We start from the raw sequence: 57671 nt of genomic DNA, 5'->3' as shown, positions 1-57671 counted from the left end.
ATGCACAGCCAGTATCTGCTGAGCCTGCTTCTAGCAACACTGAAGCTAGTGAACCTGTTTCAGAGCAGCCACAAACCGCAGCTCCCGCGACTAAAAAGATGCTAAGCAAATAAGCTTGTTAACTGATATTCGTTATCCACTTATTTGTTAATTAGCCTTACAATAGCTACCTGTCATCAATATAAAACAGGTAGTTATTGCTGCTTTAGGCTATCTAAAGAATTCTCAAACCTAGCACTAAATTGCGCTGCGATGAATACAATTAGCCACTTAGCCATTCAAAGTACGCACTATCAAAACCAAAAACTCTCAATTTGTTCAATAAAAGCTATTTTTACTGCTGCACTCTATTTGACTGGCATCATGAGTATCGCGTATTACATTAATACCGTTTAATCCATCAAGGCACTCATCAACAGGTAATAAAAATTCTCAACTTAATGCAATAGTAAGAGTCTCCCCCCTATCCTCTATTACACTAACGCCATTGTCTCTAGTGCTAAGCTCTATTTCATTGGCGTTATTTCGCCAGTGTTCTTCTCATTACCAACAGCGCTTTTCATAGAATGCTGTCAATATACTGCGCTTTTGTACTGGCATAATATATGCACCCAGACATGATAATAGCAAAATTCTTTCATTTGGTTGAAAAGATACTGATTAAGCCGTAATACTACCTGCACGATTAAACCATCCAAAAACAGGCAATAAAAAACCGAGCAAGTACTCGGTTTAATCACAAAAAAAGAGAGTTATTTTTTACTATCTTTAGATTTTTCAGCCCGTTTACGGCGTAACTCTTTAGGATCAGCAATAAGAGGCCGATAAATTTCCACTCGGTCACCCTCATTCAACTTATCACTCAGTTTTGCAGGGCGACTATAAATACCCACCTTATTTTTTTTAAGGTCAATATCCGCCCGTAATGCAAGGATACCAGATGCCATTATTGCATCTTCAACTGTAGCACCTTCCATAACCTTAACTGGTAATAGATATTGCTTCTCCGGCAAAGCATAAGTGACTTCAACATTTAGCTCAGACACTATAGATATCCTTCGCTCTCAACGTAAAAGCTTGTACCATGTTATTCGCAAGTTCTTTAAAGATTTTGCCAAATGCAAGTTCAATCAGCTTATTAGTAAACTCAAAATCAAGATGGAATTCTATCTTACAAGCATCTGGGCTTAGAGGTATAAAGCGCCATCCTCCCGTCAGTTTACTAAAAGGCCCTTCAACCAATTGCATATGGATACCCTTGTTATCCTCTAACACATTTTTGGTTACAAAGGTCTTACTGATACCTGCTTTTGAAACCTCAACAGAAGCGGTCATTTCGTCATCACTATGACTAATCACCCGACTACCTACACATCCAGGCAAGAAGCTTGGATATGCAATGACATCATTAACAAGTTTATACATTTGTTCCGCGCTAAATGGGACTAACGCAGAGCGACTAATCTGTGGCATATCAATTCCTATCCCCAAAAACTGCCCATATAATACCACTATTGATTGGTTAAACAAAAAACAAAACGGATTAAGCACAATAATTGCACAATCGGCACATTTTTAAACACGGAAAGATTTATTTCACTTCAGCTTACAGTATAATGAACAAACTATGACAAAGAAAAAAGCTTATAAACCTGGTTCGGCAACTATTGCCCTAAACAAACGTGCTCGCCACGAGTATTCTATCGAAGATGAATTCGAGGCTGGCTTGTCCCTACAAGGTTGGGAAGTAAAATCGCTCCGTGCTGGTAAAGCGAACATTGGTGATAGCTATGTCCTGCTTAGGGATGGTGAAGCCTATTTATTTGGTGCGAATATCACACCTTTAAATGTTGCATCCTCTCACGTAGTTTGTGACCCAACACGCAGCAGAAAGTTGTTACTGAACCAACGAGAATTAGACACCCTTTATGGTCGCGTAAACCGTGAAGGTTATACTGTCGTTGCTCTTTCTTTATATTGGAAAAATGCTTGGTGCAAAGTCAAAATTGGCGTTGCAAAAGGTAAAAAAGCACACGACAAACGTTCTGATATTAAAGAACGCGAATGGAAACTAGATAAAGCACGTATAATGAAACATTCTAATCGCTAAGTTCTAGCTTTTTAGAGTATTTTTCTGTTATACTGCACTTAACAACTTGGGGCTGATTCTGGATTCGACGGGATTTGCGAAACCCAAGGTGCATGCCGAGGGGCGGTTGGCCTCGATAAAAGCCGCAAAAAAATAGTCGCAAACGACGAAAACTACGCACTAGCAGCTTAATAACCTGCATAGAGCCCTCTCTCCCTAGCCTCCGCTCTTAGGACGGGGATCAAGAGAGGTCAAACCCAAAAGAGATCGCGTGGATGCCTTGCCTGGGGTTGAAGCGTTAAATTTAATCAGGATAGTTTGTTGGTGGCGTGTCTGTCCGCAGCTGGCAAATGAATTTAAAGACTAGACTAAGCATGTAGTACCGAGGATGTAGAAATTTCGGACGCGGGTTCAACTCCCGCCAGCTCCACCAAATTAGTATTCGAATGCATTCGAAAATATTCGAAAACACCTTAAAAAGCCTTAATTCATAACGAGTTAAGGCTTTTTTATTATACGTTTATATTCGTTACCTATCGTTTTAACTCGAAAGCTTTGGTAGTATGTTTAGTAGTAAAGGATAGACACTACTATTTTTCTTACTACCAAAGTCCTGTCCTTATAAAATCTCTTTATATAGTTATGTTTTTCGCTGAAAAATGCGTCCCGCTGTCCCAAAGCAGGTTATCGCATTGATATATAAATAAAAAACATAGGACAACGCCCCGTCCTCGGCTATTGTCCCAACATTTATTAACCAGCCACGAAAACAAGCTAACCACATGATTTAAAATAGAAATACACACTGGGACACTAAAATTAAAATAGGACATACTGTTAAGTAATAGAGCAAATGTCCCGTAGTAGTAAGCGATTTAACCGTTAAAAACGTTACTACCAAGATAGAGAATCGAATATGCCTAAAAAAATAAAGCCCCTATCCCCTACGGCTGTAGCCAACGCAAAAGCTAAACCTAATCAGGCAGGGGAACTTAAGGACACAATATTTCGAGACGGGGACGGATTAGAACTCCTCGCTAAAGTTTCGGGTTCTCGTCGTTGGTACTTTCGTTACTACAAGCCGCTTACACAAAAACGCACAATGATAGCAATTGGTGAATACCCTGCTATTGGATTAGCTGACGCCCGTAAAATCAAAGATGAGTACAAATCATTACTGGCACAAAATATTGATCCTCTTGATTGGGGTAAACAGCAACAAGCTATAGCGCAAGAGGAAAATAGTCATACTCTTGAAAAAGTTGCTACTCGCTGGATAGCCATTAAAAGAACGACTGTTACTCCCGACTACGCAAATGATGTATGGCGTTCACTCGAAAAAGATATTTTTCCAAAATTAGGTAAGATGCCAGTCTCTTTACTCAAAGCCCCTATGCTGGTGGAAATATTAAAGCCTATTCAAGCAAGAGGAAATTTAGAGACAATAAAGCGCCTTACTCAACGCACAGTGGAAATAATGGACTTTGCTATGAATGCGGGGATTATTGATGCCAATCCGTTTACTACCGTTAGTAAGGCGTTTCCTAAGCCCAAGAAAAAGCATAACCCGACCCTAAAACCCGATGAGCTTCCTCGACTAATGCGTGCGCTATCTGTTGCACAAATTGAATTATCAACACGCTTAGTTATTGAATGGCAATTACTAACAGTTACTCGACCAGGAGAAGCCGTACAAGCCCGTTGGTCTGAAATTGACTTTGATAACAAGCTTTGGAATGTGCCAGCTGAAACAATGAAGATGGGCCATGCACATACAATCCCATTAAACCAACCTGCTCTCGATATCTTAGAAGTCATGAAACCTATTTCAGGCCACAGAGAATTTGTCTTTCCTCATCGTTCTGAACCTTCAAAATCGATGAATAGCCAAACAGCTAACATGGCCTTAAAACGTATGGGATTTGAAGGCTTACTAACAGCTCATGGAATGCGCGCTATCGCCAGTACTGCGATGAACGAACAAGAGTTCATGCCTGATGCTATTGAAGCCGTGCTAGCCCATAGAGAGAAGAATTCGGTACGTGCAGCCTATAACCGCTCAACTTATCTTGAACAACGAAAGGTTATTATGGATTGGTGGGGACAATTTGTTAAAGGTGCTGCAACTGGTGATATGACAGCTGCAGAATGTATTAAGGGTTTACGGGTTGTTGGTGAATAACATGAGCAAAGATCTGTTCACTCTAGAAAATATCAACAAGGTTAAGGTGCTATTTTCGCCCTATAACGAGGATAGCTTAGATTTATCTGTCTACTCCTCGGCCCATTGGTGTATCCACCAGCTTTCTACGTTATCAGAAGATGATATTAGCCAAGCATTATATTACTTAAGCGTATGGGACTTAGTTTATGAGCCATTCGTCACAGTTACCGAGTTAACCAAAATTGATAGTGATGTATGGCAATATTGCATAGCTTCACCATTATCAGAGGGTAATAAAATAATACCTATAGTTGGTGCTTGTGCAGTACTTGGCAGCAATGGAAACGCAGGAGTTCTATTAGAACAAGCTTTACTTGCGGCTGGTAATTTTGCCTTTGCCATCTTAGCTAAACAACAATTTGACGCTGAAACAATCAACGATTTTGATAACCTTGACTTAAAATCTAAAAAAAGAAAAGCCGCCAAAGCTAAAAGTGATATTTACTATGGCCCAATCAAGGCACAAATGATCGAATGGGCAAAACAGGTAATAAATACAAATACAGGAAAAATAACTAAAGCAGAGCTAACAGCTAAAGTAGATGCTAAATACCGAGAATGGATAGCTACTAACCCTGTCGGGTCAGAAAGTTATACTAGATTACACCCATTTAACAAAAATAATGAGATTGATAAGGTTATAGCTGAAAAAACTATTTATAGTTATGTTGCTCCATTACTTACTACTAAAAAATCCAGGTAAATAAATAGTTATTTTTCCATGTCTAAAATTGAAAACATTTCAATTTTAGACATAGAAAACATATGAATAAATCAACTTTAGTGAATAAAATAAAACTAATATTACAAACAGTTCTATTAACTGAATTATTAAGATACAATGAAAAAGGAACCATATGAGAAAAGCACTAATTATCGGCAACTGTAATTACAGAACACCTTTAAATAACCCTATAAATGATGCTAATTTGATGAACGAGATACTGAGCTATAAAGGATTCATAGTCAGTATTTTTCATGATGTCAATAATATTGATTTTCATAAGCACATAGATTCATTTTGTGATAGCTTAAATGATGGTGATAATGTTATTTTTTATTTTGCGGGACACGCGGTGGAAGATCGTGATGTTAATTACCTTCTTTCCATAGACTTTAATTCAATAAATGTTTGTAATGATTCCGTATCACTAGACATGATCCAAAACAAACTTTGCAATAACAATCCATCAGGACTAAAATTAATTATAGTTGATGCATGCAGAAATAACCCTTCTCTAATGGAAACTCTTTCACCAAAGAGAATAAATGTAAATAATAATGTATTAATAGCTTATTCAACCTCATCAGGGAGCACAGCGAAAGACGGAAAAAATGGAAACAGCATATATACCAAATCACTTACCGAAAACATAAAAAACTATAATTTATCTATAAACGATATATTTTCAAAAACTAGAGAAACAGTAATAAAACAAACTAATTATTCACAGATCCCATGGGAATACAGCTCATTATTAGAAAGTAAAAACTTCATTTTTGATAATATACCCTATCCAAACAAATTAATTAGAATAATTAAAAATCACCTTTCTAAAACTTATGGGATGAAAAGATTTAATAATCAATTTATAGTTGTAGGGGATTCAAACAAGCTGAATTTATTTAAGACGTCTTACTCTTGTGTAAAGACCATTACCCTACAAAAAAACGATGAATTAGGCACCATAGAGTCTGTTGACTTTAATAATCATTTTATTATTTATGCAACTGACACTGGTTGTATTATTATCTATGATTTATTAAGAAAATCCTTACAAAAAATAAAATTAAATCACTCTATTTTCACAACGTTAATTAACAAGAATAACCTAGCCTTTTTTGCTGGTGAAAACCAATCAATATGCATATTTAACATTAAGAAAAAAAGAATAAAAAGAATGAAATTAAAAAAAGAAGTTCTTAGTGATTTTCACTCCGATAGAAAAATATTAAACTCATTATCTAAAAACATTACAATAATGGCTCTATCATCCCCATCATACAACCCTGACATCATTGCTTTTGGAGGAAGCAGTGGTATTTTTTGTATTAAGAATATTAAAAAAGGGAATTATTTATTAAAAACATATAAAAGCAACCCATTTTTATATACTTATTCAATATGCTTTTCTAATGACAAAAAACACATTGCAACTGGACATGAAGGTGGTAAATGTATTTTATGGGATGCAGAGAAACTGAAAATATCAAATATATTTCAAGTAAATAAAAAAATTGAAAAAACTCAATTTTTTGAGTTTACTGATGAGATACACTCTAATCATATATGCTGTATTAGATTTTCCCCAGATTCAAAATTACTTGCTATAGCAACCTCTGAAAGCTCTATAATATTCTATGATACAACCTATTACAAACTTATTCATAAGGTAAATTTAAACATTGAACCATTCCCAATATATGCTATGGAATTTGACGAAAAAGGTGAATATCTTGCTGTAGCAATGAATGATAAAAACTATATTTTTTCTTGCTCAACTTCCCAGAAAGACAACACATGAAAATTTTTCATTATAATTATGTACATAAAATATGAATTTATTCTACTTCACCAAAATTATATTATTTATTTGGGTAGTGTTCTTTCTTGAACACTACCCAAATATCCTTACATCAACGCATCTATCATAATTCTAACTTCGTTTCATCAATACGATAGTAACGCTTCCGCTTACCGTCGATAGGGTTGTAAGCTCTTGGGTTATACTCAAATTTAAACTGCCCATTTAGCTCTTGGGCTTCTTTAACACCAATTAGCGCACCAACTTTATGCAGCTCGGCTAATGTCATTTCCATGTTACAGTTGGCTAATACCCTATCTCGCATAGCATCAGCCGTTACCCAATACACCCCACCAGCATCTATAACTTCATCAGTGATATCCGTTGATTCATCAATAAAATCACCAATTGAAGCTTCTGGAGTTTGATTGCGAACATAATAACCGTCAAAGGTAGATAACGACGAATTGACGCCTATCTGCTTAAAGCGAGATTCGCGGTGTGTACTCAAATAGGCGCAAAGTTGCCTAATACCATTAACACTTTCTAAGTCCCCTACCGTTCCTCGTTCTTCAACATAGCTATTAAAGCACTCCCCTACCCCATTAATAGCTTCACCATTGCCCCAACCAGTTACACCCAACTCAGTCGCATACTCACCCGCAGCCGCGCATAGCGCAAAACGTTCTAATACTCGGTCAAGCTGAGAGCTTGCATTATCGGGACGATACATAGTCTTAAATTGGGTAATATATGCCTCAAGCTTTGGTAGTAACTCTGAGCGTTCAATATGTGTCAGCTTTTCGAGCCAGTGAATGCCGGCAGAACCATAGTATTGAGTTGATAATGTGTTAAGACTATCAGCAAATGCTTTAGCAGAAGACATCGAGTGGATATCATCAAACACACCCAACTCATCACTAACAATCGCAGGTATATCAACAAATCGAGCTTGCTGACCTGCAGCTATAGCTTCACCTGCTGCTTTGAGATAGTTTTCAAAAGCATCTTCACTAGAAGCTAGAACAAGCGTTCGCCATTGTAGAGTATCACGTAAAGTAACATCTTTAGTTCCTCGGACTTTACCTTGCCCAAGTGCCAACATATAAGCAATTTGCCCCACCATTTTAGGGTTAGCCGCTTTCAGCTCATCCAATATTAATGGAAGGTCATTATGTGCGGTGGCCAGAACTTCAATTCCAACTAGTGAAGTATTACAGCTATGTGCATAGCCACCTGTTGTAGCACCACTACCCCAAACAGAAGCCGCTGTATGTTGAGCTGTACTCTTACCTTTGGAAGATGGGCCTTTTAAGCTAAATACTCCACCATCTACACCTAGGACGTCTAACAATGGTGCAGATAGTGCCACACAGACCGCAAAAACTAATCGAGTGTTATTAACGCACTTAGCCGCAATATATTCTTGCCACTCTTCTAATGTACCTAATTGTGATAATTGGCTACTTTCGGTTTTCTTTCTACCCGATAAACGATACATGATCTTATCGTCAGTAGGGCCAATTGTTCTATCGGGTAAAACAAATGCATGAGCATTAAACCAACCTGTCGTATCTGCCAATGTAATGCGTTCTTTTGCTGTTGTAATATTGAAGTAATCAAGTAATGCTCTACTTTGTGAAATGTTAATCCACAAGCCTAAGTTAGCGAGTCGCTGGAGGATATCCGTACCTTGTTTATGTAATTGTTCATCGGGAACAATAAATTGCTTCTGTATAGAATCCCTATCATTAAACGTAATTAACTTACCCCAGTTATCGCTATACGCATCACGCGTTAAGCCTCGAATTGAAAATAAAGCGGAAACTTGCTTAGTAACAATGATTTTATTCTTACCTGTCCCTTCCTCTTTATTGAGCATTAACCCTTCATCAGTCATGTATAACCCGACTTTTTTAAGCTCAAGATAAGGTCTTAATTTTTGTGGGTTTACCCAACCTAAGCGATCTGCTTTTGCAAAAACAGCTTTATAGCTGGTTAAATCTGCTCTAGATGTAGCCCAAGTCTCCTCGAATGCTTGCTCATCAAATGTAGAACCGCCAGCGATAGACCATGATAAAGCCAGTTGATAGGCTTCATCTTCATAAGGCGTATTTTTTAGACTACCGAGTGCCGCTAACACTTTTTGCCAGTCAGTGCGCCCACCTTTTGATATTTCAACCATTGGCGGAAAAAACAAAGCATCTTGTAAATCGGCTAAGGTATGTTCATCAACATCAAGCCAATTATCAAAATCGGTAAAATCATCAGTGTTCAGCTCATATGTTTTAGGTGCTTTTAGCTCTTGCGTATCCGCACACTCTAAACATTCTGCAACGTTGACTAGCTCACCATCGAATATATAGGTAATTGCATCAGTAATTGGTACGCCTTTCCTAATTTCTTTATTCAACGGATTCTTTATCGGTAAATAGCACTGTTGTTCTGCACGATATACCGATTCATCCCACCCAATGGTTGGACTCCATGAAGAGTCACCAAGCTGTTCAGCTAGTGAACTCAAAGCTTGGTTAATTTCTACTTCAATAGCTTTACTGACTAGTTTCCCTTGATTGCGGTCAACCTCACTATTCAACAGCAGCACAAAGCGGCATCGAGGAGCTTCTACGGTGTAGTTGAATGTGGTGTATAAAAGTCCTTTATACCTTTTTTGCAAATAACTGATCAGTGCTTGGTAGGTTTTAGGACTATCAAAGCTGTCACAATCAAAGCTAATGAATCGACGTTTAGAGGCAAGTAAAGATAAGCGCCAAGGTTTAGTACCTTGAAACTTTTCAGGATACTTTTCTTTTGGATCTTGCCCTCGAGGATGTTCACCTATTGCCATTGGAGCACAAAAATACTGCTGATATTTTGCTTTAGCGGTATCGGACAGAATTTTATTGATAAAATCGTCCTCATCCTCTGCACACCGCTGTTCGGGCGTAATGTCGAACTTATCCCGACCTCGGGAATAGTAGATTTTATCTGCCATATATTAACTACCTAATTTCTTATTACGTTTTTTTTCATTAGCCTTTATACGACGACGTACAGCCCGATTAACAAAACTCGAGTCCATGACAACCATGTCGCCATAACGTTTTTCTATGCCTATATCTGATGAAAATGTTTCTGCTTTAGCTGCGCTACAACGCTGTAAAACTGCAATATGTGAGTTAGAGTATTTAGACATAATGTTAGTTATCCTCGCGAGAACTAAGCTGGGCGGCTAAATAAGCATCGACTTCACTAGCCGCCCACCCTACACGCCTTAGCCCTAACTTGACGGACTTTGGAAATGTAGGCGTTCTTTTTAAAAACTCATGAAAGCCACTATCAGACTTATAATGCAGTAAAGCTTTTACTTCCTTTTTCGTTAGCATTGATTCACCCGTTGTCATTGTATTCACCTTTATTCGGTATTATTCGGTTTACGCTGAAAAGGTACGCTGGCTAATTACCGCTTATAAGACTTGTGCATGTGCAGAGGGGAATAGACACGAATAAGGCAAAGTTGCAAAAAATTACCTACTCCGCGAAATATTCCCCCTCTAACACCAATTACTAATCATCAATTGGCTTTTCGTTTTGCATATTGATAGCCATAAGCGCGGCTGTTTCTTGCGCCCATGCGATTAGATCATTAGAGAGATCTTTAGCTTGAGGGTCTAACGCCAAGAACTGAGCCGCTTCTAATGCTGCAGCAATTGGGCGAATAACATCCGCTGGAGTAGCAAAAACAGGTTGATTAGGCATGTCCCACCTCCTGACGAATACGCGCAGAAAATACACAAGGTGAGTCGGGAAGTAATGAACGCGCTTCTTGTTCGCTGGTGGCTTCAACAATGAAATATTTAAATTGTTGGCAGGAGAAAAAGCGCCATATAAATTTAGGATGAGTTTGGGCAGGGGTAGCCATGATAAAGATGATCTCCAGTAACTTAGTTAGGGAGTCACCACGAGAGGTCTCAATCTCTAAAGGGGTGGTGACGTTGACAGGGTTGAGACTACTGGAGTTACTGGATTCCAGCCAGCCCGAAGGCTGCCCCGCCAACGCCACCATAGATTCGGAACGGTATAATACCGTATTTAATAGGTATGCGTAGGCATAGACACAAAAAAGACGCTGGCGCGTCGTGTGTCGCCAGTAACTATTTCAGGGTCTCAATCCTGATACTAGATTTTGCTAGTACAAAATCACTATATCGAATTGATACCGATAGAAGCAAGTATTTTTTAATACCACTAGACACTCGAAACATTTTAAGGGTAAAATCCCGATTAACGAAATATAATTACATAAAGGCATCTAACACAATGACGAATGCTAAAGATGAAATAATTGAACTCTTAGTAAAAAACATACCACAATCACTAATCATTGGTATTAGGGATGGGATTTTTACTGCATCAGAACGAGCCTATAAGCAAGCAAAGATAAAGCATGAAGGGCATCGTTCTTATGCCCTTGGTATGGAAAGGCATTTAGAATTGAATGAAGTATTCCATGAAGTATTTGAAGCTAATGGTTGTTCACCAGTAAAATTATCTAGTAATAAAATTGTTGAAGCACAAAGTGGAATATTTAAAATCGCTAAAGAAACCTCTAACGCTTCTACAAGGAAAAAGTTATTTAACAGTAAAAGAAAACAACAATTAATTGCGGATAATCAACATATTGAAACAATAATTCAACCTGATTTGTTCTCAAAACCAACATCAATACCCAAGGCAACCTTATTTATTATGTGCCACTATTCAGGTTCTTTGACTCAAAGCCCTGATGCCCCTATAAAGATTGAATTAGTCGTCCCTAGCTCAGATGGTAACTGTTGGATTTTTCAAGAAGAAATCAATACATTCTTAGTTCATTACGAACCTAAGATACATCAAATTGATAACGCTATGTCTAAACTGAAAAAAAGAATTACCAAGAAAGATGGTTCCGAGGACAGTGAGAAATGAGTGTCGGAATTATTGAATTTCAGGCTGAACGCTTAGCTCAAGTACTGGCTGCTCGTCGATTATCTCAAACTCAACTAGCTACGATGGTTGGTGTCTCTCCTGCTACAATTAGTAAATGGAAATCAGGACAACAAGCACCAGAGAGAGATGCGCTAGAACGCTTGGCTACTGTCGTAAATGTTACTCCTGAATGGTTTACTCGCCCTGTTAGCAATACTCTCTCGAAACCCTTGTTCAGAAGTAATGCTTCGGCATTAGCTACTGCACGGGCCATGTTAGAAAAACGTATGGAATGGGCTAATGATTTAATATGTACGCTAGAGGAATACGTTGACTTCCCCGAGCTTAACATTCCCGAAAGAAACTTTACTAACATAGACCAAATTTCAGATTCAGATATAGAGGAAGCCGCTATTGAGTGTCGTAAAATGTGGAATCTTGGTTCAAAAATGATCCCTGATCTTGCCTTAGCTGCCGAAAGTAACGGAATCATTTTAATTAGAGAAGAAACAGGGGTAGCTCAAATAGAAGGGTTATCTGCTTGGAATAAGAATACTAATCGTCCAATTATTTTACTTGCAGCGGATAAAGGTAATGCATTTAGAAGCCGTTTCGATCTAGCTCATGAAATTGGTCATCTAATACTTCATAAAAATACCAAGGATGAATTAAAGCCAGAAAGATATAAATTAAAGGAAAGCCAAGCGCATAAATTTGCTGGAGCGTTACTCTTACCCGCTGAAAGCTTTGCTAATGAAATAAGATTACCACCGACTCTTGATAGCTTATTACTAATTAAGCAGCGTTTTATTATTTCTGTTGCAGCAACAATAATGCGTGGAAATGCATTAGGTTTTATAAGTGATGAGGAAAAGCAAAATTTATATAAGAGATTATCTAGCCGTTGGGGCGTTAAGGCAGAACCAGGGGATGATATCAGAGTCCCTGAACAGCCAAGACTATTAAAAAGAACATTAGAACTACTTGTTTCAGCTGGTATTGTTACATTGTCTGGATTATCAGATTTTATTGGATTATCTAATACTGATATTGAAATGCTTACCTATCTCCCAGAGGGGTATTTATCTGGTGAAAAAGCCGATGTTGTCCATCTGGCGAGACTAAAGAATGACACGTCAACACCTAGAGATATAATAGTAAAGCACGATACCGACAATGTAGTTAATCTTTTTAGCAAATAAAATTATTTAAGCCATATTTTACGTATGGCTTATCATGAAAAAAATGATTGAACCCATTAAATTAGCATCTGATCTCCGAGAAGTATTGGAAAAGACCCATACTAAACTTGATAGTATGGGTTTTCCTTTCTTTTTTGATTTTCCTGTAAATTGTTGCCAAGGAAGTTCAATCCTCCTCGGGTTAGAAGCATCACAAAACTTTCCCACATCCAAAATTGAAGTTGTATTAGGAAGTACTAGAAAACGAAATGTACACCATTATTGGGTTGAAATAGATAGCAAAATATATGACCTAACAATTGACCAATTTTCATCTTGGATAGATAAAAAATATCAATGCCCCACCAGCCCTGTCTATGCAGCTGAAAAACATCCACTGAGAAATTACTTTTTCTATAAAGAACGCTATACACCCATTGAGGCATACGTAATATTTTGTAGTAAGCATACTAACTTAAGAGATGTCATTACAGTACAAAGCTTAGTCAAAAAAGAATTAGTACGTTTTGGGTGGGAATTGTAATATAGCATCAATAGCAACTATTCCTTAGTTAGGCAATACTTGTACTATTAATGCATAAACATCAGATTGTAGTATTTTTATATTATCCTCATTATTAAAAGGAGCTTAATTTGAGTTACCACAGTAAAATTGATGTCGCTATAAAAAAAGCATCAACATTAAATAATCAGACCTCTGAATTAGGTCAAATGTCTAAATTGTTTTCTGACCATGTTCTTAATACTATTTTAAAAGAAAATCACAATGCACGTGGAAATTCATCACAACTTATCAATTCAGTGATAAGTGTAACATGGATTGATAAAATACCACTGGCAAAGTTTATAGGAACTGTGGCAGATCACCATGGTAATTTTATAACACAAAAAGTTGAATTAGGAGATGCCCTACTTATTGATATTCACAATGATACAAGTAGCAATAGCATACAATCCTCAGCTTTTTTCTTGCAAGCCAAAAGAGCAAAATCTTCAAAAATTCCTAAAGTTCCTGTTTATATGGGGAAAACTCAAAATAATAGCAGTTTAAAAGAATTAGCTTTATTAAGAAACTGGCCTAAATTTGATCTATACAAAACATCTGGAGATAAATTAAGTGTGCTATCTTCTATCCAACTTCCAATGCCTGTTCCACCACTAGCGTATGGTGGATTTGCGGTATGCCCTACAACAATAAATAGCAATGCATGGAAAGCTCATTGGATGTGTGCAAGACCTGAATATAATGCCCCCTTTAATATAACGTTTGGAGAGCTGTTATCTTATTTTTTTAAAATCAATACAAAAATACATATTGGTGAAAGTTTTACACTTGGTAAAAGCAATGACCCATGGAGTAAGCTGATTAACAATATAATTGATATAGCAAAAGAATATAGTACTCCAAGTAGTTATTCCAATATATATGGGGAAAATAGAAATAAAGTAATATCTTTCATTAAAGATGTTGATTTGGAGTACCCTCATGAGTTATTTCATTATCTTCATGAAAACTTTAATTCATATCAACCAAACATTAGCAATTCTGATTCAGCTAAATTAGTTCCACCTAAAAAAAGCATTCCAATAATTATATATGGTAGTACAGGTAGAAACCCCATCACATCTAAAAATCACAATAATATCAGATGGTAAAATAAAAAAGCTCTATGTCAAGTTAATGTTTTATTATAGAGCTTTCGTAAATTTTAGTAATTATCCATGATAATCTGAGACAAAACAATATAAAAACTACTTATGGAAAATTTCAGAATACCCAACACAGACTAATGTTAGATACCTTACCTGTCAGAAGCCAAACCTTTATGCTTATAGTATTAAGCCATGCATAAATTAATTACTTTAACGCTATATTTATTAATATTCAACCATATAATTTTATTTGTTCCTGAATAGTATTTTCTCTATCATTAAGATATAATATCAAATCCTTCAAACATATAACGTCCATTTCAGGTTGACCACTAGTCGGATGTATTAAGCGATGAGTTAAACCATGATAGTTACGTTCTTTTCTATTCTCATCATTTAGAAATGAAACAATATTATATTGTTGCTGATAATCTTTACCTATGTCCCAAACAATAACTAAATCAATATCATTCGAATTTTTCGTTCCAGACTCAATATTTTCTATTAAACCATCAAGGCTAAACTTGTATTCTAAAATTTTCGGTTCACTAATCCATGATTCTGCTTCATCTAAATAGGACTCTAAGTACTCCGATGAAATTCCTAATGGATTTTTTTCACGATCATACAAATGATTTTCATCTGGTTTTTTTACTTCAATCTTAAACATGCCATCATATGTAAAACGCTCATTTGTTGACATTATTTTTAACCCTCTAATCACCCCTCCTGCTAATAATTGATTAAATAATGCAATTACATCTTGCTCTCTAGTCGGTATAGAAGATATCGATATCTCATTAACTGGATTGAAAAAATTTTTATTTATCAATGATAAAGGACTTTCTTCTTCATGCTTTTCAAATTCTTTCTTCCATTGACTAACGGCAAGTTGTCTTTTTAGATTTGGATTTACTCCTGTAACTGGCTTAAAGAAATTAGAATATTTACTAGATATGACACTATCAATTATACTAGCTGAAACTCGCTTTGAAAACTCAACTATTTGATTTTGGAACCCTTTTCTTCCCATGTCGGCAGAACAGTTATCAAAATGAATAACTACATGAATTTGATTTTGTCGACCAATATTTCTATTCAAAGGAACCTGAATAATCTCTCCTTGGGGCATCCTGTTTGCGCATATCTGTATTCCTGGCTGTAAAACCCTATAGCCTTTTCTTAACTCTAAATCTTCGTTATACCATGTCCATAATTTTGCTGTATAGCTATAAAAAAAATAAATTTTGACATTATGTTTTTGAAATAACTCTATATCATCAAGTGATAATTTAAGCCTACTCTCTATATTGGTAGCATCGAAATTATGATATATACCTTCTATATTTTTCATTTTAGATGGTATATTAGGATTAATACCTCTAACCGAAAATAATTTTTCAATTTCTATATCTAAGTTTGCTAGTTCGAATGATTTTGATACCCGAGGAATTAAATGAGGCCAAAGATATTCTGGTTCAAATATTTTTTCACATGTTTTCTCACCATTTTTAGATATAACAGTTAATTCAACATTTATTTTTTCGCACTTAAAAAAAGAACCCAGACCAGTTTTTATTAATAATATATCACGCCACTGCTTAGCACTACTTGCATCAATCCAACTCAGCTCTTTAGGATTTGTTGATTTATCGAAACCAACCGTTATAGATACACCTGTTTCAAAATTATTAAATATTATATCTATAGCTCCTTTACTATCAGGAATAATCGTAGGGTTAGCTGCTGGAGACTTATCCGATAACCAATCTCTTGCACCGATCATTTTACCTATTGCTGCAAAATCTTCTGTTCTTGTGCAAATTTGCATAAAATTAAAACCATAGGCAAGATATGTTGCACCAACGCCTTTATGCCCTCTAGCTTGTCCTTCTGTTTTAAATGAAAAGCAGGGCGCTAGGAACTGTTCAAACTTTGGCTTTGTTAACCCAATACCATTATCACTAACTGTCAGCCTATTTTGTTGTATATCGATAATAATTGAAATTATTGGCTTATAACTTGAGGAAATAGGACTGTTATTAATCTTTTCCTCTAATGAATCTAAGGAATTTTGAATTAACTCACAGAATGGGTCAAACCACCCCACATAAGATGTTAATATATTAGTAATTTCTCTTTTTAAAGCGTTCACAGCGACTTCCGTATCCGCAACTTGCTTAGCTTTTAAAGGGTCTATCGGTTCAAAATAATTATTTTCCATATTTTACTCTCAAGGTAACAGTACATTAATAATGTATTATTCTTACTACCAGCAGTATACACAATTTTCGCTCTAAATAGTCACTATCCCAAGGTACTATACTATCAATCTTACTTATTATTTTTATAGTTACTATATAGATAATAATTTTTTAAGAAAAAAATCTTACTATGCTTTATCTAAAAACTGGTACAGAAAAGCACAGATTACAATTCAGCCACACCTATTAGGTACAATCCGAGGAGGGGTAACGCATTAGGACACAGAAAAATGGGTGTCCCGTGCATTGTCCCATGATATGTACGTTAGGTAGGTAATTTAACTATATAATATATATAGTATTTTTATATTTATATATACTATATAGGACAGATGGGACAGCGGGACAGCGGGACAAGCAAAAATAGATAAATGTATTTATAAAAATACTATACTCTTCCCCTCCTCGGTCTAATCCCCCTAGAAAAATACTTTGGTAGTAAATTTGGTAGTAAAAACAAAAACAATAAATGCAAATAACATTATTTATCAAATTATTACATAGCCAATTCCAATTCCGCCAGCCCACCAAATAAATCAAGGGGTTGCGTGAAAACGCAGCCCCTTTGTTTTATCTAATGTCCACTTTGCGTCCACCACTCCATAAAAAACATATTGTAGAATATTAATTTATTGATGAAGGTTGAGTTCTCATGAATGAAAAGCAATCTCAGACATTAAGTGCTGAAAAGCTTTATGAAAATGCCTTAATCTCTATACAGCTAGGCATAGAAGATTTCAAAAAATCCCAATTACCTCTTGATGATGGCGGAAATCCATTTCGCACGCTATCAGCGATACGGAATCTTTATGCAGGAATGCTTCTACTATTTAAATACCGAATCATCATATCTGTAAATTCAGAAGAAGAAGCTTATCAATTAATATTCTCACCTCCACATAAAATATTACCTCATCCTGATGGGAAAGGTGGGGTAATTTGGAAACCCGACGGAAAATTCAAACAAACAACAATTGACGTAGAAGGTATCAAACAACGATTTGAAAAGTTTGAAATTGTTGTTAATTGGGATGCGATTTTAAAATTACAAAAAAGTCGTAATGATTTAGAGCACCTACATCCTAGAAACTCACATGGCGAGCTTGCTAACTTTGTAGCAGATTTATTCCCTATCCTAAACGATTTTATCACTAATGAATTAAGCGAAAACCCTACAGAATTATTAGGCTCATCTTGGTTAATAATGCTTGAGCATCAAGATTTTTACCAAAAGAAACTCACTGAATGCAAAGAATCTTGGCAGAATGCGAACATCCCTTTAGGAATGCTTGAATTTTTAAATGAATGCAAATGTCAAGAGTGTGGTTCCAGTCTTTTAATGGCAAACAGTGAAGATATTAAGAATGGTTATGCCGTTGATTCAGATGAAGATAAATTTAAATATAACTGTGTTTCCTGTAACTACTCCGACCTTATTGCACCTTTACTAATAAACGAATTTGACCACAATTTTTTCTATTGGCCCCCTAATGGAGATGAACCAACCTACGAGGGGTGTGTAGAATGCATGCATGATACATTTGTTATCCAAGAACAAGAGTGTCGTTGGTGTGGTTACGAACTAGGTTACACTCGCTGCAATGCATGTGATGTCATCCTTACACAGGATGACCAAGATTGCTCTGGTCTGTGTGGAGATTGTAATTATAGAATGAATTATCATTAATCAAATATCTAATTGGCTTCTTAGATAATTATCTAAGGTTATACCTCTTATATTCGAATCTTTAATTATACCAGTCATAATTTTTGTTCTCCATTTTCTCTAAGCCGCATAATTACTGACTTTTTGAAATTATGCGGCTAATTCCGTGATCCAGTCAACTCCACGTAAAATGTAAAATTTCTATATTTTTTCATTGCGTTGTGTTTTTAAGGCGATCCAATAGGCGATCTAGAAACTGTAATCCTCTGAAATTCTTTTCACTCATTTTGTCCACTTCCCCTAAAATGAGACAGCGATAATTAGATTTTCTGCCTTAAAAATTGCAGAGGTCATGATGAAAAAAGCTCGTTTTACTGAAACTCAAATCGTTAATATCTTAAAACTCGCTGATTCAGGGATGAAAGTGGAAGACATTTGTCGTCTAAATGGGATCAGTAATGCGACTTATTATATCTATGGACTACCATTGGAAATCAAAATACGGTGGTATGGAGGCTGCTGATATTAAAAGGCTTAAAGAGCTTGAAGATGAGAATACCAGACTTAAAAAGCTCTTTGCGGAAGTTAGCCTTGAAAACCATGCGATGAAGGCGCTTTTCGCAAAAAAGGGTTGGTGATGGCTGAGCAATCATTAAAGGCAGCTGGTTTATCAGTCATTAAAGTGTGCAAACTGACATCATTGTCATGAGCCACTTTTTATCGTCAGTTGTTAGATTGGCGTAAAAAACAGTGTGATGATTGATGCTATACAAGCGATTTTAACGAAATCACCTCAGTCGGGTTTCTGGAAATGCTATTATCGGCTACGATTTGAAGGTTATCCGTTTAATCATAAACGAGTTTATCGCGTTTATTGCCGTTTGGGGTTAAACCTGAAACGGCGAGTTAAAAAATACTGCCGAAACGAGAAAAAGCCCCTTAGTGATTGAAAAAATCCCGAATGTTCAATGGGCATTGGATTTTGTACATGACAGTTTATATTGTGGTAAGCGTTTCAGAACATTGAATATTATTGATGAAGGAACACGTGAATGTTTGGCGATTGAAGTGGATACATCGTTGCCAGCTGAACGGGTTATTAAAGTGCTTGAACGCTTAAAAGTCGACAGAGGAGTGCCGAAACAAATACGCGTGGATAATGGACCTGAGCTTATTTCAACCAACCTATTGAATTATTGTACAAATAATCAGATTGAACTATGTCATACTCAACCCGGTAAGCCACAATAAAATGGCTTTATCGAACGTTTTAATGGCTCATTCCGCCGTGAATTTTTAAATGCGTATTTATTTGAGTCATTATACCAAGTACGTGAAATGGTGTGGTTTTGGCAACAAGATTATAACCAAAATCGAACGCACGAAAGCTTAAATCACCTCCCACCAGAGGTATATCGTAAACAGTTAGAAAACTCTAAGTTGAAGTGTCTCAATTAATGGGGAGTGGACATACCCCAAAATATTAGATCCTAATATATCTAGCCTTGACCTCTAGCTCTTATAGGAATAAAAATAACTTAATGTAACCACATGATATTACGTCAGAAAAAATAGCAATCACATCAGATGATGACTCTCTTAAACCGAGAAAAATATAATACACCTACTATCTATTAAATAACTAGTTGTAACATTTATCACCTACTAAATATGTGATTGCATAAAGATTAAAATTACGCTTAAATGTAAAGAACATACTAAAAATTGAGATGTTAATTTATTTAAATAAATTTAACCATGTGATTTTATACAGGTAATAATCAAAGGATGATAACTCAAGAAGCAAGTTCTAAATTTTTAGGTTTTCTTTATCAGATAGAACGAGTTCTCTATCGAATATTTTCAAGCGAACATAGTTCAGCCGTATTTAGCGTTGAAACTGCTGATGATGTTGTAGAAGAGATCACATATAGCAATGGTGAACTGCATGTCATTTTTGAGCAAGATAAACACTCAATCGCTTTAAATAGTCAACCCTATCAAGATAGCAATAAAAATTTTTGGCACACTCTACATATATGGCTATCGACAATAAATGATTATAAAAATAAGTATGAAAAAATAACTTATTGTTTGGTCACAAATAAATCTGTCGGAAAAAAAACACTAGCCAAAAAAATTTCAATTGCTGAAAATGATGAAGATATAATTAAAGCAATTAAAGAATTAAAAAATCAAGCAGAGACGATTTCAGGAAAAACAAAAGAAATCGCAGAAAAAGTAATTAATTATCCTGAAGATGATTTAAAATATCTAATTAAATGCATTGTCCTACTTGATAATGATGGAACTACATCAGGCGAATCACTAAAACAAGCAACAATTAATTTATTTCATTTAACATCAGAATGTAATGAACATGCTAACTATCTCTATCAAACCCTGATCGGTTTTATCGTAGATAAATGCCAAACATCTTGGAGAAAAAAAGAGCCAGTTCTACTAACAAAAGATCCTATTTTTAAATTATTAGAGAATGAAATATATAAAATAAAAAGGAGAAAATTTACTGAGCAACCATTCTTTAAAACTTCATTTCAAGAATATTTAAACAATGATAACAATTCAAAAAATCATATCTTTATAGAACAATTACAAAGTATTGGCCATAATACTGATGCATGCAATTTAGCGTTAAAATACTACTGGGCCTTTTATTCGGAAAAGATAAGATTACAAGAAGCAGGTGAAACACCTATTTCAGCATGGGAAGATCGTGATGACCAGCTATATAATCGATGGATTAATATAAATTTAAACACAATAGTTAATAGTAATGGAAAAGATTTACCTCACTATCAAAATATATATTCTAAAACAGTAAACCCTGATTATAACGCTCCCATAAATGGGCATGAAACAACTAATTCTTATTTTACGATTGGAAATTATCATGCGTTAGCAAATGATTATGAAAGTAATTATTTTATCTATTGGCATGATAATTATAAGAAGGATAAGTAGCTATGTTTTATACAGATAAAAATATAATTAACAATAGTTCTTTTGCTTGTTTTCTATTTGTGCTATTTACTGAGGAATATGAAAAAATATCCATTGCTAATCGCCGACCTGATTTAATGCAATGTTTACTTATTCTTCCATTTATTTGGCACAAACTTAGTTGTGATACCATAAAATCAAAAAAAAGAACAACTCCCTTAAATACTGTAATTCAAGACAATCCTCTTATTAAATTCAATTTTAAAAATCGCGTAAATAACTACTCAGGAATAACACTTCAAGGATTAAATTTAGCCGTTTCATCTGGATTACTAATACGAGAAAGTAACAATAACAAAATATTGTTTCAACGAAGCAAGAAAAAATGGCCTGCTAATATAAAGACACAATTACCTTCAGATATGATTCGTGCGATCACGCGATTAGCTTACTGGTTTTATCATATGGATACACCAACAGTTTATAATTTAATTTTAGAGAAATAACTATGAAATTCATGATAGACTCACTTATTCTTTGGCCATCTGACTCTGAGAATAACATTCAAGAAATTTTCTTTGAAAAGAATAAAGTAAATATCATACATGGAATTAGCGGAACTGGAAAATCATCTGTTATATCAATAATTGATTATTGTTTAGGTTCAAGTAAATGTGCAATACCTGTTGGTATAATCAGAGAGTCAGTAGCATGGTTTGGTATAAAAGTTAATATAAAAGGGCATGAACGACTTATAGCACGTAGAACTCCTGACAATAAGTCAGTTAGTAAAGAGTTTTATCTTTCAACATATTCTGATGAAATACCATCAGAATTAACTGCTACTGATAATTTGGTTACATTCAAAAAAAAATTTAATCAACTAGTTCAATTAAGCGATTTACATCAATCTGATGATGATAAAAATCCCGGTTTTGATTCCCGAGCCTCTTACAGAGATATGGCTGCATTTAATTTTTTGCCGCAACATATCGTAGCTAATCCTTATACTTTGTTCTTTAAAGCTGATTCTTACCAAAATAAAGAAAAATTACAGAGAGTGATGCCCTTTGCATTAGGTATTATAGACCGTGAGTACATGGTAAAAGAAAAGGAACGCAGTGACCTAGAAAAGAGACTAAATATACTGAATAAGCAGTTAGAAATTCATAGAAATGCTCTATCTAATTGGGAATTAGAAATTGAAATATTATGGCAAGAATGCATTGAATTAGGCTTAATTTCAAATTTAGAAAATATAGATACGCAAGAAAAAATCAAAAATTTAAAATTCATAAATAAAAAATACTTAGACGGAAAAATTCTAGATGTATTAAAAAAACCAAATTATGAGCATCATAACAGCTTAATAAATGACTTGATCCTCCAAGGAGAAGAGAAAAAAAGAAGTATTGATGACTTAAAAACGCAAATAATAAATTATGAACAATTATTATCTAAAGGAAAAGAGTTTACTAATGCTATTAAGAGAGAACAAAAACGCACCGTTGGTTTTGAGTGGCTTAAAGAAACATTAGCTCCAAATCATGAATGTATTGCATGTGGTTCAAAAACTGAATCATTGCATGTAGTAATTGATAATTTGGAGAAAAAAGTTAATTCAATCAACTCATTATCAGATGCTTTATTTGATAACCCGATTGAAGACAGAGAGTTAAACAATTTTAAAATACAATTAAGAAATTTACAAAGTGATTTACATTCAATAAGAATAAAAAAAATATCTTTGGAAAATATGGATAAAGAAAATACGGACTCACTAAATAATATTTATATTGTTATTGGGAAAATACAAGAGAAACTACTATCTATTGAAAAAATAAGTAATAACAACCATATAAGCGAGCAAATGAAAAAAATAAACAAAGAATTGACGCCCATAAAAAAATATTTTGAAAATAAAAATTTTGATAATGATGAATATACTACCTATTTAACAATCAATAATTTGATAGAGAAATATGCAGATAAATTTAACCTTAAACGTAGTGGGGAAATTAAGTTTGATAAAAAAGAATTAACACTGAGTTTCTTCCACCCTACTTTAAAAAAATATGAATATCTCTGGGAAATAGGTAGTGGCGCTAATTGGATGGGGTATCATATATCTACATTTTTAGCATTCCATGAATATTTTTCTAAAGAAGAAAATCAAAAATTGCCACCATTCAGTTTTTTAGTCATAGATCAACCTAGTCAAGTATATTTTCCAAGTGCTGAATCTGGAGACAATATTCTAGATGATGCTAATAAAATGAAAATCATACAGAATACTAGAGAAAATGATATTAGTGCTACAAAAAAAATATTTGAAGTACTAGCTCATGCTATTCAGGAAAATAACTATAATTTTCAAATTATCGTTCTGGAGCATGCTGATCGAACCATATGGGGAGACGTGAAAAACATTCATGAATCAGCGCGTTGGAAATATGAGAATGATGGATTAATTCCATTAGAATGGATTAAATAAAGAAATCAAACCTCATAGTTAAATTATATGTGGGGTTTGATTTTACTTTTCCCTAGATAATGACTCGATTATTCTATTTTCTATTTTCTATTTTTTTTTGGTTTGAAGATAAAGAGTTCTTTTTTCTTGAAAAAAAACCATAGAATTATTAATTTTATCTTGGATATAATTAGGTAGTTCCTGATCTTTTACTGAGAGCGCACCAGAACTATTATTAATTCTAGCACTTTTCCATCCTCTATTAGAATTTATTTTAACAGGGCATAAATGTAGAAATCTAAGATATTTAATATAAATAAATAACTCACTACCCACTTTAACAAAGTCAAACTCAATAGCCTTATTTAAATATATATTTAAGTCATCATTATCATCAGTCTTATCTAAAAGAATCAATAACTGTCGCTGTTCCTTAGGATGAGGATTATAACCTAATAAATAACCTCTCAAATTTTTAATGGCTTTAATTATTTCTTTACTTTCCTCATAAGAAAAATAATTTAAATTAACTTCATATACATATGATAAAACTCTAAAGCTAACTGATGCTAAATATTTATTTAACCTATAATCATATTCAAACTCTTTTTTCTCATTATATTCTAAAGGATAAAAGATTTCTTTAGAAAAATAACTCTCCCAGCTACTAAAAATAGATTCACATTTCTTACAAAGAAAATAAACTTTCTTTCCATCTTGAGATATCTTATTTGGATTTTCAGTTTTTCTAAGATGCCCTGTTAGTGCTGATAACTTTGCATATTTAAATATAAACCTAGGGAGTATGTGGCTTAACTCTAATTGATCACTATCCCTACATATACTCATATTCCACGCCATTTGATCTATAACCTATTCCTGAATTAAAAACATCCAAAAGCGTATTGAGCTTAGTTTATCAGGTTAACTACCATTAATAGACCATCATATTCCGTCAACTCTCTGATAGCAACTAACTTGATAATTATCTAATATCTAGAAAACCAAGCAAAAAGCATTTATTGACGTACATAAAATTAATTATTAAGTGTCATGTATTATAATATAAAGAAATAAATTAATACAGAATGAATATAATTTTCATTTAGTATAAATAAATTCGTATTAACGAATTTATGATTATAACAGCAAGACTAATAACGCTATTGTGTGCTACTAGCCAAAGGGATACAATATACAAATATCAACTTTAAGCAATAAGCAACCTAAAAATCAATCAAAATATTTTTAGGCACTTTTGAAAAGTTGAATTGAACATTAGCACTATAAAATCATTTAGTTACGCGACGAATTCAGACTCCGCCATCAATAATAACTTAAAAAACAGTAAGTTAGAGAAGCTGAGCAAACAGTAATATTACCTAGAATGCATACTAAATACACGTGCACTATAAGAAACAAGCCACTAATAACTTATAGTGGCTAATAGGACATGATGATTACCGTTTACTACGGAAAGACTCTAGCTTCCATATCATTTTTAAATAGCATAACAAAATAATGACTGAATAACCAAACATCATCCAATTAACAATCGTCTCTTCACTCTGTTTTGTTGTTAGATAAATACCATATGCGCCAACAATATAACAATAAACGATTAAAAATCGTCGTACATATATTAACTTGCTAGTTGGCCTAAACTTTGAGGAATACTGATTTCTAATCTTAAAATAAAAAACAATTCCCAATATGGTTAAGATAAAATAAATCGCATATGGAATCACTGAATAGGCTCTCCACTTGTACTGTACTTTTGTTCATTACCTTTATCATCCGTACATTTATATTATACTGAATTTTCATTGTCATCTGTAACAACAATATAAAGCTCACAGTCTTCAACAATATCTTTAATGTTAGATATTTTTTCTGATTCAGTAACAACCATAATGACATCATTTGACTTTTTATCTAGAAAAAATGCTTTATCGATGTCATCTTTTATGATTAAAGTTAATAAAAATCCGACTTAAGGCTCTTATATGAACGTGAAGTGTTGTGTGTCATTCTGGGTCGACAGATACAAAAAAGCCGCACTGGGCGACTTTCAAGATGATTGTTATTCTGCTTATATGTATGATTGGTATGCAAACATACATTAAAAACACTATTGGACAGATATGGAACTTTCAACTTTACTTCTTTTTATTCCTGCTTGTTTTGCTTTGAACCTAGCACCTGGGCCTAATAACCTGCTTTCTGTTAACAATGCAGTATACTATGGCTTTGCATACTCCTGTGCGGGGGGAATTGGTAGGTTGTTCGCATTTGTGATTATGCTTATTTTAGCTTCATTTGGTTTAGCTGTTGTCTTGCAGACATCAGAAGTCATTTTCAGCATAATCAAATTTGCTGGCGTTGCTTATCTTCTATGGCTTGCATACCAATTATGGAACTCTCCAACTGATGAGTTCAAATTTGAAGAAACCAAGAAAAATAGTTCGATAATAAAATTAGCAAGGCAAGAATTTTTGGTCGCAGCGGGAAATCCAAAGGCGATACTCATATTCACTGCCTTTCTTCCTCAATTCGTTAATCCACAACTACCAACTGAATCCCAATTTCTAGCACTTGGCTCTTTATTTTTGTTACTTGAATTCATTGCAATCATGCTCTATGCATGGTTAGGTTTACATATGAAGAAGTTACTAAGAAAACCAAATGCTAAAAAGGTTTTTAATCGCACCTGTTCTGGTCTATTAGCTAGTGCAGGCGTTGGGCTTCTAATTTCTCAAAAAGTGGCTAAATAATACAACATTTAAAAATTCATTAAATAAAAAGTCATCACTTAATTAAAGATGACTTTTTATCTTAATACCATTCAAGCAACAAGTTACTGCATCGGATTATTTCCAGAAATTAACCTTCAGCAGATAGTTTTAAAAATAACGTTTATCAGACCGCATTATAATTTTAATTAATACCCAGAACCTTAATTCATAATCAAGTCACAATATTTATCTACTGTATAGTAAAATTATCAGGTTTGTATTGATGTTCTAAATATTTTCCAGAATATGTTATCCCTCTCAGGCTTAAGACTGCGAAAAATGTAATGTATGCTAAAGCCTTTTCCTCATTAAAAAACATCATTACTTGGTCAAATACATCCAAAAGTCAGCGAAATTTTTACATTCTGTAGATATTGTTCCCGTTTCTTCCTCTTTTTCACACCGTGAGAGTATGTCACCATTCATAAGCACATTTTGTAAAAGAATATTGACCTCATCTTCACAATTTGCTGGCTCAGGATGTTTTTTACAAATACTATTTATTCTAGATAAATAATCATCATATCTATCTGTAGCGCCTAATACAGTACTACTCAATGATAATAGCATTGATATCACTAACCATCTTTTCGTATCCATCCCCTTTGGTTTAATTCAAACTCTAATTCAATCATAACTATAAGGCTATAAAAACCTATTTAAAAGAAATTATTATTATAACTCACATATAACAAATAGACCTTCAACAACTTCACTGATTATTCTTATCTTCGAAACGTGTTTGTAGACTCACTTTAAAAATAATGAATACTCATTTTCAATAGGCTATGATGGGCAAAAGTAATAATTGTTTTTTAGCTATATATCCATACACATATTAAAATTAATTTCATGTAACGACTCGAATACCCCCCCATTCTGCCATTATTACTAACATAGCCAGATCTATTAATCAGTATAAAATACACCATTCTTATTATCACTCACAGAGCATTTAAAACGTATTAATAGTGCGACTCTGTTGATAAACTATTACAATAAAAAATAATACGGTGATGATATACATGCTACCTCCTGCTAATTTTATTACTTTAACCAGCGAAATGGTTGAAGAGTGCGCAAAACTTTACTGTGAAACCTACAGCTCTGCTCCTTGGTTTGAACAATGGCCATCACATCACCCCATAATTGAGTTTATTACCCATCATTTAGGTAATAATTATTTTATGGGTTATGTTATACAGATAGAAAAGCGCATTGTTGGTGCTTGCCTTGGTTTTAAAAAACCATGGAATCAAGGGGTTGAATACTATATTGATGAGCTATTTATTCATCCTGATTTTCAGGGTAAAGGGCTAGGTAGTGCATTTATGCAATATATCGAACAGCAATGCGTTACATGCAATCTTAACGCTATTATTCTAAATACTGAGAAAGGTTTTCCATCGGAAAGTTATTATCGCCGTAATGGTTTTACAGTGCATGAAGGCTTAATTATTCTATCCAAATGGGTGACGACTGATAACCATAAAACAAAATAGTCGCTCGACAGGCCTTGTCTCTCTTTCCGCCCACCATTAAATAAACTTAATTGTGAATAATGGTGGACAAGAGGATCAGTCAATATAGAAATACTTTAATTTATTTTTATATACCATATAAAAACGCATAAAAGTGGTCATACCTAACCCGCATACTGTGCTATACCTGTATAACCTTTACCTTGATGTAGTTTATCGACTTTGCCAGTTGCTAAAGTGACCTGATAAACCCCGCCAAGTAAATCGGCAATATACATCAATTGAGCACTTTTATCGTACGTTAAGCCGATAGTTTCGTTAAAACCTCGGCAAATCACTCGATAATTAGCCAACCCATGCTCCGTCATTTCCGCACAATTTAGGCTATTACCATTTGGCTCCCCGCCCCTATCTGTCCAATACAGAATTTGCTTTTCTTCATCAATTAATAGGTCAATAGGCTCGGGAAGCTTGTCGAGTAATAATTCAATATCTTTCCTATCGGATGGATGATAATTGGCTTTTGGCTGTAATGGCACTCGAAATAAACGACCTAGCCCACCTTTTGCAGTACCTTTTTGTGTCCAATAGAGCCAATTATTTGCAACATCGAGGGCAATTCCCACACATTGGTCTAATATATCGACTTTACCTTGATTATTGCGTGGTCGTTCAACGTGAGTTTGTAAATCGGATCCATCGGTTTTGCATGAACTAATTTTCCCTCCTTCTCGGTCGCACCAATATAATCGTTGTGATTGTTGCTCAAGTTGAAGCTGTTTTGGCGTTCTGATTTGACCATTGCCTATCAGCATCTTTCTGGCTGTTCCATCAAAATTCATCACATTGATAGAGCCATCATCAGCATCAAAGTCATCTCCCATATTACTCCAGTAAATCAAACGTCTTACAGGATCAACATCTATACCATCAGGCGTACCACCCAACCCTTCAACGAGGTTGTGAGTCTCCCTCGTTGTTTTATTAAACTGTGTTATTGCAGGGTTGATTATATCGAGTAGCAATAAATAAGGCTGAGAAAATTCGTTAGTTTTCATCACTGTTACCTCATCATACATTTGATTAATTTTACGTTTTAAATATAGATGGTTAATCATTGATTAGCTAACTAATAGTTTCGAATTAAATTATTTCTTAAGGTTTAGCGGGGTTACGGGTGATACGATAACTTATCTCTAGGCTCAATTTATTGAGTATAAAAATAAAACGATGAATTTTGATATAAAAAAGGATAAATCTTAGGTGTAATACCTTAGACGAGTTAAGGTTATTGATTTTTTGTTTATATTAAAAGCAACCTTAAGAAAAAATTAATTATAAAAGCAGATTTATTAACAATAGCCCTCATATTTAATATCTATTTATGTTTAAAGAAATATAATCTTCAAACAATTTCAAATTGTAAAAAAATATTAAAAATAACATAAAGAATGGTTGGCGACTCATATGAAAAAAGTCGAATATTTACTCAAAAAACTACGTTCGGTAGTTATTAGTGATAAGCTCTATCTCACTAATAAGTTTAGGAAAAAAATCGGTTATACCCCTAATTTTGATACTCCCAAAAGCTTTAATGAGAAAGTCAATTATCGGATGATATATGACCGAAATCCGTTATATACACAATTAGCCGATAAACTGGCAGTCAGGGAATATGTTTCTCGAAAAATTGGGGACCAATATTTAGTACCAATTTTAGCCACCTATAATGACGTTAATGAAATCAATATTGATAAATTACCAGAACGTTTCGTATTGAAATGTAATCATGATAGTGGTAGTAGTGTTATTTGTGTCAATAAAGCACAATTTAATCTACAAAAAGCGAAAGACAAGCTTTCATTTCATTTAATGAAAAATTTGTATTACATCACGCGTGAACGGCATTATAAAAATATTAAAGCCAAAATAATTTGTGAATCATATATTGATCTGTTTGCAAACAAAAATAGAAAGCTCATTCCCGAGACCTGTCGTATCCACTGTTTTGCAGGTAAACCAATGTACGCAGAGATCGACTATAGCGATGAGTTGGGTAATGAGTTTATTAATATCTATGATACGCAATGGCAGCTGCAACCTGTGACATTTGGCTATCCGAATATGTTAGAGCCCGTTGCAGAGCCTCCGTTATTCCAAGAGATGCTAAGGTTGGCTCAGCGGCTTGTCAGCCCTTTTGACTATTGCCGTGCTGATTTTTTGATGTCAGAAGACACATTATATTTTAGCGAATTGACATTTGCACCAAATGCGGGCCGCACAGTCATTCAACCTTTATCATGGGATTTTCGACTAGGGGAAATGTGGCAACAACGCATTGTTGGGGCGACAGGTAATATTGAGGTTGGTGAAACATTAGCGGCTATCTCTTTTAATAAAAAGAAATAGCCCTATTTAATCGATAAAAGCCGTGTTAACTCAATGAACAACACGGCTTTTGGCTTAAACTTTATAGTTAATTTGCCAATACACCCGCTTTGCGACGCACACTGGCAATAAGCATATAAATAGTTGTAACCGTTAATACAATAAAGAAGAAGTTAACCAAACCATTATGTTGCTCTAAGAAGGTTCCAGCGACTAATGGACCCACAGCAGATCCCACACTATAGCTAAACAACATAACTTGAGTTGCCGCAACAATATAAGAAGAATCTAAATTGTCACAGGCCAACGTAATCGCAATTGGGTATAGTGCAAACGAAGACATCCCCAGCAGCGCCAATGCGACTATCATCACAAGGTAATCGTTAGAGATATAAATAATCCCCATTGCAAATACCCCCAGTAACGACACCATCGCTAACAGCAACGTTTTACTCATCATAATTGACAGTTTACTGACGACTGGCTGGATCAGCATACCGCCTAGAATAATTGATGCCATCAACACACCCACTTGTTGAGTGTTAAATGGGCCATTTTTTAATGATAAAGGCATTAACCCATAAATTGTTCCCATCAAAATTCCGGATGTCATACAACCAATCATTGCAGGCTTACTGAGACGAGCAATTTTTTTCAATGATAGTTTTTGATGCGAATCACATGCTGGTTGCCCCTGACGAAATAACAGTGGTGGTAAAACGGCAAGCAGTAATAGCCCAAGCACAACCATAAATGGATAAGCGCCTTGAGTGCCAATAACACCAATAGCCAACTGCCCCAATGTGGTTCCACCATAAAGAGATGTCATATAAAAACTGAGGCGTTTCGCTCGCTCTTTAGGGCTGTCACCAATCAGGAGCCACGATTCAACAACCACGAAAATCCCAGCGACGGCAATCCCCGCAATCAAACGGTTTGGTAACCAAGCAGAAATGTTCGGTGTCCACGGCAAAATAACCACGGTTGCCGCCAACATTAATAAAAAAGCAATAAATGAGAGACGATGACCTATTTTAGCAATAATAGGTTCGATCATCATTGACCCAATTAATAAACCAATATAGTAGGCACTAGCTAACCAGCCCGCATAACTTGTATCGATATTAAAGCCACCCATTGATAATGGGATAAGGCTCATTAGATACCCCGAAGCAATTGCAAAAATGGTCAAGCCCGCGACAGGTACAAATGTACTGTCTTGTTTGCGCATTAATGTAGAGGCCTGTTTCACGACCTACTCTCCCACTGACAAAATAAATAATGACTCGCCATCATTCAAATAACAGCATTGTTGACTGGGTTTATTCGCACTAGTCACATTGTTACTTAATGCACTTAACCATTCAGACTTGGCCAACTAACTACAGATTGAATTATTTTGAGTCTCTGCGCTGCATTCATCGGGGGGCCACGCGGCAATATTGAGTACCCAAAAGATACCCAGTCCGGCGACTAGTGCAGGTGTTTAAATAAAATGGTAAGACTAATTTGGCGGCAATATAGAACTTTAATGGGGTAAATTAAAATGAGAAAAACTAATGCTCACTAGTAAAAATATTTATGTGAGAAAAATCACAATTTTTCTTGGGAAAGTGTTGTTGGCCGCAAAGGCAATAAAAATAAAAATACCTTTTAAAACAACTAATTAAAAGCGAGCCCTTCAATAAAAGCAATAGCACTGATTGATTGAATTTTAACCACAATCATATTGATAAATTTTATTGGTTATCTATTAAAAAATATTTTATTACAATATTGTGCTGCGCCATTTGATCATTAAAGATACTTACTAGGATTAATTATCTTTTTTATTCATTTTTATAATTGAAAATCGTATTTATCGGCAATTAACGTCGTTTGAATTAATTTTGTTCGTTTTCCTGTTTTAATCTCCGCCATAATGTTGTGCGGCTTATTCCTAAATAACGTGCAACGGCTTGTCTATCCCCTTTAAAATAATCCATCACCTCAGAAAGTGAGGCACCGACTTGCTTAGCTTGTGTAAAATCCGCCGTCACCGTTTCACGTTCAGGCGATAAACTTACCAACATCGTTTGCGTAATCGCTTTATCTGGATATGCGCTGCAATATAACGCCACTCGTTCCATTAAGTTGCGTAATTCACGCACGTTACCCGGCCATAAATAGTGCTTAAAAAAATCACGGCAACTAAATAGTTGCTGAACTCTAAATGCGGGCAGTGATTGTTGTAAGCCAGCAAATGCCAGTTTTAGTAGCCGCTCTGCTAGCATATAGATATCCTCTCCGCGTTCATGTAATGAAGGTACTTTCATGCGCAAAACACCCAGTCGATAAAATAAATCGGCTCTAAAACGCCCTTCTTTTACCCAATTATCAAGGTCACAGTGGGTCGCACAAATAACACGGACGTTCACCTGTAATGGGCGATATCCGCCAATACGTACCACCGTCATTTCTTCCAATACCCTTAACAACCGAGTTTGCAACGCTAATGGCATTTCCCCTATTTCATCTAAAAATAAGGTGCCGCCATTTGCCATTTCAAATAAACCTGCTCGCCCTCCGCGCCGAGAGCCAGTAAATGCTCCTTCTTCATAGCCAAATAGCTCTGCTTCTAATAAATTTTCAGGGATAGCACCACAGTTGACAGCAACAAATGGCATAGGTGCCTTTCTTTTATGCTGATTAAATAATCGATATTCATGATGGATAGCTTGCGCCACCATTTCCTTTCCTGTGCCACTTTCCCCTTGAATTAACACTGTTGCCTCAGAGCGCGCGTAAAGCATAATCTCTTGGCGTACTCGTTCCATTAAAGGGGAAGCACCAATTAAGTCATTGATTGTATGTCGTACTTTGGTTGTGTTTTCTGGCTGATAACCGATTGGTGTGGTTTTTTGATCGTAAGAAATGCGACTTAATTCAATAGCATCGTAAAAAGCTTGGCGTATTGTTTCGGTTGAATAAATAAAGATCCCCGTCATTCCCAACTCTTGGGCAAGATCCATAATCAGCCCTGCACCAACAACCACATTGATCCCCATGGCTTTTAATGACTTTAATTGCGCCCTTGCATCCTCTGCGGTGATATAGCTACGTTGTTCAATGCGCAAACCAAAGTTTCTTTGAAACTCATCTAATGAAGGGATAATTTTTTGATAATTAATAATGCCAACTTTATGACTGATCTCACGTGCTTTCGCGAGCGCTTGCATCACATCGAATCCACTGACTTTAACGATGATCACCGGAACCGATACGTGACTTTTTAAGTAAGCGCCATTTGAACCAGCACTAATTATTGCATCACAATGCCCGGTTTTGAGCCGTTCACGCACCTCTTCTGCCGCCTGCTCAAACCCCATATTGAGTGGTGTTATCTCCGCTTGAGCGCTAAATTCTGGGCTGATATCACGAAATAGTGTAAATAATCGAGAGACAGAAACTGTCCAAATAATTGGTTTTTGCATAAGTTTGATCCTGAAACCCAATTACGTTTCATATAATGTTTCAATAGACATTAGCACTGTTTCATTGAAACAACACAATGGCTTTATACAAAACTCCAAGTTAGCTCACAAAAACAACACTATTCACATCTAATTGATTTTCAATAAATAAAATAATTATCCCATTATTCGGCGATTATGGCACGGCACTTGCTACGCATAATTAAAACAAACTCAGCTACACTTTATTAGCACTTTGATAACATGAGGCTTTCTATGTCATCTATTTCAGCCGGACAAGCGTTTCGTAATGCATTGGATAGTGAAACACCTCTACAGCTAGTTGGCACGATCAATGCCAATCATGCCTTACTTGCCCAGCGTGCAGGTTACAAAGCCATTTATCTTTCTGGTGGTGGCGTAGCGGCTGGCTCTTTAGGCTTACCCGATTTAGGAATTTCCACTTTAGACGATGTTTTAATTGATATTCGGCGCATCACCGATGTGTGTGATCTCCCTTTAATGGTAGATGCCGATATTGGTTTTGGCCCCTCCGCATTTAATGTCGCTAGGACAATGAAATCTATCTATAAAGCAGGTGCAGCCGGCCTACATTTAGAAGATCAGGTCGGAGCAAAACGTTGTGGTCACCGACCAAACAAAGAAATAGTCTCTACACAAGAGATGGTTGACCGCATTAAAGCTGCGGTCGATGCACGTGTTGATGATAATTTTGTGATCATGGCTCGGACTGATGCTCTCGCCGTTGAAGGGTTAGAGGCCGCTCTAGAAAGAGCGCATGCCTATATCGAAGCGGGGGCTGATATGCTCTTCCCTGAGGCAATAACCGAATTAAGCATGTATCAACAATTCGTCAATCATACTCAAGTACCTGTCCTTGCCAATCTGACTGAGTTTGGGAAAACCCCACTCTTTACCCTTGATGAGTTACGCAGTGTTGGCATTGCGATTGCGCTGTATCCCCTTTCTGCTTTCCGTGCGATGAATAAAGCCGCAGAACAGGTTTATACCACTTTACGTCAAGAGGGTACGCAAAAAAGTGTTGTGCCAATCATGCAGACCCGTGACGAGTTGTACCAAAGTATTAACTATTACGATTATGAACAAAAATTAGATGCCTTATTTTCACAACAGAAATAATTAATTCAATAAAACACGTTGTGTAAACCCTACAAAGGATGATCCGATGACTGAACAACTGAACACTTCTAACACATCGCAATTTAAACCCAAAAAATCCGTTGCACTTTCAGGTATCGCGGCCGGGAATACCGCACTTTGTACTGTCGGTAAAAATGGCAATGATTTGCACTACCGAGGCTATGATATACACGATCTCGCTACTCAGTGTGAATTTGAAGAGGTCGCTTACCTCCTCATTCATGAAAAGCTCCCCACGGGCTCTGAGTTAACGGCTTATAAAGAAAAATTAAAGGCATTAAGGGGCTTACCCGCCAGTGTAAAACAAACCTTAGAATCAATCCCTGCAAATGCCCATCCCATGGATGTGATGCGTACAGGCGTTTCTGTCATGGGTTGTGTTTTACCTGAAAAAGAGGCGCACACATTAGCCGGAGCCAAAGAGATTGCTGACAGGTTACTTGCCTCTCTCGGCTCCATGCTGCTGTATTGGTATCACTTTAGCCATCATGGACGCCGAATTGAAACAGAAACCGATGATGAGTCGATTGGCGCACATTTTCTGCATCTTTTACACGGTAAGAAGCCACCAGCGCAGTGGGAACGTTTCATGCACATAGCCTCTATTCTCTATGCTGAACATGAATTTAATGCCTCCACTTTTGCTGCTCGTGTCATTGCCGGAACAGGCACCGATTTTTACTCTGCAATAACAGGAGCAATCGCAGCATTACGTGGGCCTAAGCATGGTGGAGCAAATGAGGTTTCTTTAGAGATACAACAACGCTATGCCTCTATTGAGGAAGCGGAACGCGATATTATGGCGCGTCTCGCTAAATCAGAGGTGATCATCGGCTTCGGTCATCCCGTTTATACCCTTGCAGATCCCCGTCACCCCATTATTAAATCGGTAGCACTGCAACTGTCTGAGCAAAGTTTAAACCGTCAACTTTATGATATCGCACACCATTTAGAGTCGGTGATGAAGCGTGAAAAAAATATGTTCCCGAATTTAGATTGGTTCTCCGCAGTCACTTATCATTTGATGGGAATTCCGACCGCCATGTTTACCCCACTGTTTGTTATGGCACGAACCGCAGGTTGGTCTGCACACATCATCGAGCAGCGCCAAGATAATAAAATTATTCGCCCTTCTGCTAACTATATTGGCCCAGAAAACAAACTATTTACTCGCATGGAACAGCGTTAATAAGGATCATATCAATGACAACAGCTACCTTAAATCAGCAAGAATTCGATAAAGTGATCAGTGATATCGTCGATTATGTCACCGAATATCCCATCGTCTCTGACTTAGCTTATGACACCGCCTATTATTGCTTTCTAGACACGCTTGGTTGCGGTATGGAGTCGCTCGAGTATCCTGCATGTAAAAAATTGCTCGGTCCTATCGTTCCAGGTACGGTCGTGCCTAATGGCGCAAAAGTACCTGGCACGCAATTTCAACTCGACCCTGTACAGGCCGCTTTCAATATTGGCACCATGATCCGCTGGTTAGATTTTAATGATACTTGGCTTGCCGCTGAGTGGGGCCATCCCTCTGATAACTTAGGCGGTATTCTCGCGGTCGCGGATTGGTTATCGCGAGAAGCGCTCGCAAAAGGTAAACCACCTTTAACAATTCGGCATGTGCTCACCGCTATGATCAAAGCACATGAAATTCAAGGATGTATCGCCTTAGAAAATGCCTTTAATAAGGTAGGGCTTGACCATGTTATTTTAGTCAAAGTAGCCTCTACCGCCGTCGTAGCACAGATGTTAGGACTCAATCGCGAAGAGATATTAAATGCGTTATCCCTCGCTTGGATTGACGGCCACAGTTTACGTACTTATCGACATGCACCAAATACAGGTTCGCGTAAATCATGGGCTGCGGGGGATGCAACCTCTCGAGCAGTTCGGCTAGCTCTTATGGCACAAAAAGGTGAAATGGGCTATCCCAGCGCACTAACCGCAAAAACATGGGGCTTCTATGATGCGCTGTTTAATGGGCAAGCTTTCCGTTTCCAACGCCCCTATGGCTCTTATGTTATGGAGAATGTGCTGTTTAAAATTTCGTTCCCTGCTGAATTCCATGCACAAACTGCGGTGGAAGCTGCATTACAACTGCATGAGCAATTAAAATCACTTGGTAAAAGTGCTGATGATATTGAGAGCGTATCGATACGCACCCATGAAGCTTGTGTACGGATTATTGATAAACAAGGGCCACTTAATAACCCAGCTGACCGAGACCACTGTATTCAATATATGGTTGCGATCCCACTGATTTTTGGGCGTTTAACCGCTGCTGACTATGAAGATAATATTGCTAATGACCCACGTATTGATAACTTACGTAGCAAAATAGTTTGCCGTGAAGAGCCTAGCTTCACACAGGATTACCATGATCCAGAGAAGCGCTCTATCGCCAATGGGTTAACGATTAAGCTTAAAGATGGTCAATGCCTTGATGAAGTATTAATCGAATACCCAGTTGGCCACAAACGTCGCCGTAAAGAAGGGATCCCTCTACTATTAAAGAAATACAGGACCAATCTAGCGCGTCAGTTCCCTGAAACGCAACAAAGACGAATTCTTGCTGCATCACTTGATAAGCCATTGCTTGAAGCGATGCCGGTCAATGCGTTTATGGACTTGTTTGTTATTTAATCATTATGACCAAATATGGGGACCCCTGTCCCCATAATCGACTCATCCCCAATTTTCTTAAATGAAATATCCCTTTAATAGCGATAGATTTTAGTTTTAATTCTATTGAATAAACCTAAAAGGATATTATACACCGATTTCCTATGGTTACTTTAATACTCGTAGCTTCTGCAACTGCCTATGCAGATACTTGTGATAATTTTGTAGTTGATACTGGTTTTATCATATGAATTACCTTTGATTCAATATGTACACATTTAACAGTGAGTCCAATATTACTTCTCAAAATCAGCGAAGCCGACCTCCATTTTTATTTTAATCCATCAAAAGCAATTATCGGTTCATCTGTTAAAAGTTAATGTTAATTTACGTTATCTTAATGCATTAGATGGAAAAAGAATTAATTATTCCCAATATACAGCAATCAGTGATGCAGCACCGATAAAAACAGTTAAAATTCATAAATAGCACAATTAAACGAATATGATTGATTTTATTAACAAACTCATCCAAATAAAAAATCAGAACAGATAATAGAAATAAACCTTAAAATTCAATTGATTGATTTTATGGACAATGTTTACTTAAATAAAAAACCAACTGATAAAATACCTTATAAGATATAAAAAAAATAAACTTAGCCTATAAGAAAAGCAATCATAAATAGACAAAATAAACGCAATATTATGTTTTTTTGAATTAATCCTTACACCTTATCAAACAAAACCACTCAATAAATAATAATCAAAAGTAAATAGTTATTAAATCTAAAACAAATCTATTAATGATTGCGTTAATGTTTATAAATATCAATAGAGTTAATATTAAAATATTATAACTTCATTACATCTTAAATAACTGGTGTTATGATAAATAATCAAGCAACTAAACGAAATTAGATAGTTAACACTCTTCAAAATACCATTGGTGTTTTTCATTTAGCTAGAACCTGCATGACCAATATTAACTTTTATTAATTTAAGGAATTAGTACGATATGAAGACAAAAACTATCCGTGACGTCACCTTTGATTTATTACGTCAGCTTGAACTAACGACTTTATTTGGTAACCCAGGCTCAACAGAGGAGACTTTTTTAAAAAATTTCCCTAAAGATTTTCGTTACATTCAAACATTACACGAATCATCAGCGGTTGGTGCTGCCGACGGCTATGCTCAGGCGACTCGAAAACCAGCTATCGTCAACGTCCATACCTCCGCAGGCCTAAGTAACTCAATGAGTAATATTATGACTGCGGCACAGAATAAAACACCATTAATTATTACTGCGGGTAACCAAACTCGTGAAATGTTGTTAATGGAACCTTGGTTAACCAACGTTTCACCAACAGAACTGCCTAAACCTTGGATAAAATGGAGCTATGAACCTGTCAGAGCAGAAGATGTACCCGCTGCATTTATGCGCGCTTATGCAATGGCATTACAACCACCTGCTGGTCCTGTCTTTCTATCCATTCCGCTAGATGATTGGGATAAACCTGCATTAGGTGATGCTGTAGTACGCACTGTTGCATCACAATTTGCGCCAGACCCTATCCGGATTTCTCAATTTGCCGATAAGCTATCAACGGCTAAAAATCCAGCACTTATATATGGTTCTGGTATTGCTCGAGGGAAAGGCTGGGATATTGGGATCCAATTAGCAGAAAAATTGAATTGCCATGTATTCAGTGCCCCCGCGTCAGAGGTGCCCTCATTCCCTGAAAACCATCCTCTTTATGCTGGCGGATTGCCTTTTGCTATTCAACCGTTATCAGAAAAATTGAAAGGCTATGATGTCGCTATTGTTATTGGCGCACCGATATTTCGCTATTATCCTTATGTGGAAGGCGAATATATTCCCGAGGGGTTAAAATTACTGCATATTACTGATGACCCTAATGAATCTGGAAGAGCTCCTGTTGGTGATAGTTTGTTATCTAGCCCGGTGTTAGCATTAGAAGCATTACTCAATCTAGTGCCAAAACGCTCAATAACACCACCTAAAGTTCCGCAACAACATCACAGAATGTCACCTCACCCAGCAGCACCGCCATTACCACATAAAGGTCAACAGCTTTCTGCATTAGAATTATTTCAAGGGTTACGTGAGTTTACTCCCGAAAATACTGTGTTAATCGAAGAATCACCCTCTAATCTTGGTGAATTGCATACCGCATGGCCTATTGATAAGCCAGACTCTTTCTACACTTTTGCAAGTGGAAGCCTTGGCTGGAATTTACCCGCAAGTATTGGTATCGCATTAGCAGAAAGAGATAGCGGTAGAAATCGTCCTGTTCTAGCCATTATCGGTGATGGTTCTTTGCAATATTCAATTCAAGGCCTATGGACAGCTGCTCAACTTAAGCTACCTATATTGTTTGTTGTACCACGAAACTATGAATATGCGATCTTGAAATCCTTTGCTGAATTAGAAGATTCCCCAGGCGTTCCGGGCCTTGACTTGCCTGATATAGATATCACTTCTTTAGCTAAAGGTTATGGTTGTGTTGGCGTACGTGCTGAAACAATAGATGAGATAAGCCAAATATGTAAGGTGGCATTTTCACGTTCAGTTCCTACCGTGATTGAAGTTCCTATTATTCCTACGACACCTCCTTTGTTGTAATTAAATAAACTTGAGGCGCAATGCGTGTTATTGCGCCTTTTTTGCGTATAAAAGAGGTTATCTAATGTTAGATACTATTATTACAGCGTTACTGCCTATTGTGGTTACTCTTTTACTCGGATATTTTGCAGGGTATCGACATGACTTCAATAAGGATCAAGCCACTATATTAAATAAAATGGTTATGTTGTATGCCTTACCATTATTGCTATTTGCAGGAATATTAAGTACTCCATTAACAGAAGTAATCAATAACGTTGATGTTTTCTTGTGGATATTCGTGGGCATGGTGGTGGGGTTTCTTGCTGTTTTCCTTATTTCCCGCTTCATCTTCAAATCTAGCGCTCGTTTAGCCGCATTACGTTCCATTGCTATTGCCGGTCCTGCTGTACCTTTTGTTGGAACCCCTGTATTAGGCGTTCTGTTTACTACAGATGCTGATATTGCAATTGCCGTCGGTAGCTTATTAATGAATTTAATTCAGGTTCCATTAGCATTAGTCTTTTTAGTTGGTGGCGATTCTGACAACACATCAACAAATAAGAAAAGTGTATTTTCAATTGTTGCTAACAGTATAAAAAATGCGTTAATGCAACCTGTCGTATGGGCACCTATCCTAGCTTTTATTTTATTACTGATTGGATTGGATATGCCTAAGTTTTTAAAAGGTTCATTTATTTTATTAGGTCAAGCAACTGGTGGAGTGGCATTATTTGCTGTAGGCGCTGTTCTCTATGCACAAAAAGTGAGTTTTTCTCTATCTGTTATCATAAACGTTCTGAGTAAAAATATTCTATTACCTTTAATTATACTGGTAATTATGATGGCGTTACATATACCTCATGTCGAGCGAGGCTTAGTGTCTGTAACACTGGCTATCCCCACAGCATCAATAGCGGTTATTTTTGCGGTGGAATATAAAACAGGGGAACAAGAAATGGCATCAACACTATTTTGGAGTACCATTTTATCAGTTATAACAATGGGTGGCTTTATTTGGTTTACAGGAAGTTAAGTTAATTCAACGCTAAACCGATTGAAATTAAACGACCATGGTAGAATGTCAATTTTTCCTCTTACAGACAATACTCTTAAAAGTCTTTCCATGGTCGTTATTTGTATCTGCTTTGCGGTTTCTACTCGTCATCTCTGGCACTGCAAATTTTCGAATACCGTTTTCAAGTGACTCACTACATCGGCATAAAGCTCATCCAACAGTCAAAGGGGAGCCATACGTTATTTCATCGGTAAAATACTCTCGAAAACACCGCCTTTGAAAATATAGCCTATATGTATGATCACGGATATGACGTTGTTATGGATAAAGAGAAAGCGAATTATTATTTAGCACAAGTCAAACTCACAAAAGTTGTGAATACTCTTTCTACCAATACTTATCCCTGCCAGATTTATACTGATAAAAAGTAAATACCCATTAAGATATTAACCCGTGGCTAAATAGATATAACGCTATTTACCACGGCTCTATTCATTTATTATTTCAATTTCTATAGGCTGACTCTATTCTTTCTCTAGCCCATTAATCCGTAGCCACCCTGTTGTGAACGTTCCAGTATTAGGGTTAGTGTAACTTGCGTAAGCAAAACCGGGAAACTCTTGCGCACTAAATAGCCATACTGAATCCCCTTCAATGACATAAGGCTGTCCAGTTTTTTCGCAAGCTAAGGCTGGGTCTTCATAAAAGTAGAGGCGTTTTTCTTTAACTCTATAATTCCCTTTTGATGGCTCCTCAAGCTTATAATAGATATCCTCAGGCTTGGATACGGATTCCACATTTAACCAACCTCTCGCTCTACCATAACTTACAAAGACATATTCATTTTCCTCATCATCAATCATAGAGTTAGCTAGTTGATTAAAAACCTTCACCTTATCATTAGGTATTACAAAATTAATATTACTCTTGCATTCTGGTGTTGGAGCGGAGTGGAAATATGCTTTTTTTTCGCCAACGACCACCCATATATCTGATTTAGGTGAAAAAAATTCAGAACCGATCTGCTCGCGCCGTTGAGAGCAAAACTGCTCTCTTTTAATGCAGTTTTGATATTGCTCCCCTAACTTTTTATCAAACGCCAATTGCTTTAATTTCCGACCATCGCTATCTGTCGTCCATAACGTATTTGATCTCAGTAAATAACTTAAAGTACCTATTGGCCTTTGTAATTGCTCTCCCGGAAGATAATCGCTACAACTATCGATTATGCCTATTTCTAATATATTTTCGTCTTGATAACTGGCATCCATAGAGACTCTATCGGAAGACTTTTTATATTTTACGGCGGGTGGATAATTTGAACTAAGAATAAGATTTTCTAGCTCGGAATAACAATAATATGACACCTCTTCATTCAGAAATTGAAGGTAACTTTCATCATCTTGGGCATATTCATTTGCACTGACTGATATCGAATGTAGAGTTGTAGTCAGCAAAACTGCAATTTTTAATAAATGGCGCATATACATTCCTTGTTACCCTGAGTAATAACATGTTCATTAAACTGGCCAATATAACGCGTTTACTCATGACATCTTAAAACAAAATATTCAGAAATACCCTCCAATGATTGACAAATTATTAGTGTATTATTCTTTTACTTTCCCAATAAAATAATAAATCAACACCTAAAACTTTATTTATTCGATCTAAAACGGGGACATCTGTCCCCGTTATTGATCAAGCCCATGTCTTACCAAAACAGCGCATACAGTACACACAAGATAATCATGATTGCATAAGAAGCAACGTTGAAGCCTGTTGATGTTTTAAAAGTTTCTGATGTCAGGATAATTGCACCTCGGCTATCATCTTCTTTTGATGTTGTTAAGCTGATCAGCCCAATCACTACCGCAGTAAAGAAGAAGGTATACATCATCTGGTCAAGGAATGGCATACCTAAAGGCATTAACTTCAAGAATAATGCAAACGGAATAGAAAGAAGCACACCAATAATTGCCCCTTTTGCATTCGTTTTTTTCCAGAACAACCCTAACAAGAAGACGGCTAAAATACCTGGGCTAACTAAACCTGTATATTCCTGAATATATTGGAAAGCTTGGCCAATATTCCCCAGTAATGGAGCAATAAAGCAGGCAATAATTAATGCCACGACCGCACTGACTCGACCTACATTAACTAATTTATGATCGCTGGTCGAAGGCGCAATATACTCTTTATAGATATCCATCGTGAAAATGGTTGCGACCGAGTTCAACATTGACGCTAATGATGAAACAATTGCAGCAGCCAATGCCGCAAATACAACCCCTTTCGCTCCGACAGGTAAGAATTGCGTTAACCATGGATAGGCTTTATCGGCCTGTGCGAGCGTTGGAATATGCTCTTGGGCCATTGTACCAAGTCCCGCAAGTAATTGTGGATCAGTGACAATCACATACGCTGCAATCCCTGGAACAACAACAAGGATAGGAACAATTAATTTCAAGAAGGCAGCAAAAACCAGTCCTTTTTGTGCTTCATTGATAGATTTAGCCGCTAAAGCGCGTTGGATAATATATTGGTTGAAACCCCAATAATACAAGTTAGCGATCCACAAACCACCAATCAACACCGCAATACCCGGTAAATTGCTAAACTGAGGGTTATCTTGGCTTAAAATCATTTCAAAATGCTGGGGAGCTTCACTAACCATACGGCTCATACCTGCCATGATCCCTGCATCACCACCGATGTAACTCACCGCCATGATAGCCGTCAGTAAGCCACCCAAAATAAGGAAGAAGACTTGAACAACATCGGTCCACGCCACTGCCGATAGACCACCATAAAGAGAGTAGGCAATAGCAAACAGCGCCAAACCCAATATTGCATAAGACATTGGAATGCCAAGGATAGTCTGTAGAGCCAACGCACCTAAATAAAGAACAGATGTTAAGTTAACAAAGACAAATAAAGCTAGCCAAAATACTGCTAAAATCGTTTTTAACGTACGATTAAACCGTTTTTCAACGAATTCAGGGATAGTAAAAATACCCTTATCGATAAAAATAGGCATGAAATATTTAGCAACGATAATTAGTGTTAACGCAGCCATCCACTCATAAGAGGCAATCGCTAATCCGATAGAAAACCCTGAACCTGACATACCGATAAACTGCTCGGCAGAGATGTTTGCAGCTATTAATGAAGAGCCAATTGCCCACCACGGTAATGTTTTTCCTGCTAAGAAATAGTCTTTCGTGCCTTTTTTCTCGCCTTTTTTATTACGAGAAACCCATAAACCGACTGATATGATAATAAGCACATACAGGATAAATATCCCGTAGTCTAATGTGCTCAATCCAACGCCTTCTGTATGCATGATCAAGTTCCTTCACCTTCACCAAATGATTCAGCATTAGTGTAAACGTTACCATTGCATATCACTGTTAGATTAATCACAGATTTTTATAATAGATTAATTTTATCAACGAAATGTCAAATAATTGTATGTTGTTTAACATATTAAAGGCGATTTCACGTACATAAAATGTCTGATTTTGGATTTTTTGAGAAAAAATGTCTCTGGTGGGTCAACGTCATCAAAAGATATGATAACGTTTACATTATTGAAGTCATGAGGTTTTCAATGGACGTACAGAGTTACGCTGTACCAGTGTAGGGGAATAGATTAAACCACCAGCCTCTATATTTTCATTACGTGCTAAAGCAAGCGCTAATTCAGTGGCACGTTCAGCCATCATTTGGATGGGATAACGAATGGTTGTTAAACGAGGGTGAATATAACGGGCAATCAGTACATCATCAAAACCAATCACGGATACCTGCTCTGGGGAATGAATGTCATTTTCATCAAGTACTGCAATTGCCCCCGCGGCCATAAAATCGTTATACCCGACAACCGCGGTGATCTCTAAGGACTTAGTCAATAGATTAGTCATCGCCTGCTCACCACCCTCACCATAAGGCTTGCCATATTCGATATAGCTTTCAGGTAATGAAATTGCATGTTTTTTCAATGCATCACGATAGCCAAGTAACCGCTGTTCAGCGTCTTCTATTTTATGATCCGATGAAATATAAGCAATTTTAGTATGGCCTTGGCGGATCAAGTGCTCAGTGGCAAGATAAGCCCCCTTGTAGTTATTCAACGAAATACAGCGATCAGCAATCGCCTCAATACGTCGATTAATCAATACCATGCTAGGAACTTCTTCGGCAAATTCTATCAGCTCTTCGTCTGACAACGCTTTAGAGTGAATAACGAGGGCATCACAGCGATTATTGATCAGCAATTCGATAGATTGGCGCTCTTCCTGCGCCGTGTGATAACCATTACAAATTAAAATGTGTTTACCATTTTTGTGGGCAACCGCATCAACCGCTTTGACCATCGTACCAAAAAAAGGGTCTGAGACATCATTCACCAATACCCCAATGGTGTTAGAACTTTGATTTACCAATGCGCGAGCGGCTGCATTTGGACGATAACCGAGTTTATTCATGGCACTTTTAACCGCAGCAATCGACATTTTGCTTGCCTTCGGTGATTGATTAATCACTCGAGAAACTGTCGCCACCGACACTCCCGCTTCTCTCGCTACATCTTTGATCGTTGCCATTTTTTACCTCTAAGTTCAGTCGATGCCATTAAACAATGCATTAGTATAAAAAACAATGGGGTATATTATAGATACGATGACCCTACTTTTAATATAGTAATATGAAAAACGCCGCATGAGGCGGCGTTACTCTCAGAAAATAAAGTGATAGCTCGTTTTCTGGTGATATATTTGATTTGGCTGTGAAATACCGCTGTATTGCTCCCCCCATTCAGGGTGGTTAACGGCATCCGGTGGAAACTGAGTTTCAAAGGCCACACCTGAAAACGGGGTATAATGACGTGATTTTCCCGGAACCGAAATCAAATAATTCCCTGTATAAACTTGCATTGCAGGCAAAGTTGTTGCGATATCCATTCGAACATCACCTTCTGGTGAAAAGAGTGAAGCGACCGTTTGCTCACCATCCGTAAGCTCTGGAGCCAAGATCATCGCATGATCATAACCACCAACTGCTTTTTGATCATCGTCTTGCAAAAAATCATAGCCTATACGCTTTTTACGACGAAAATCGAAAAACGTCTCAGAAACATCACGCCATTCGCCTGTTGGGATCCCCCCCTTATCGGTAGGCAGATAATGGGTGGCCGCTAGTTGTAAATCGTGCTCTAAGGCCGTTCTCGCCGAATCTTCCCCAGCTAAATTAAAATAAGCATGATTGGTTAAATTTACAGGGCACAACTCACTCACTTGTGTACGATAGTCGATAATGACTTTATTTTCATCCGTTAATATATAGCGGACTTCAGCTTGTAATTCCCCAGGAAATCCCTGATCGCCATCTTCTGAAACCAACGAAAAAATTGCCTCATATGGGTTAATTTGAGTCACCTTCCAAACACGATAACTAAAATTATCCCGACCGCCATGTAAACAGTGTTCACCTTGATTACTTGTCACCTGATACTCACGACCCGCTAAATTAAAACGGCCATGTGCAATCCGGTTCGCAACTCGCCCAATGGTTGCACCTAGATAAACGCCTTGATCCATTTGGGCCGCCATATTCGGTGAACCGAGTAAAACATCACGTTTACCTGCCGACATGGGTAATATGCAGCTTATCCAACTTGCTCCCAAGGTTGACAATAAAATTTTCATGCCATGTCTGTTGGTCAATGCAATCACTTTAGATGCACGTGCCACATACCCTTGGTCTTTCGATAACTGCATTCTTTTCTCCCTACAATTTTCATGCATTCGCCATGATCCCAGCACCATCACTAGGCTGGCAAACATAAATATCGGCCTTCAGCCCTGTCAACGCTTGATACTTTTGCTCAACCGCATCAATGACAGGAGTAACGAGTTGCTGTTTCATCAATGCCACCACGCAGCCACCAAAACCGCCGCCTGTCATTCTCACGCCGCCTTGATCCCCTAGAACCGCTTTCACAATCTCTACTAAGGTATCAATCTCTTTTACGGTAATTTCAAAATCATCCCGCATAGAAATATGTGACTGCTCCATCAGCATACTCAATAGGGGAAGATTATTTTCAGTTAAGGCTTTTGCGGCGGCAAGTGTTCTGTCGTTTTCGCTAATAACATGCTTAGCGCGTTTAGCCACTAGAGGTGTCAATTCCCCCTGCTTTTGGGCGAATTGTGCCAATGTAACATCCCGCAAAGCTTTCACGCCGAATTGTTTCGCCGCAGTTTCACATTGCTGACGCCGAATATTATACTCGCTATCCACTAATCCGCGTTTTTTATTTGAATTGATGATCATGACGACAAGATCATCAGGAATTGGAATTGGTGCTAACTCTAGGCTACGGCAATCGATTAATAGTGCATGCCCCTCATCACCGCAAGCAGAAATTAACTGATCCATAATGCCACAATTACAACCGACAAATTGGTTTTCAGCTTGCTGACCATTCAAAGCGATGTCTTGTTGGCTAATCTCCAATTGATACAATATCTTTAATGTCTGTCCAATCACCACTTCCAGTGAAGCCGACGAGCTAAGTCCTGCCCCTTGAGGTACATTGCCACTTACCGCAATTTCACATCCGCCAAATTGATACCCTCTGGCTAATAGATATTTAACGACGCCTCGAATATAGTTTGCCCACATTTTTTCAGGCAAAAATAGGATCTCTTCATCAAGGCTAAACTCATCAATATCATAGCCATAATCGGCTGCAATCACGCGAATTAAACGGTCAGGGCGCTTTCTGGCTGCCGTCATTGTTTGATAATCAATTGCACAAGGTAAAACAAACCCATCATTATAATCAGTGTGTTCACCAATAATATTCACACGTCCTGGCGCTTGCGCATAGACCTCGGGCTGAGCATCAAAGCCCTTAATAAAGGCTTCTGTCACTTTTTGTTGGAGTATTTCGATGCTATTCATAGCAACCTCTCGATAATATCTGGGTAATAATGGAATGGCTCGGCCATGCTGGTTGTATGCTCTAAATATTTACTGCTGCTTGTAGTGAATATCACTGACACCTCGTAACCTTTCCGCTGCTTGTTCAGGGGTTAAATCACGTTGAGTTTCAGCTAACATTTCATAGCCAACCATAAATTTTTTGATTGTCGCTGAGCGCAACAAAGGTGGATAAAAAAGAGCATGAAGCTGCCAGTGTTCAATCTCTCGGTTATCACTAAAAAATGGAGCGAAATGCCATCCCATCGAGTAAGGGAATGCACAATGAAAGAGATTGTCATAACGACAGGTGAGCTTTTTCAGTGCAACACTAAGGTCATCGCGTATCTCTACACTCATTTCATTCATACGCCGAATATGTATTTTAGGCATTAGCATGGTTTCAAACGGCCAAGCCGCCCAATAAGGCACAACAGCAAGCCAATGTGCTGTTTCCACTACCGTTCTAGAGCCATCTTTCAGCTCTGCCTGTGCATAATCCAACAGTAAATTGCTTCCTTGCTGCTGGTAATACTGTTTTAAGTGCTCATCTTTACGAGCAATTTCATTAGGCAAGAAATCACTCGCCCAAATCTGCCCATGAGGGTGTGGCTGAGAGCACCCCATCACCTCACCTTTATTTTCAAAAACTTGTACCCATAAAAACCGTTGGCTGAGTTCATCAATTTGCTGCTGCCAAGTTTCAATTACACGGCCGATTTGAGCTGTCGATAGTTCAGGTAAAGTCTTACTGTGATCAGGTGAAAAGCAGATCACTCGGCTCAAGCCACTGACCGCTTGTGTTTTAAATAAAGGCGATTGTTCTTTTGGCTGCGCACAAGACCTAGGTAATAGTGCAGAATAATCGTTTTGAAACACATATGTATCTTGATAATCAGGATTGATATCACCAGAAACGCGATGGTTGGTTGGGCATAAAAAACAGTTTCCATCGTATTTAGGCAGTTGTTTCACTTCCACCTTCTCATCTTGCCCACTCCAAGGTCGTTTAGCACGATGGGGTGAGACCAAAACCCATTGTCCTGTTAATGGGTTATAACGCCGATGCGGGCAATCTGATGGGTTGAACGCTATTTTATCCATGATGTTCTATTTCTCCTGTATCTATTACGATTCATAGCCATTAGGGTTTTGAGACTGCCAGCGCCATGAATCCATAGCCATGTCATCAATGGTACGAGTTGCCTTCCAACCAAGTTCGCGCTGTGCTTTTTCTGATGTCGACCAATACTCGGCGATATCACCGGCCCTTCTTGGCACAACAACGTATGGGATTTCCCTGCCGACAGCTTTTTCAAATGCGTGTAGGACTTCCAATACACTCGTTCCTCTCCCCGTACCGAGGTTGTAAATATGTAATCCTGCCTGCTGACTAACCACTTTCAGTGCAGCCACATGCCCATCCGCTAAATCCATAACATGGATGTAATCACGCACACCTGTTCCATCAACAGTAGGGTAATCGTTTCCATAAATAGACAATTTTTCCCGTCTGCCAACGGCGACTTGAGCAATATAAGGCGTTAGATTATTCGGTATACCTTGCGGATCTTCCCCCATCAAACCTGAAGGATGGGCACCAACTGGATTGAAATAGCGTAATAAGGTCACAGACCAATTTGGTTCGGCGATCACCAAATCGGATAAACAGCGTTCAACCATGTATTTACTTGTGCCATACGGGCTTTGTGTATTGCCAGTTGGAAAGTTTTCTGTAATAGGCACCGTATCCGGTTCACCGTAAACAGTCGCGGAGGAGCTAAAGATGATACGATGTACGCCAGCACGCTGCATACATTTGGCTAGCACCAAGGTGCCATTAACATTCACATCATAATATTCGAGTGGTTTTTCTACCGACTCACCAACGGCTTTTAACCCCGCAAAATGGATCACTGCGCTGATTTTATGTTCAGAGAAAAGACGGTTTAACAGAGATTCGTCACGAATATCACCTTGATAAAAAAGCGGGCGCACTGCGGTTAGCTTTTCAATACGATTGAGCACTTCCTCTTTCGCATTGCACAAATTATCAATAATGATTGGAGCAAACCCAGCTTGGATCATCTGCACACACGTATGGCTACCAATATACCCCATCCCCCCTGTGACAAGCACTTTTGTTGGCTGCATCGTTTACCCCTTGATTCTATTAAGGATATGAAAATTCACTTTACAAAGTATAGCAACGGGCTAATACCTTATTCTGTGATCTATCTCGCGATAGTGTAAACGTTTACACAAATAACCACAATAAGGGGCTTTTCAGAGGCGAAGAGCGATGCATTTTCAATATGTTCAACACCGGCCACATAGTGAAACAGTTTGTGAAATAAAGCACGATTGAGATATAAAGAGGCTTAATCAGGAAGATAGTTTGAAGAAAAAACCGAAAGCGAGGCCCTTTCGGTTATTTTTCTATTGGCGGTTTTCAGCTAATGAATACATTCTTTATCGTAAGGATCTAAGTGAGTCATGACATTGAGGATTTGCGGGTTTTCCATTAATTTATCACGTACATTTACCGCAATTTCATGGCCTGCCACAATCGACATATCACCATCGACCTCTAAATGAACATCAACTAAATAGAAATCGCCCGATTTACGTGTTTTCAAATCGTGAAACCCTTTGATCCCCTCAATGTTTTCAAGCACAGTACGAATTTCTTGCAATGTTTCTTCATCAGCACCTTTATCCATCAGATCTTGCATTGATTGATAAGTAAATTTATAGCCCATGCGGAAAACAAAAGTACCCACAATTAATGCCGCGATAGGGTCAAAAATTTTCAAACCACATAAGCTACCAATAATCCCAATAGCGACAACCAGTGAAGATGCCGCATCTGAACGAGCGTGCCAAGCATTCGCAACCAACATGCTGGAGTTGACCTGATTGGCAACTTTTAACATATAGCGGAAAAGCCCTTCTTTCGCCACCAATGAGACCAATGCTGCGACGAGAGCAATCGTGTGAACTTCTTGGATTAAATCAGGGTCAAGCATTTTTTGTACTGCCGACCAAATCATGCCAACGCCAACAATCAATAAAATAATCCCTAAGATCAATGAAGCACCATTTTCATATCGAAAATGGCCATAAGGATGGTCTTCATCAGGCTTTTTATGACTCTTTTTATTGGCAATTAATACAACAAAGTCAGCAACGAGATCTGATAATGTATGAATACCGTCGGCAATTAACCCTTGAGAATGAGAAATAAAACCAATGATAATCTGCCATATAGAAAGCACCATATTCACAATGACACTGACTAAGGTGCTTTTTTTAGCTGCATGAAACTTTTTCTGCTGAAGAGTAAGCTCATCACCTGTCGTATTTAATATTTTCTCTTTGTCCATAATATATTCTTAATGAAAAGCAAAATAATTATCATTTAATTAAACTTTTTAAATCAATTAGTTATGAAACCCACTGTAAATACTGACATATAATTAAAGAAAAGTCTTGTTATTTAATTGTAGTCTATCGAATTGAATGATAATCGTTATTTTTATTATTTTTGTATTAAATTGAATAGCAGAAAATGATAGTTTTTTTGTTTAAATTACATTGATTTAACAAAAGTTAAATCCTTTATACTATATTAAATCTTAACTGCTATAATGGCTTGAATAAACATATGAATGAGGTGGTTATGTATAATAAAATTTTAGTTCCTATCGACCTATTAGAAGACTCACTTAATCCACAGATCATTAAACATATCGAAGAACTAGCAAAATTAGGCTCACCAGAAATTCATTTTTTATCTGTGATCCCAAGCGCTGAGCTATTTTTTGGTATTGAAGTGACTATCTTACCTGAAAGTCATAAAAACTCAGCAGAACGCTCCGTGCTTGCTCTGAAAGCATTAGAAGACGTGATCAAAGATATTAATATCGCCGGTGAAAGAATTACCTGCAAAATTGGCATTGGCTCCGCCAAAGACGAAATACTCAGTTATGCCGATGATATCGGTGCGAGCTTAATTGTACTCGGCTCTCATCGTCCAAGTGCCTCCACCTATTTATTAGGCTCTACGGCATCAACTATCGTACGCCATGCAAAAACATCTGTCTTAGTTATTAGATAGCCATAAAGGAAAGTGCCACAGCATTAACCGTGGCACTTATAGGATATGTTATTTCTTGACCGAATCGAGCAGTTGATCATCCGTTGACCAAATACGATATTTCACATCCATATCTTTCGGAGCGTAAACTACAATAGGCAATTTGCTGTTATAACGAACAAAAGCATCATCACCAAGTTGCGTAGTCACAAAACGTTCTTTTGCAGGCTCTGAACATGCCATCATCGTTGAAGCGGGCCCTTTAACATCTTCTAACTGATAATAACTATAGCCCCAACCTTCCAGTGTTTTTTCTTCTAGATCGCCCATAAACCATTGACGGTTACAATCTGCTTTAATGGTTTTACCGATCACAAGCTCAACCTGATAATTATCTTCATTCGGTTTTGCTGCCAACTGGATCACATGACGTGTCATGCCATTTTCTGCTTTAGGATAAGGTGCGATCTTTTCTAACTCCCCTGTCGCCATTGCGCAAGACGATACTAAGGCTACTGCCATTACAGATAAAATCGCTTTTTTCATGATAAAATCCTATCAAATGCAATCATATTAATAAAAAATAGAAATCTTTTTACCTAGAGTAAGTGAAAAATACTACAATTTACACCATGGATAATTCTTAATTTCAAAAATAAGAAAATATAACTATCTAATTCAATCCCATCATAGCTAATTTTAGTAGAATGATCATAAATTTGATAAAAACTATGTAAATTCTTCTCTGTTTTAATGCATAAATAATAGACAGTGCTTATACTGGAGATGAGGCTTAAATACATTCTGAGGAGGTACTATGTTATCTACAGAGCAAGATTTAGTTTCAAAGTTAATATCTACTCATCCCCGCTTCCAAAATCTTTATGAAAAACATCATCAGCTCGATAAAGAGATCAGCAAATTAGAAGGCCCTTCCGGTGCTGGTTATAATGAGCATGTTGCTAAGCTTAAAAAAGAAAAATTGCATATAAAAGACGAAATGCAAAAAATAATGCAATCGGCAAATAAAGGTTAATATTCAATTTACTAGGCTAAATAAGTAAGTTTTTATCTTGTTTTTGGTTTAGTTAAACCTTAATTAACAATTTATATTACTCATTTTCTAGTTAATTTTATCTTATTGTTTATTATGGCATAAGTCGTTACTTATGCCATTTTCGGTTTATCTTCTTATCATGCCGACTTTCTATTCCCTTCAATAACATGTATATTAAATACAATTTATTGTAGATAGATTGAGGTGCACAGATGGTTGGGAAACGTATCCAGCGGGAAATAAAAACTATCGAAAAAATGATCCAACTCTACGAAAAGGCACATCCTGCACCGGCTGATTCGCCAGAACAATATAAAAAGCTCTATGCCTATGCAATTAATCGGCTCGAAAAATGCCGTTATGGAGAGCAAAAGCCTGCTTGTAAACAATGCCCAATACATTGTTACCAGCCAAAAATGCGAGAACAAATGAAAATAGTAATGCGCTGGGCTGGGCCAAAAATGTTACTCCATCACCCCATCTTAGCCATCAGACATTTACTTGATGACCGAAAGCCAGTTCCTGAACTCCCTGAAAGAAAACGTAATAGAAATTCATCCACAGATAATTAACCGCTAGATAACTTTTTATTTACATTGTGATATTCGCTGGGTTTATTAGTTTGCTAAAATATATTGATAATGAGTGTGATGATAATAAAAGAAACAATCATTAAATAATCTTAAAAGCCCCCTTTCTTAACGCCAACTGTTGCCCTATCAATTTATGGCATGCTAATTGTCATTTATCGCTTAGCCCCCTAAACACTTGTAAATCTTTTTTAACTCGTCAATAGGTTGCTTCCTCGACAGAGCTTATATCCATTTCATTTGAGTGACGTTTCTCTAAAAATTAGTACCCCATGATAACTAATAATCAAAATCTATGTTTATAGAACTATCAAAAACCATACTTTTAGAAAATATGTTTAATAAATGAGATTTCTATCTCAAATATTGTGTGATTTATGTTATTACGACAAATATTTATTATCGTTACATGTAACAAAATTAATTGATAACATGGCTAACAGATAAAAACATAAAATTTATTTATCAGTACTATATTTTACGATATTAATAACAATAAAAGCTATCACTATATTTTCCTCCTAATATGCAGAAAAAGGTGGCTTACCCCATCTAGATCAAAAAACACCAGAATTGAATAAAACCATTAGATTACTTTTTATGCTACTAAAAACCATTTATTAGTATTAATCACTATACAAAAACAACTAACTAGTTATAAATAACTAAAAAACATCTTTAACAATACTTTTTTCGAGCAAAAAAAGATATTAATTCGGAAAATTAGCATTTGGAAACATTTATTAATATTTAGAATTAATCTGTGACACAAAAAAGGCTGATTTATATAATTTTGATCAATCAGATAAAGATGAATTTATTGTTCATCTAATAAATAGATAAAGGAATTCAACCTTAACTTTACATTAACAAATTCAACATTTAATTAAAAAATTAACACTCAGGATGCGTTATGCAAAATGATAGCAATGTAACTAACCGTCGTATAAAAAGAGTCTTGGTTAATAAAGAGAACCCGTATTCTATCATCGACCAACCTACAAAAGGATTAATTATTATTGAAAAGGGCAGCTTGATATGGGAAAGCCCTACATCAATAGAAACATTACACTGTGGTGATATTCTTTATCACAAACAAGGTTCATATGCTTTAAAAAGCACGGATGATGAGTCAGATTGTGAATTTCTTTGGATATCCTTAGAAGATCAATTTTTACGAGAGTTCATTAATCTTTATGGCAGCCAATTGAGTGAAATTGAACGTACAGAAACCAATAGCTATGATGTGATTAGGTTTACTACATCAACACTCATTGATGAATTAAAAAATAGCTTTAAAGCCATCGTTGACCAACAATACCCTAGATTACTGGTGACATTACGTATATCTGAGTTTCTTTTATTGCTTTCTTATAGTGAACAAGGCTCAAAGCTGCTGGCTAATTTAAGACAACTGAGTAATCGACAAGCAGAACGATTACAGAATTTCATGGAAAATAACTTTTTAAAAGAGTGGAAGCTGGCTGATTTTGCGAAAACATTCGGTATGGGCTTAACAACTTTTAAAGAACTATTTAATGCGGTTTATTCAACCTCACCACGTTCATGGATCAGCGAAAAAAGAATTATGTATGCACATCAATTGCTTGTAAATACTCAAATGAGTATCGTTGAAATATCAATGGAAGCAGGCTTTTCAAGTCAATCTTATTTTACACAAAGCTATCGTAAGCGTTTTGGGTATACGCCAAGTAAATCAAGATCACCGACTCACTGATGTGATGATTTAGATTATTCCTAAAAAATACATTTGCCCTGTCAGTTATAGATATGTGTGCATTGCCCTATATACTGACAGAAAGGCAGATAATAATTAGCTAAACGCCTGCCCTTCCCTAACCGAATTGCTCTCAATTCGATGGTTCTAATCTCTATTTCAGTGGTTTTTCAATAATGGATAACGGAAAAAATTTCAGTACTTATGCAGGGACGATAACAAAAAAGGCCGTTTACTAAATTAGTAAAACGGCCTTTTTTAACTTTTTGATTATGGTTATTTAGCGCTGATAATTTTTAAATCAATAATCGACATTGAGTTTGGCGGAATGACCCCAGGTATTCCATCGACACCATAACCACCTTCTGGCTTAATATAAACCTTAACCATACCCCCTTCACCCGCTTTCTCAACAAAGGAGTTCAACGGTGCGGGTAGTTCACTATAAGGCAATGTGACAGGCTCTTGATCCTTATACAGTACCGTCAGAGTTCCATCAGTAAGCTGTTCTCGCATAATAAATGTGATATTTTTCTTCTGCACATTGGTAATTGGCTTACCTTTTTGCAGGATTTTATAATACGTAAAGCTATCAAGCTTACTGTATTTCTGCTTAGTGATTTCCTCAATTATACGTTGATTACGCTTTGCATTCGCTTGAGCAATTGCCTTTAGCTCTTTTTGAGACAGTTGCTTTTTAGGTGCTCCCATAATCGATGTAGAGCCACTCGGCGCTATTTTCGCTTTTAACTTGTCATTTTCATCTTGAAGCTGCATGACTTTTTTATTTAACTCCATGATCTGGGCTTTAAGCGCTTCATTCGAAGTTAATGACATTTGCTGCTTCAATTCAGCTTCTAGTTTCTTCAATTGATCTTTAGCTGTTGCTAACTCTTTTTGCAAATTAGCACTGTCAGCTAACTGTTTTTTCAGTTTTTCTAACTCAGTATTCTGAGATTGATATTTATTATCAATTCCTTTTAGCTTCTCAGCATCCAGTTTTAATGCACTGATTTGTTTGTTCGCCTCGACTAACTGTTTATCAATATCAGCCGCTTTTTTCTCTTTAGTCGTAATATCAGTTTCAAGGCGTTTAATTTGTTGCTCACGCTCTTTAGCTTGTTTTTCAACTTCCGCTTTTTGTGCTTGTAACTGTTTTTGAGCAGCTTTCAATTCAGCTTCTAATGCTTTATGTTGCTCAGTCTGCGCGGTTTGTGCCGTCAACACGGTTTGCAGTTTCGCGGCCTGCTGCTCGTTATCTTTTAACTGCGCTTGTAGCTGCTTATTCTGCTCGGCTAACTGTTTCGCTACGGCCTGTTGCTTCGCCAGCGCTTCGCGTGTCGCTCGACTATCTTCTTCCGCTTTCTTCAGTACCGCTTCTTGCAATTTTAATAGCGATACTTGCTGAGTAAGCTCAACCGTTAATGATTTCACTTGCTGATCCGACGCTTGCGTCATTAGCTGCTTCTGCTTCTCAATCTCTTTTTGTAACTGAGCGATATCAGTATTCGCTTTTTTCAGTTGAGCCTGAGCGGTAGTGAAGCCTTCTTCTTGCTGCGTTAATTTCGCTTGTAGCTGCTGCTGGGCTTTCTGACTT

The 57671-nt window shown here is 36.8% G+C and carries 48 protein-coding genes, 1 other RNA gene and 1 pseudogene (1 of these 50 running past the window's edge); 27 read left to right on the top strand and 23 right to left on the bottom strand.

The window, feature by feature from the left end; translation table 11 throughout:
- Nucleotides 1–113 carry the 3' portion of an outer membrane protein assembly factor BamE gene (gene bamE, locus PR699_RS14550; protein ID WP_004921543.1) on the top strand. It extends 367 nt beyond the left edge of the window, so 113 of the gene's 480 nt are visible here — the last part of the coding sequence; its start codon lies beyond the left edge, outside the window; its stop codon occupies nt 111–113.
- Between the two features lie 639 nt (nt 114–752).
- Here bamE and PR699_RS14545 read toward each other — a convergent pair.
- Both PR699_RS14545 and PR699_RS14540 read right to left on the bottom strand, forming a co-directional pair.
- Nucleotides 753–1046, bottom strand: a complete 294-nt coding sequence (locus PR699_RS14545) for an RnfH family protein (protein ID WP_004921549.1) — start codon at nt 1044–1046, stop codon at nt 753–755.
- Nucleotides 1039–1473, bottom strand: coding sequence for a type II toxin-antitoxin system RatA family toxin (locus tag PR699_RS14540; protein ID WP_014656346.1), 435 nt, complete (start codon nt 1471–1473; stop codon nt 1039–1041). The genes PR699_RS14545 and PR699_RS14540 overlap by 8 nt, the downstream gene beginning before the upstream one ends.
- A 154-nt stretch (nt 1474–1627) precedes the next feature.
- On the opposite strand from PR699_RS14540, the gene smpB reads away from it, so the two are divergent.
- The 5 genes from smpB to PR699_RS14515 all read left to right on the top strand — a co-directional run bounded on the left by smpB (nt 1628) and on the right by PR699_RS14515 (nt 6838).
- Nucleotides 1628–2110 (top strand): SsrA-binding protein SmpB, encoded by a 483-nt coding sequence (smpB, locus tag PR699_RS14535; RefSeq protein ID WP_004921558.1) that lies wholly within the window; start codon nt 1628–1630, stop codon nt 2108–2110.
- Between the two features lie 48 nt (nt 2111–2158).
- Nucleotides 2159–2522: a transfer-messenger RNA gene (gene ssrA, locus PR699_RS14530) on the top strand.
- A 483-nt stretch (nt 2523–3005) separates the two neighbouring features.
- Nucleotides 3006–4271: an integrase domain-containing protein gene (locus tag PR699_RS14525; protein WP_014656347.1), complete on the top strand. Its 1266-nt coding sequence runs from the start codon at nt 3006–3008 to the stop codon at nt 4269–4271.
- A 1-nt stretch (nt 4272) separates the two neighbouring features.
- Nucleotides 4273–5016, top strand: a complete 744-nt coding sequence (locus PR699_RS14520; RefSeq protein ID WP_154598772.1) for a hypothetical protein — start codon at nt 4273–4275, stop codon at nt 5014–5016.
- A 154-nt stretch (nt 5017–5170) separates the two neighbouring features.
- Nucleotides 5171–6838: a caspase family protein gene (locus tag PR699_RS14515; RefSeq protein WP_154598773.1), complete on the top strand. Its 1668-nt coding sequence runs from the start codon at nt 5171–5173 to the stop codon at nt 6836–6838.
- 124 nt (nt 6839–6962) lie between these two features.
- On the opposite strand, the gene PR699_RS14510 is transcribed toward PR699_RS14515, so the two are convergent.
- The 5 genes from PR699_RS14510 to PR699_RS14490 form a co-directional block, all read right to left on the bottom strand.
- Nucleotides 6963–9833 carry a DUF927 domain-containing protein gene (locus PR699_RS14510; RefSeq protein ID WP_014656351.1) on the bottom strand — a complete coding sequence of 957 codons (2871 nt, stop codon included), beginning with the start codon at nt 9831–9833 and terminating at the stop codon, nt 6963–6965.
- Between the two features lie 3 nt (nt 9834–9836).
- Nucleotides 9837–10034 carry a hypothetical protein gene (locus PR699_RS14505; protein ID WP_014656352.1) on the bottom strand — a complete coding sequence of 66 codons (198 nt, stop codon included), beginning with the start codon at nt 10032–10034 and terminating at the stop codon, nt 9837–9839.
- 4 nt (nt 10035–10038) lie between these two features.
- Nucleotides 10039–10242, bottom strand: a complete 204-nt coding sequence (locus PR699_RS14500) for an AlpA family transcriptional regulator (protein WP_014656353.1) — start codon at nt 10240–10242, stop codon at nt 10039–10041.
- 163 nt (nt 10243–10405) lie between these two features.
- A complete protein-coding gene (locus PR699_RS14495; protein WP_014656354.1) occupies nt 10406–10597 on the bottom strand; it encodes a hypothetical protein in 192 nt (63 codons plus the stop codon).
- Complete coding sequence (locus PR699_RS14490) at nt 10590–10904, bottom strand: host cell division inhibitor Icd-like protein (RefSeq protein WP_014656355.1); 315 nt, start codon at nt 10902–10904, stop codon at nt 10590–10592. The genes PR699_RS14495 and PR699_RS14490 overlap by 8 nt, the downstream gene beginning before the upstream one ends.
- Before the next feature lie 254 nt (nt 10905–11158).
- Here PR699_RS14490 and PR699_RS14485 point away from each other — a divergent pair, with 254 nt between their 5' ends.
- The 4 genes from PR699_RS14485 to PR699_RS14470 all read left to right on the top strand — a co-directional run bounded on the left by PR699_RS14485 (nt 11159) and on the right by PR699_RS14470 (nt 14664).
- A complete protein-coding gene (locus tag PR699_RS14485) occupies nt 11159–11806 on the top strand; it encodes a hypothetical protein (protein WP_014656356.1) in 648 nt (215 codons plus the stop codon).
- Complete coding sequence (locus PR699_RS14480) at nt 11803–13008, top strand: ImmA/IrrE family metallo-endopeptidase (protein WP_014656357.1); 1206 nt, start codon at nt 11803–11805, stop codon at nt 13006–13008. Before PR699_RS14485 ends, PR699_RS14480 begins: the two co-directional genes overlap by 4 nt.
- Nucleotides 13009–13042: 34 nt before the next feature.
- The gene (locus PR699_RS14475) at nt 13043–13531 is read left to right on the top strand and encodes a hypothetical protein (RefSeq protein WP_014656358.1); all 489 of its coding nucleotides are present in this window, start codon (nt 13043–13045) and stop codon (nt 13529–13531) included.
- Between the two features lie 110 nt (nt 13532–13641).
- The gene (locus PR699_RS14470; RefSeq protein WP_014656359.1) at nt 13642–14664 is read left to right on the top strand and encodes a hypothetical protein; all 1023 of its coding nucleotides are present in this window, start codon (nt 13642–13644) and stop codon (nt 14662–14664) included.
- Nucleotides 14665–14893: 229 nt separating this feature from the next.
- On the opposite strand, the gene PR699_RS14465 is transcribed toward PR699_RS14470, so the two are convergent.
- Nucleotides 14894–16885, bottom strand: a complete 1992-nt coding sequence (locus PR699_RS14465; protein WP_154598777.1) for an ATP-binding protein — start codon at nt 16883–16885, stop codon at nt 14894–14896.
- A 692-nt stretch (nt 16886–17577) separates the two neighbouring features.
- Here PR699_RS14465 and PR699_RS14460 point away from each other — a divergent pair.
- From PR699_RS14460 to PR699_RS14440, 5 genes and pseudogenes are all read left to right on the top strand, one after another.
- Complete coding sequence (locus tag PR699_RS14460; protein WP_004921562.1) at nt 17578–18612, top strand: hypothetical protein; 1035 nt, start codon at nt 17578–17580, stop codon at nt 18610–18612.
- A 334-nt stretch (nt 18613–18946) separates the two neighbouring features.
- Nucleotides 18947–20049: pseudogene (locus tag PR699_RS14455) on the top strand (IS3 family transposase).
- Between the two features lie 330 nt (nt 20050–20379).
- The gene (locus PR699_RS14450; protein ID WP_004921574.1) at nt 20380–21576 is read left to right on the top strand and encodes an ABC-three component system protein; all 1197 of its coding nucleotides are present in this window, start codon (nt 20380–20382) and stop codon (nt 21574–21576) included.
- Between the two features lie 2 nt (nt 21577–21578).
- On the top strand, nt 21579–22061 hold the full coding sequence (locus tag PR699_RS14445) for a three component ABC system middle component (RefSeq protein WP_004921577.1): 483 nt from the start codon (nt 21579–21581) through the stop codon (nt 22059–22061).
- A 2-nt stretch (nt 22062–22063) separates the two neighbouring features.
- Nucleotides 22064–24049, top strand: coding sequence for a DUF3732 domain-containing protein (locus PR699_RS14440; RefSeq protein ID WP_102957343.1), 1986 nt, complete (start codon nt 22064–22066; stop codon nt 24047–24049).
- An 87-nt stretch (nt 24050–24136) separates the two neighbouring features.
- Here PR699_RS14440 and PR699_RS14435 read toward each other — a convergent pair whose 3' ends face one another.
- Nucleotides 24137–24889: a hypothetical protein gene (locus PR699_RS14435; protein ID WP_102957342.1), complete on the bottom strand. Its 753-nt coding sequence runs from the start codon at nt 24887–24889 to the stop codon at nt 24137–24139.
- Between the two features lie 1283 nt (nt 24890–26172).
- Here PR699_RS14435 and PR699_RS14430 point away from each other — a divergent pair.
- Entirely contained in the window at nt 26173–26802 is a 630-nt protein-coding gene (locus PR699_RS14430) for a LysE family translocator (RefSeq protein WP_004921590.1), read from the top strand.
- Between the two features lie 342 nt (nt 26803–27144).
- Here the strand turns inward: PR699_RS14430 and PR699_RS14425 are convergent, their stop codons facing one another.
- The gene (locus PR699_RS14425; protein ID WP_041705021.1) at nt 27145–27423 is read right to left on the bottom strand and encodes a hypothetical protein; all 279 of its coding nucleotides are present in this window, start codon (nt 27421–27423) and stop codon (nt 27145–27147) included.
- 425 nt (nt 27424–27848) lie between these two features.
- Here PR699_RS14425 and PR699_RS14420 point away from each other — a divergent pair, with 425 nt between their 5' ends.
- On the top strand, nt 27849–28325 hold the full coding sequence (locus tag PR699_RS14420; RefSeq protein WP_014656366.1) for a GNAT family N-acetyltransferase: 477 nt from the start codon (nt 27849–27851) through the stop codon (nt 28323–28325).
- 143 nt (nt 28326–28468) lie between these two features.
- On the opposite strand, the gene PR699_RS14415 is transcribed toward PR699_RS14420, so the two are convergent.
- Entirely contained in the window at nt 28469–29362 is an 894-nt protein-coding gene (locus tag PR699_RS14415) for a hypothetical protein (RefSeq protein WP_014656367.1), read from the bottom strand.
- Nucleotides 29363–29771: 409 nt separating this feature from the next.
- Here PR699_RS14415 and PR699_RS14410 point away from each other — a divergent pair, with 409 nt between their 5' ends.
- Nucleotides 29772–30713: an ATP-grasp fold amidoligase family protein gene (locus tag PR699_RS14410; protein WP_014656368.1), complete on the top strand. Its 942-nt coding sequence runs from the start codon at nt 29772–29774 to the stop codon at nt 30711–30713.
- Between the two features lie 67 nt (nt 30714–30780).
- On the opposite strand, the gene PR699_RS14405 is transcribed toward PR699_RS14410, so the two are convergent.
- Both PR699_RS14405 and prpR read right to left on the bottom strand, forming a co-directional pair.
- Nucleotides 30781–31923 carry an MFS transporter gene (locus PR699_RS14405; RefSeq protein ID WP_004921609.1) on the bottom strand — a complete coding sequence of 381 codons (1143 nt, stop codon included), beginning with the start codon at nt 31921–31923 and terminating at the stop codon, nt 30781–30783.
- Between the two features lie 652 nt (nt 31924–32575).
- A complete protein-coding gene (prpR, locus tag PR699_RS14400; RefSeq protein ID WP_004921616.1) occupies nt 32576–34165 on the bottom strand; it encodes a propionate catabolism operon regulatory protein PrpR in 1590 nt (529 codons plus the stop codon).
- Nucleotides 34166–34420: 255 nt separating this feature from the next.
- Between prpR and prpB the strand changes: the two genes are divergently transcribed.
- The 5 genes from prpB (at nt 34421) to PR699_RS14375 (ending at nt 41621) form a co-directional block, all read left to right on the top strand.
- Nucleotides 34421–35305, top strand: a complete 885-nt coding sequence (prpB, locus tag PR699_RS14395) for a methylisocitrate lyase (protein ID WP_014656371.1) — start codon at nt 34421–34423, stop codon at nt 35303–35305.
- A gap of 46 nt (nt 35306–35351) precedes the next feature.
- Nucleotides 35352–36515, top strand: coding sequence for a 2-methylcitrate synthase (gene prpC / locus PR699_RS14390; protein WP_014656372.1), 1164 nt, complete (start codon nt 35352–35354; stop codon nt 36513–36515).
- Nucleotides 36516–36529: 14 nt separating this feature from the next.
- The gene (locus tag PR699_RS14385; RefSeq protein ID WP_272577856.1) at nt 36530–37978 is read left to right on the top strand and encodes a bifunctional 2-methylcitrate dehydratase/aconitate hydratase; all 1449 of its coding nucleotides are present in this window, start codon (nt 36530–36532) and stop codon (nt 37976–37978) included.
- A gap of 996 nt (nt 37979–38974) precedes the next feature.
- Nucleotides 38975–40606: a benzoylformate decarboxylase gene (gene mdlC / locus PR699_RS14380; RefSeq protein ID WP_014656373.1), complete on the top strand. Its 1632-nt coding sequence runs from the start codon at nt 38975–38977 to the stop codon at nt 40604–40606.
- A 64-nt stretch (nt 40607–40670) separates the two neighbouring features.
- Nucleotides 40671–41621 carry an AEC family transporter gene (locus tag PR699_RS14375; RefSeq protein WP_014656374.1) on the top strand — a complete coding sequence of 317 codons (951 nt, stop codon included), beginning with the start codon at nt 40671–40673 and terminating at the stop codon, nt 41619–41621.
- Nucleotides 41622–42127: 506 nt separating this feature from the next.
- Here the strand turns inward: PR699_RS14375 and PR699_RS14370 are convergent.
- The 8 genes from PR699_RS14370 to PR699_RS14335 form a co-directional block, all read right to left on the bottom strand.
- On the bottom strand, nt 42128–43087 hold the full coding sequence (locus PR699_RS14370) for a hypothetical protein (protein WP_014656375.1): 960 nt from the start codon (nt 43085–43087) through the stop codon (nt 42128–42130).
- A 230-nt stretch (nt 43088–43317) separates the two neighbouring features.
- Nucleotides 43318–44949, bottom strand: a complete 1632-nt coding sequence (locus PR699_RS14365) for a sodium/sugar symporter (RefSeq protein ID WP_014656376.1) — start codon at nt 44947–44949, stop codon at nt 43318–43320.
- A 253-nt stretch (nt 44950–45202) separates the two neighbouring features.
- Nucleotides 45203–46210: a substrate-binding domain-containing protein gene (locus PR699_RS14360; RefSeq protein ID WP_004921645.1), complete on the bottom strand. Its 1008-nt coding sequence runs from the start codon at nt 46208–46210 to the stop codon at nt 45203–45205.
- A 132-nt stretch (nt 46211–46342) separates the two neighbouring features.
- Entirely contained in the window at nt 46343–47383 is a 1041-nt protein-coding gene (gene galM / locus PR699_RS14355) for a galactose-1-epimerase (RefSeq protein ID WP_014656377.1), read from the bottom strand.
- 19 nt (nt 47384–47402) lie between these two features.
- Nucleotides 47403–48572 (bottom strand): galactokinase, encoded by a 1170-nt coding sequence (galK, locus tag PR699_RS14350; RefSeq protein ID WP_004921653.1) that lies wholly within the window; start codon nt 48570–48572, stop codon nt 47403–47405.
- Between the two features lie 69 nt (nt 48573–48641).
- Nucleotides 48642–49694, bottom strand: coding sequence for a UDP-glucose--hexose-1-phosphate uridylyltransferase (locus PR699_RS14345; protein WP_004921656.1), 1053 nt, complete (start codon nt 49692–49694; stop codon nt 48642–48644).
- 24 nt (nt 49695–49718) lie between these two features.
- Nucleotides 49719–50744 carry a UDP-glucose 4-epimerase GalE gene (galE, locus tag PR699_RS14340; protein WP_004921658.1) on the bottom strand — a complete coding sequence of 342 codons (1026 nt, stop codon included), beginning with the start codon at nt 50742–50744 and terminating at the stop codon, nt 49719–49721.
- Between the two features lie 302 nt (nt 50745–51046).
- Nucleotides 51047–51976 carry a cation diffusion facilitator family transporter gene (locus tag PR699_RS14335; protein WP_014656378.1) on the bottom strand — a complete coding sequence of 310 codons (930 nt, stop codon included), beginning with the start codon at nt 51974–51976 and terminating at the stop codon, nt 51047–51049.
- Between the two features lie 296 nt (nt 51977–52272).
- Here PR699_RS14335 and PR699_RS14330 point away from each other — a divergent pair, with 296 nt between their 5' ends.
- On the top strand, nt 52273–52710 hold the full coding sequence (locus PR699_RS14330; RefSeq protein WP_014656379.1) for a universal stress protein: 438 nt from the start codon (nt 52273–52275) through the stop codon (nt 52708–52710).
- A 48-nt stretch (nt 52711–52758) separates the two neighbouring features.
- On the opposite strand, the gene eco is transcribed toward PR699_RS14330, so the two are convergent.
- Nucleotides 52759–53235 carry a serine protease inhibitor ecotin gene (gene eco, locus PR699_RS14325; RefSeq protein WP_004921671.1) on the bottom strand — a complete coding sequence of 159 codons (477 nt, stop codon included), beginning with the start codon at nt 53233–53235 and terminating at the stop codon, nt 52759–52761.
- A 271-nt stretch (nt 53236–53506) separates the two neighbouring features.
- On the opposite strand from eco, the gene PR699_RS14320 reads away from it, so the two are divergent.
- The 3 genes from PR699_RS14320 (at nt 53507) to PR699_RS14310 (ending at nt 56074) form a co-directional block, all read left to right on the top strand.
- Nucleotides 53507–53725, top strand: a complete 219-nt coding sequence (locus PR699_RS14320) for a DUF465 domain-containing protein (RefSeq protein WP_004921673.1) — start codon at nt 53507–53509, stop codon at nt 53723–53725.
- Between the two features lie 233 nt (nt 53726–53958).
- Entirely contained in the window at nt 53959–54318 is a 360-nt protein-coding gene (locus tag PR699_RS14315) for a nitrous oxide-stimulated promoter family protein (RefSeq protein ID WP_004921676.1), read from the top strand.
- A 931-nt stretch (nt 54319–55249) separates the two neighbouring features.
- Nucleotides 55250–56074 (top strand): AraC family transcriptional regulator, encoded by an 825-nt coding sequence (locus PR699_RS14310; RefSeq protein WP_004921678.1) that lies wholly within the window; start codon nt 55250–55252, stop codon nt 56072–56074.
- A 276-nt stretch (nt 56075–56350) separates the two neighbouring features.
- Here PR699_RS14310 and PR699_RS14305 read toward each other — a convergent pair.
- On the bottom strand, nt 56351–57671 hold a 1321-nt coding region (locus tag PR699_RS14305; RefSeq protein ID WP_272577855.1), incomplete at its 5' end, for a hypothetical protein.

Origin of the sequence: Providencia sp. PROV268 (assembly GCF_028477805.1) — a bacterium.
Taxonomy (GTDB): domain Bacteria; phylum Pseudomonadota; class Gammaproteobacteria; order Enterobacterales; family Enterobacteriaceae; genus Providencia; species Providencia stuartii.
This window is presented reverse-complemented; position numbering and strand designations above follow the sequence as displayed.

Coding starts and splice junctions, on each gene's coding strand:
- PR699_RS14540 (WP_014656346.1), bottom strand. CDS start 1,473: ATGCCACAGATTAGTCGCTCTGCGTTAGTCCCATTTAGCGCGGAACAA.
- smpB (WP_004921558.1), top strand. CDS start 1,628: ATGACAAAGAAAAAAGCTTATAAACCTGGTTCGGCAACTATTGCCCTA.
- PR699_RS14525 (WP_014656347.1), top strand. CDS start 3,006: ATGCCTAAAAAAATAAAGCCCCTATCCCCTACGGCTGTAGCCAACGCA.
- PR699_RS14520 (WP_154598772.1), top strand. CDS start 4,273: ATGAGCAAAGATCTGTTCACTCTAGAAAATATCAACAAGGTTAAGGTG.
- PR699_RS14515 (WP_154598773.1), top strand. CDS start 5,171: ATGAGAAAAGCACTAATTATCGGCAACTGTAATTACAGAACACCTTTA.
- PR699_RS14510 (WP_014656351.1), bottom strand. CDS start 9,833: ATGGCAGATAAAATCTACTATTCCCGAGGTCGGGATAAGTTCGACATT.
- PR699_RS14505 (WP_014656352.1), bottom strand. CDS start 10,034: ATGTCTAAATACTCTAACTCACATATTGCAGTTTTACAGCGTTGTAGC.
- PR699_RS14500 (WP_014656353.1), bottom strand. CDS start 10,242: ATGACAACGGGTGAATCAATGCTAACGAAAAAGGAAGTAAAAGCTTTA.
- PR699_RS14495 (WP_014656354.1), bottom strand. CDS start 10,597: ATGCCTAATCAACCTGTTTTTGCTACTCCAGCGGATGTTATTCGCCCA.
- PR699_RS14490 (WP_014656355.1), bottom strand. CDS start 10,904: ATGGTGGCGTTGGCGGGGCAGCCTTCGGGCTGGCTGGAATCCAGTAAC.
- PR699_RS14485 (WP_014656356.1), top strand. CDS start 11,159: ATGACGAATGCTAAAGATGAAATAATTGAACTCTTAGTAAAAAACATA.
- PR699_RS14480 (WP_014656357.1), top strand. CDS start 11,803: ATGAGTGTCGGAATTATTGAATTTCAGGCTGAACGCTTAGCTCAAGTA.
- PR699_RS14475 (WP_014656358.1), top strand. CDS start 13,043: ATGAAAAAAATGATTGAACCCATTAAATTAGCATCTGATCTCCGAGAA.
- PR699_RS14465 (WP_154598777.1), bottom strand. CDS start 16,885: ATGGAAAATAATTATTTTGAACCGATAGACCCTTTAAAAGCTAAGCAA.
- PR699_RS14460 (WP_004921562.1), top strand. CDS start 17,578: ATGAATGAAAAGCAATCTCAGACATTAAGTGCTGAAAAGCTTTATGAA.
- PR699_RS14450 (WP_004921574.1), top strand. CDS start 20,380: ATGATAACTCAAGAAGCAAGTTCTAAATTTTTAGGTTTTCTTTATCAG.
- PR699_RS14445 (WP_004921577.1), top strand. CDS start 21,579: ATGTTTTATACAGATAAAAATATAATTAACAATAGTTCTTTTGCTTGT.
- PR699_RS14440 (WP_102957343.1), top strand. CDS start 22,064: ATGAAATTCATGATAGACTCACTTATTCTTTGGCCATCTGACTCTGAG.
- PR699_RS14435 (WP_102957342.1), bottom strand. CDS start 24,889: ATGGCGTGGAATATGAGTATATGTAGGGATAGTGATCAATTAGAGTTA.
- PR699_RS14430 (WP_004921590.1), top strand. CDS start 26,173: ATGGAACTTTCAACTTTACTTCTTTTTATTCCTGCTTGTTTTGCTTTG.
- PR699_RS14425 (WP_041705021.1), bottom strand. CDS start 27,423: ATGGATACGAAAAGATGGTTAGTGATATCAATGCTATTATCATTGAGT.
- PR699_RS14420 (WP_014656366.1), top strand. CDS start 27,849: ATGCTACCTCCTGCTAATTTTATTACTTTAACCAGCGAAATGGTTGAA.
- PR699_RS14415 (WP_014656367.1), bottom strand. CDS start 29,362: ATGAAAACTAACGAATTTTCTCAGCCTTATTTATTGCTACTCGATATA.
- PR699_RS14410 (WP_014656368.1), top strand. CDS start 29,772: ATGAAAAAAGTCGAATATTTACTCAAAAAACTACGTTCGGTAGTTATT.
- PR699_RS14405 (WP_004921609.1), bottom strand. CDS start 31,923: ATGCGCAAACAAGACAGTACATTTGTACCTGTCGCGGGCTTGACCATT.
- prpR (WP_004921616.1), bottom strand. CDS start 34,165: ATGCAAAAACCAATTATTTGGACAGTTTCTGTCTCTCGATTATTTACA.
- prpB (WP_014656371.1), top strand. CDS start 34,421: ATGTCATCTATTTCAGCCGGACAAGCGTTTCGTAATGCATTGGATAGT.
- prpC (WP_014656372.1), top strand. CDS start 35,352: ATGACTGAACAACTGAACACTTCTAACACATCGCAATTTAAACCCAAA.
- PR699_RS14385 (WP_272577856.1), top strand. CDS start 36,530: ATGACAACAGCTACCTTAAATCAGCAAGAATTCGATAAAGTGATCAGT.
- mdlC (WP_014656373.1), top strand. CDS start 38,975: ATGAAGACAAAAACTATCCGTGACGTCACCTTTGATTTATTACGTCAG.
- PR699_RS14375 (WP_014656374.1), top strand. CDS start 40,671: ATGTTAGATACTATTATTACAGCGTTACTGCCTATTGTGGTTACTCTT.
- PR699_RS14370 (WP_014656375.1), bottom strand. CDS start 43,087: ATGCGCCATTTATTAAAAATTGCAGTTTTGCTGACTACAACTCTACAT.
- PR699_RS14365 (WP_014656376.1), bottom strand. CDS start 44,949: ATGCATACAGAAGGCGTTGGATTGAGCACATTAGACTACGGGATATTT.
- PR699_RS14360 (WP_004921645.1), bottom strand. CDS start 46,210: ATGGCAACGATCAAAGATGTAGCGAGAGAAGCGGGAGTGTCGGTGGCG.
- galM (WP_014656377.1), bottom strand. CDS start 47,383: ATGCAGTTATCGAAAGACCAAGGGTATGTGGCACGTGCATCTAAAGTG.
- galK (WP_004921653.1), bottom strand. CDS start 48,572: ATGAATAGCATCGAAATACTCCAACAAAAAGTGACAGAAGCCTTTATT.
- PR699_RS14345 (WP_004921656.1), bottom strand. CDS start 49,694: ATGGATAAAATAGCGTTCAACCCATCAGATTGCCCGCATCGGCGTTAT.
- galE (WP_004921658.1), bottom strand. CDS start 50,744: ATGCAGCCAACAAAAGTGCTTGTCACAGGGGGGATGGGGTATATTGGT.
- PR699_RS14335 (WP_014656378.1), bottom strand. CDS start 51,976: ATGGACAAAGAGAAAATATTAAATACGACAGGTGATGAGCTTACTCTT.
- PR699_RS14330 (WP_014656379.1), top strand. CDS start 52,273: ATGTATAATAAAATTTTAGTTCCTATCGACCTATTAGAAGACTCACTT.
- eco (WP_004921671.1), bottom strand. CDS start 53,235: ATGAAAAAAGCGATTTTATCTGTAATGGCAGTAGCCTTAGTATCGTCT.
- PR699_RS14320 (WP_004921673.1), top strand. CDS start 53,507: ATGTTATCTACAGAGCAAGATTTAGTTTCAAAGTTAATATCTACTCAT.
- PR699_RS14315 (WP_004921676.1), top strand. CDS start 53,959: ATGGTTGGGAAACGTATCCAGCGGGAAATAAAAACTATCGAAAAAATG.
- PR699_RS14310 (WP_004921678.1), top strand. CDS start 55,250: ATGCAAAATGATAGCAATGTAACTAACCGTCGTATAAAAAGAGTCTTG.